Origin of the sequence: Staphylococcus microti (assembly GCF_000934465.1) — a bacterium.
Taxonomy (GTDB): domain Bacteria; phylum Bacillota; class Bacilli; order Staphylococcales; family Staphylococcaceae; genus Staphylococcus; species Staphylococcus microti.
In genome coordinates, this window is record NZ_JXWY01000009.1 from 1 (window position 1) to 57,671 (window position 57,671).

General features: G+C 38.0%; 57 protein-coding genes and 1 riboswitch (1 of these 58 running past the window's edge). Of the genes, 10 read left to right on the forward strand and 47 right to left on the reverse strand.

What is annotated here, in order from left to right:
* A partial coding sequence (locus TP70_RS01560; RefSeq protein WP_044358851.1) for an RNA-guided endonuclease TnpB family protein occupies nt 1-302 on the forward strand: 302 nt, incomplete at its 5' end.
* A gap of 270 nt (nt 303-572) precedes the next feature.
* On the opposite strand, the gene asnS is transcribed toward TP70_RS01560, so the two are convergent.
* The 22 genes from asnS to cmk form a co-directional block, all read right to left on the reverse strand.
* A complete protein-coding gene (asnS, locus tag TP70_RS01565) occupies nt 573-1,865 on the reverse strand; it encodes an asparagine--tRNA ligase (RefSeq protein WP_044358853.1) in 1,293 nt (430 codons plus the stop codon).
* A gap of 84 nt (nt 1,866-1,949) precedes the next feature.
* Nucleotides 1,950-4,664, reverse strand: a complete 2,715-nt coding sequence (locus TP70_RS01570; RefSeq protein WP_240626994.1) for an exonuclease domain-containing protein — start codon at nt 4,662-4,664, stop codon at nt 1,950-1,952.
* A gap of 26 nt (nt 4,665-4,690) precedes the next feature.
* Entirely contained in the window at nt 4,691-5,665 is a 975-nt protein-coding gene (locus TP70_RS01575; RefSeq protein ID WP_044358856.1) for a biotin--[acetyl-CoA-carboxylase] ligase, read from the reverse strand.
* Nucleotides 5,649-6,857 (reverse strand): CCA tRNA nucleotidyltransferase, encoded by a 1,209-nt coding sequence (locus TP70_RS01580; protein ID WP_044358857.1) that lies wholly within the window; start codon nt 6,855-6,857, stop codon nt 5,649-5,651. The genes TP70_RS01575 and TP70_RS01580 overlap by 17 nt, the downstream gene beginning before the upstream one ends.
* Nucleotides 6,850-7,983: an N-acetyl-alpha-D-glucosaminyl L-malate synthase BshA gene (gene bshA / locus TP70_RS01585; protein ID WP_044358858.1), complete on the reverse strand. Its 1,134-nt coding sequence runs from the start codon at nt 7,981-7,983 to the stop codon at nt 6,850-6,852. The genes TP70_RS01580 and bshA overlap by 8 nt, the downstream gene beginning before the upstream one ends.
* A gap of 14 nt (nt 7,984-7,997) precedes the next feature.
* The gene (locus tag TP70_RS01590) at nt 7,998-8,318 is read right to left on the reverse strand and encodes a nucleotide pyrophosphohydrolase (protein WP_044358859.1); all 321 of its coding nucleotides are present in this window, start codon (nt 8,316-8,318) and stop codon (nt 7,998-8,000) included.
* Nucleotides 8,319-8,732: 414 nt separating this feature from the next.
* On the reverse strand, nt 8,733-9,428 hold the full coding sequence (locus tag TP70_RS01595) for a zinc metallopeptidase (RefSeq protein WP_044358860.1): 696 nt from the start codon (nt 9,426-9,428) through the stop codon (nt 8,733-8,735).
* Nucleotides 9,429-9,479: 51 nt separating this feature from the next.
* Complete coding sequence (locus TP70_RS01600; protein WP_044358861.1) at nt 9,480-10,067, reverse strand: DUF1405 domain-containing protein; 588 nt, start codon at nt 10,065-10,067, stop codon at nt 9,480-9,482.
* Nucleotides 10,068-10,092: 25 nt separating this feature from the next.
* Nucleotides 10,093-10,644, reverse strand: a complete 552-nt coding sequence (locus TP70_RS01605; protein ID WP_044358862.1) for a YpiB family protein — start codon at nt 10,642-10,644, stop codon at nt 10,093-10,095.
* Between the two features lie 9 nt (nt 10,645-10,653).
* Nucleotides 10,654-11,895, reverse strand: a complete 1,242-nt coding sequence (locus tag TP70_RS01610; protein ID WP_044358863.1) for a tetratricopeptide repeat protein — start codon at nt 11,893-11,895, stop codon at nt 10,654-10,656.
* Between the two features lies 1 nt (nt 11,896).
* Entirely contained in the window at nt 11,897-13,189 is a 1,293-nt protein-coding gene (gene aroA, locus TP70_RS01615; RefSeq protein ID WP_044358864.1) for a 3-phosphoshikimate 1-carboxyvinyltransferase, read from the reverse strand.
* A gap of 7 nt (nt 13,190-13,196) precedes the next feature.
* The gene (gene aroB / locus TP70_RS01620) at nt 13,197-14,264 is read right to left on the reverse strand and encodes a 3-dehydroquinate synthase (protein ID WP_044358865.1); all 1,068 of its coding nucleotides are present in this window, start codon (nt 14,262-14,264) and stop codon (nt 13,197-13,199) included.
* 15 nt (nt 14,265-14,279) lie between these two features.
* Nucleotides 14,280-15,446: a chorismate synthase gene (gene aroC, locus TP70_RS01625; protein WP_044358866.1), complete on the reverse strand. Its 1,167-nt coding sequence runs from the start codon at nt 15,444-15,446 to the stop codon at nt 14,280-14,282.
* Between the two features lie 335 nt (nt 15,447-15,781).
* Nucleotides 15,782-16,231, reverse strand: a complete 450-nt coding sequence (gene ndk / locus TP70_RS01630; RefSeq protein ID WP_044358867.1) for a nucleoside-diphosphate kinase — start codon at nt 16,229-16,231, stop codon at nt 15,782-15,784.
* A gap of 70 nt (nt 16,232-16,301) precedes the next feature.
* Nucleotides 16,302-17,258 carry a polyprenyl synthetase family protein gene (locus TP70_RS01635; protein WP_044358868.1) on the reverse strand — a complete coding sequence of 319 codons (957 nt, stop codon included), beginning with the start codon at nt 17,256-17,258 and terminating at the stop codon, nt 16,302-16,304.
* 12 nt (nt 17,259-17,270) lie between these two features.
* Entirely contained in the window at nt 17,271-17,987 is a 717-nt protein-coding gene (locus TP70_RS01640; protein ID WP_044358869.1) for a demethylmenaquinone methyltransferase, read from the reverse strand.
* A 13-nt stretch (nt 17,988-18,000) separates the two neighbouring features.
* Nucleotides 18,001-18,567: a heptaprenyl diphosphate synthase component 1 gene (locus TP70_RS01645; protein ID WP_044358870.1), complete on the reverse strand. Its 567-nt coding sequence runs from the start codon at nt 18,565-18,567 to the stop codon at nt 18,001-18,003.
* 568 nt (nt 18,568-19,135) lie between these two features.
* Entirely contained in the window at nt 19,136-19,408 is a 273-nt protein-coding gene (locus TP70_RS01650; RefSeq protein WP_044358871.1) for an HU family DNA-binding protein, read from the reverse strand.
* Between the two features lie 177 nt (nt 19,409-19,585).
* Nucleotides 19,586-20,584, reverse strand: coding sequence for an NAD(P)H-dependent glycerol-3-phosphate dehydrogenase (locus TP70_RS01655; RefSeq protein ID WP_044358872.1), 999 nt, complete (start codon nt 20,582-20,584; stop codon nt 19,586-19,588).
* 22 nt (nt 20,585-20,606) lie between these two features.
* Nucleotides 20,607-21,917, reverse strand: coding sequence for a ribosome biogenesis GTPase Der (gene der, locus TP70_RS01660; RefSeq protein ID WP_044358874.1), 1,311 nt, complete (start codon nt 21,915-21,917; stop codon nt 20,607-20,609).
* 283 nt (nt 21,918-22,200) lie between these two features.
* Nucleotides 22,201-23,382 (reverse strand): 30S ribosomal protein S1, encoded by a 1,182-nt coding sequence (gene rpsA, locus TP70_RS01665; RefSeq protein ID WP_044358876.1) that lies wholly within the window; start codon nt 23,380-23,382, stop codon nt 22,201-22,203.
* A gap of 82 nt (nt 23,383-23,464) precedes the next feature.
* Nucleotides 23,465-24,133 carry a (d)CMP kinase gene (gene cmk, locus TP70_RS01670; RefSeq protein ID WP_044358877.1) on the reverse strand — a complete coding sequence of 223 codons (669 nt, stop codon included), beginning with the start codon at nt 24,131-24,133 and terminating at the stop codon, nt 23,465-23,467.
* A 77-nt stretch (nt 24,134-24,210) separates the two neighbouring features.
* Here cmk and TP70_RS01675 point away from each other — a divergent pair, with 77 nt between their 5' ends.
* Together TP70_RS01675 and TP70_RS01680 are read left to right on the forward strand one after the other, a co-directional pair.
* Entirely contained in the window at nt 24,211-25,173 is a 963-nt protein-coding gene (locus TP70_RS01675; RefSeq protein ID WP_044358879.1) for an asparaginase, read from the forward strand.
* Nucleotides 25,174-25,230: 57 nt separating this feature from the next.
* Nucleotides 25,231-25,476, forward strand: coding sequence for a type II toxin-antitoxin system Phd/YefM family antitoxin (locus TP70_RS01680; RefSeq protein WP_044358880.1), 246 nt, complete (start codon nt 25,231-25,233; stop codon nt 25,474-25,476).
* Between the two features lie 234 nt (nt 25,477-25,710).
* Here the strand turns inward: TP70_RS01680 and ypdA are convergent, their stop codons facing one another.
* The 4 genes from ypdA to TP70_RS01700 form a co-directional block, all read right to left on the reverse strand.
* Nucleotides 25,711-26,697, reverse strand: coding sequence for a bacillithiol disulfide reductase YpdA (ypdA, locus tag TP70_RS01685; protein ID WP_044358958.1), 987 nt, complete (start codon nt 26,695-26,697; stop codon nt 25,711-25,713).
* A gap of 316 nt (nt 26,698-27,013) precedes the next feature.
* On the reverse strand, nt 27,014-28,495 hold the full coding sequence (locus TP70_RS11745) for a LysM peptidoglycan-binding domain-containing protein (RefSeq protein ID WP_052502856.1): 1,482 nt from the start codon (nt 28,493-28,495) through the stop codon (nt 27,014-27,016).
* A 259-nt stretch (nt 28,496-28,754) separates the two neighbouring features.
* Nucleotides 28,755-30,131 carry a RecQ family ATP-dependent DNA helicase gene (locus tag TP70_RS01695; protein ID WP_044358881.1) on the reverse strand — a complete coding sequence of 459 codons (1,377 nt, stop codon included), beginning with the start codon at nt 30,129-30,131 and terminating at the stop codon, nt 28,755-28,757.
* The gene (locus TP70_RS01700) at nt 30,124-31,071 is read right to left on the reverse strand and encodes a helix-turn-helix domain-containing protein (protein ID WP_044358882.1); all 948 of its coding nucleotides are present in this window, start codon (nt 31,069-31,071) and stop codon (nt 30,124-30,126) included. Before TP70_RS01700 ends, TP70_RS01695 begins: the two co-directional genes overlap by 8 nt.
* A 105-nt stretch (nt 31,072-31,176) precedes the next feature.
* Here TP70_RS01700 and TP70_RS01705 point away from each other — a divergent pair, with 105 nt between their 5' ends.
* Nucleotides 31,177-31,425: a ferredoxin gene (locus tag TP70_RS01705; protein ID WP_044358884.1), complete on the forward strand. Its 249-nt coding sequence runs from the start codon at nt 31,177-31,179 to the stop codon at nt 31,423-31,425.
* Nucleotides 31,426-31,521: 96 nt separating this feature from the next.
* Here TP70_RS01705 and TP70_RS01710 read toward each other — a convergent pair whose 3' ends face one another.
* The 6 genes from TP70_RS01710 to TP70_RS01735 all read right to left on the reverse strand — a co-directional run bounded on the left by TP70_RS01710 (nt 31,522) and on the right by TP70_RS01735 (nt 37,485).
* The gene (locus TP70_RS01710) at nt 31,522-32,073 is read right to left on the reverse strand and encodes an ECF transporter S component (RefSeq protein WP_044358885.1); all 552 of its coding nucleotides are present in this window, start codon (nt 32,071-32,073) and stop codon (nt 31,522-31,524) included.
* 69 nt (nt 32,074-32,142) lie between these two features.
* A riboswitch (FMN riboswitch) is annotated at nt 32,143-32,271 on the reverse strand.
* Between the two features lie 499 nt (nt 32,272-32,770).
* Nucleotides 32,771-34,522 carry an ATP-binding protein gene (locus TP70_RS01715; RefSeq protein WP_044358886.1) on the reverse strand — a complete coding sequence of 584 codons (1,752 nt, stop codon included), beginning with the start codon at nt 34,520-34,522 and terminating at the stop codon, nt 32,771-32,773.
* Nucleotides 34,506-35,231, reverse strand: a complete 726-nt coding sequence (locus TP70_RS01720; RefSeq protein ID WP_044358887.1) for a response regulator — start codon at nt 35,229-35,231, stop codon at nt 34,506-34,508. Before TP70_RS01720 ends, TP70_RS01715 begins: the two co-directional genes overlap by 17 nt.
* A gap of 247 nt (nt 35,232-35,478) precedes the next feature.
* A complete protein-coding gene (locus tag TP70_RS01725; protein ID WP_044358888.1) occupies nt 35,479-36,222 on the reverse strand; it encodes a pseudouridine synthase in 744 nt (247 codons plus the stop codon).
* A gap of 8 nt (nt 36,223-36,230) precedes the next feature.
* On the reverse strand, nt 36,231-36,767 hold the full coding sequence (gene scpB / locus TP70_RS01730) for an SMC-Scp complex subunit ScpB (RefSeq protein WP_044358889.1): 537 nt from the start codon (nt 36,765-36,767) through the stop codon (nt 36,231-36,233).
* Nucleotides 36,757-37,485 (reverse strand): segregation and condensation protein A, encoded by a 729-nt coding sequence (locus TP70_RS01735; RefSeq protein ID WP_044358890.1) that lies wholly within the window; start codon nt 37,483-37,485, stop codon nt 36,757-36,759. Before TP70_RS01735 ends, scpB begins: the two co-directional genes overlap by 11 nt.
* Before the next feature lie 94 nt (nt 37,486-37,579).
* Between TP70_RS01735 and TP70_RS01740 the strand changes: the two genes are divergently transcribed.
* Nucleotides 37,580-38,089: a DUF309 domain-containing protein gene (locus TP70_RS01740; protein ID WP_044358891.1), complete on the forward strand. Its 510-nt coding sequence runs from the start codon at nt 37,580-37,582 to the stop codon at nt 38,087-38,089.
* Nucleotides 38,090-38,375: 286 nt separating this feature from the next.
* Here TP70_RS01740 and xerD read toward each other — a convergent pair whose 3' ends face one another.
* The 3 genes from xerD to TP70_RS01755 form a co-directional block, all read right to left on the reverse strand.
* Nucleotides 38,376-39,263: a site-specific tyrosine recombinase XerD gene (gene xerD / locus TP70_RS01745; protein ID WP_044358892.1), complete on the reverse strand. Its 888-nt coding sequence runs from the start codon at nt 39,261-39,263 to the stop codon at nt 38,376-38,378.
* Between the two features lie 26 nt (nt 39,264-39,289).
* Nucleotides 39,290-39,748 (reverse strand): ferric iron uptake transcriptional regulator, encoded by a 459-nt coding sequence (fur, locus tag TP70_RS01750; protein WP_044358893.1) that lies wholly within the window; start codon nt 39,746-39,748, stop codon nt 39,290-39,292.
* Between the two features lie 96 nt (nt 39,749-39,844).
* On the reverse strand, nt 39,845-40,387 hold the full coding sequence (locus TP70_RS01755; protein ID WP_044358895.1) for an NUDIX domain-containing protein: 543 nt from the start codon (nt 40,385-40,387) through the stop codon (nt 39,845-39,847).
* A gap of 76 nt (nt 40,388-40,463) precedes the next feature.
* Here TP70_RS01755 and TP70_RS01760 point away from each other — a divergent pair, with 76 nt between their 5' ends.
* The gene (locus tag TP70_RS01760; protein WP_044358897.1) at nt 40,464-41,372 is read left to right on the forward strand and encodes an aldo/keto reductase; all 909 of its coding nucleotides are present in this window, start codon (nt 40,464-40,466) and stop codon (nt 41,370-41,372) included.
* 53 nt (nt 41,373-41,425) lie between these two features.
* Here the strand turns inward: TP70_RS01760 and TP70_RS01765 are convergent, their stop codons facing one another.
* Nucleotides 41,426-42,190 (reverse strand): SDR family NAD(P)-dependent oxidoreductase, encoded by a 765-nt coding sequence (locus TP70_RS01765; RefSeq protein WP_044358898.1) that lies wholly within the window; start codon nt 42,188-42,190, stop codon nt 41,426-41,428.
* 78 nt (nt 42,191-42,268) lie between these two features.
* Between TP70_RS01765 and proC the strand changes: the two genes are divergently transcribed.
* Nucleotides 42,269-43,087, forward strand: coding sequence for a pyrroline-5-carboxylate reductase (gene proC / locus TP70_RS01770; RefSeq protein ID WP_044358900.1), 819 nt, complete (start codon nt 42,269-42,271; stop codon nt 43,085-43,087).
* A gap of 57 nt (nt 43,088-43,144) precedes the next feature.
* On the opposite strand, the gene rnz is transcribed toward proC, so the two are convergent.
* Nucleotides 43,145-44,062: a ribonuclease Z gene (gene rnz, locus TP70_RS01775; protein WP_044358902.1), complete on the reverse strand. Its 918-nt coding sequence runs from the start codon at nt 44,060-44,062 to the stop codon at nt 43,145-43,147.
* Between the two features lie 153 nt (nt 44,063-44,215).
* On the opposite strand from rnz, the gene zwf reads away from it, so the two are divergent.
* Both zwf and TP70_RS01785 read left to right on the forward strand, forming a co-directional pair.
* Entirely contained in the window at nt 44,216-45,700 is a 1,485-nt protein-coding gene (zwf, locus tag TP70_RS01780; RefSeq protein WP_044358904.1) for a glucose-6-phosphate dehydrogenase, read from the forward strand.
* 202 nt (nt 45,701-45,902) lie between these two features.
* Nucleotides 45,903-46,757 (forward strand): AraC family transcriptional regulator, encoded by an 855-nt coding sequence (locus tag TP70_RS01785; RefSeq protein ID WP_044358906.1) that lies wholly within the window; start codon nt 45,903-45,905, stop codon nt 46,755-46,757.
* A gap of 218 nt (nt 46,758-46,975) precedes the next feature.
* Here TP70_RS01785 and gndA read toward each other — a convergent pair whose 3' ends face one another.
* Together gndA and TP70_RS01795 are read right to left on the reverse strand one after the other, a co-directional pair.
* A complete protein-coding gene (gene gndA, locus TP70_RS01790; protein ID WP_044358907.1) occupies nt 46,976-48,379 on the reverse strand; it encodes an NADP-dependent phosphogluconate dehydrogenase in 1,404 nt (467 codons plus the stop codon).
* An 80-nt stretch (nt 48,380-48,459) separates the two neighbouring features.
* Nucleotides 48,460-49,569 (reverse strand): M20/M25/M40 family metallo-hydrolase, encoded by a 1,110-nt coding sequence (locus TP70_RS01795; protein WP_044358908.1) that lies wholly within the window; start codon nt 49,567-49,569, stop codon nt 48,460-48,462.
* Nucleotides 49,570-49,731: 162 nt separating this feature from the next.
* On the opposite strand from TP70_RS01795, the gene prli42 reads away from it, so the two are divergent.
* The gene (gene prli42 / locus TP70_RS12145) at nt 49,732-49,833 is read left to right on the forward strand and encodes a stressosome-associated protein Prli42 (protein ID WP_156962253.1); all 102 of its coding nucleotides are present in this window, start codon (nt 49,732-49,734) and stop codon (nt 49,831-49,833) included.
* Between the two features lie 59 nt (nt 49,834-49,892).
* Here the strand turns inward: prli42 and TP70_RS01800 are convergent, their stop codons facing one another.
* From TP70_RS01800 to TP70_RS01835, 8 genes are all read right to left on the reverse strand, one after another.
* Nucleotides 49,893-50,873 (reverse strand): aromatic acid exporter family protein, encoded by a 981-nt coding sequence (locus TP70_RS01800; RefSeq protein WP_044358909.1) that lies wholly within the window; start codon nt 50,871-50,873, stop codon nt 49,893-49,895.
* A gap of 12 nt (nt 50,874-50,885) precedes the next feature.
* Entirely contained in the window at nt 50,886-51,323 is a 438-nt protein-coding gene (gene brxB, locus TP70_RS01805) for a bacilliredoxin BrxB (RefSeq protein ID WP_044358910.1), read from the reverse strand.
* A 93-nt stretch (nt 51,324-51,416) separates the two neighbouring features.
* Nucleotides 51,417-52,697: a dihydrolipoamide acetyltransferase family protein gene (locus tag TP70_RS01810; RefSeq protein WP_044358911.1), complete on the reverse strand. Its 1,281-nt coding sequence runs from the start codon at nt 52,695-52,697 to the stop codon at nt 51,417-51,419.
* Nucleotides 52,698-52,710: 13 nt separating this feature from the next.
* On the reverse strand, nt 52,711-53,694 hold the full coding sequence (locus tag TP70_RS01815; protein WP_044358913.1) for an alpha-ketoacid dehydrogenase subunit beta: 984 nt from the start codon (nt 53,692-53,694) through the stop codon (nt 52,711-52,713).
* The gene (locus TP70_RS01820; RefSeq protein WP_044358914.1) at nt 53,687-54,685 is read right to left on the reverse strand and encodes a thiamine pyrophosphate-dependent dehydrogenase E1 component subunit alpha; all 999 of its coding nucleotides are present in this window, start codon (nt 54,683-54,685) and stop codon (nt 53,687-53,689) included. The genes TP70_RS01815 and TP70_RS01820 overlap by 8 nt, the downstream gene beginning before the upstream one ends.
* A gap of 18 nt (nt 54,686-54,703) precedes the next feature.
* Nucleotides 54,704-56,122 (reverse strand): dihydrolipoyl dehydrogenase, encoded by a 1,419-nt coding sequence (gene lpdA / locus TP70_RS01825; RefSeq protein WP_044358915.1) that lies wholly within the window; start codon nt 56,120-56,122, stop codon nt 54,704-54,706.
* 12 nt (nt 56,123-56,134) lie between these two features.
* A complete protein-coding gene (gene buk, locus TP70_RS01830) occupies nt 56,135-57,193 on the reverse strand; it encodes a butyrate kinase (RefSeq protein WP_044358916.1) in 1,059 nt (352 codons plus the stop codon).
* A 58-nt stretch (nt 57,194-57,251) separates the two neighbouring features.
* Nucleotides 57,252-57,671, reverse strand: partial view of a phosphate acyltransferase gene (locus TP70_RS01835; protein WP_044358917.1) — the final stretch only. Its footprint extends 480 nt past the window's final position; 420 of the gene's 900 nt are visible here — the last part of the coding sequence; its start codon lies off the right edge, out of view; the stop codon is at nt 57,252-57,254.

Genomic DNA, 57,671 nt, shown 5'->3' on the forward strand with positions numbered 1-57,671 from the left:
ACTTAAACACAAAAGGTATGTTACGTAATCATAAATTGGCAAAAAGTATTTCTGATGTCTCTTGGTCTCGTTTTGTGACGCAATTACAATATAAGGCTGATTGGTACGGACGAAAAATCATTAAGGTAGACAAATGGTTTGCATCTAGTCAAATCTGTTCAAAATGTGGTCATAAAGACGGCAAGAAGTCTCTTGAAATCCGAGAATGGACTTGTCCTATTTGTCATACACATCACGATCGAGATATCAATGCCAGTATAAATATCTTGAACGAAGGTCTAAGAATAATGGCATTGGCTTAAGTAGCATCAAGAACCGTAGGAACTACGGGGATAGCTTGGTAAATAAGAGACACCGCTGTTAGTAAAGAAATAAACTATCAAGTAGGCTCTATTCCCAAGAAGCTCCCACTTCAAACGTTAAAAACTTTAGGTTTAGCTAAGTGAAGAGTAGTTCACTCAAGACATAGTAGCATTTAAGTTTCAAAATGTTAAAATGTAAAACCCATTGAAAGCTTTCATTTCCGAAACTTTCAATGGGTTTGTGTTAAACGTCTGCTTCAATACGTCATATTAAGGGTAAAGTCTGTTTAATAAGCGTGGGAATGGTGCTGTTTCACGTACGTGTTCTACACCTGAAATCCATGCGACTGTACGTTCTAAGCCTAAGCCGAAACCACTATGTGGCACACTACCATATTTACGTAAATCTAAATAGTATTGGTAGCTTTCAGGATCTAATTGATGTTCATTGATACGTGCTTCAAGTAATTCAATATCATTAATACGCTCAGAACCACCGATGATTTCACCATAACCTTCTGGTGCAATTAAGTCTGCACATAAAACGGTATCTTCGTTTTCAGGGTTTGGTTGCATATAGAATGGTTTAATTTTTGTCGGATAGTTCACAATAAAGACTGGTAAGTCATAATGGTTTGCAATCGCTGTTTCGTGTGGTGCACCAAAGTCGTCGCCCCACTCGATGTCATCAAAACCAGCTTCATGTAAAAATGTAATCGCATCATCATATGAAATGCGTGGGAATGGCGCCACAACTTTTTCAAGTTTTGATGTATCACGGTCTAACATTTTTAATTCTAAACGACAATTTTTAAGTACAGATTGTACAACGAATGCGACATAGTTTTCTTGTACTTGTAAGCTTTCTTCATGATTTGTAAATGCCATTTCAGGTTCAATCATCCAAAATTCGATAAGATGACGACGTGTTTTAGATTTTTCAGCACGGAATGTTGGTCCGAATGAGAATACTTTACCGTGCGCCATGGCAGCTGCTTCCATGTACAGCTGACCACTTTGTGATAAGAACGCATCTTCATCGAAATATTTTGTATGGAATAATTCACTCGTGCCTTCTGGAGCACTTGCTGTTAAAATTGGTGGATCGATTTTTGTAAAACCATTATCATTAAAAAATTCATATGTTGCACGAATGATTTCGTTACGAATTTTCATTACAGCATGTTGCTTTTTAGAACGTAACCATAAATGACGGTGATCCATTAAAAATTCTGTACCGTGATTTTTCGGTGTAATTGGATAGTCATGCGCTTCTTGAATGACTTCAATTTGTTTGACTTGCATTTCATAACCTAAGTCTGAACGGTTATCTTCTGTAATCTCACCAGTGACATAAATAGAAGATTCTTGTGTAAGTGACTTCGCTGTTTTGAAGATGTCTTCAGCAACTTCTGACTTTACAACAACGCCTTGCATAAAGCCTGTACCGTCACGTAATTGTAAAAATGCAATTTTACCACTAGAGCGCTTGTTGGCAAGCCATGCGCCGATTGTTACTTCTTCGCCGATATGATTTTTTGCTTCTTTGATTGTTGTTTTCATAACTTATCTCCTAATTTATTTACTGCTATTATTTTAACAAAACTTAATTCTGACTTCTAGCGTATGCAAGAGAAATATATTGTATTAACAAAGATTTTGTTGTTCGGAACCTATTTTATTCAATTGTTTCAAACGCTTTTCGAAAGCATCAATGTCCCCTTGTTCTTGATGGTATGCTTGAATCGTCTGTTTGAAAAATGGCTGAAAACGACTGCTAATTAAGCGGTTATCAAAGGATACGATAATACCGCGGTCTTTTTCATTGCGTAATAAGCGACCGAGCCCTTGTCTAAAACGTGTGACGGCATCCGGTAAAATATAATCTTTAAAAATATTTGAGAATTCATCTTTTAACAATAATGGTTTCGTTGCATGCTGGTTCATAAATGGTAATTTCGCAATCATTACGCATTTCACACCCGATGCTTGATAGTCAAATCCTTCAAAAAATGTACTCGTACCTAACAATATCGCTTTTTCAAAATGATTAAATTGTTGGACGATTTTATGGTTTTGACTTTGTTGTTGTGCCAAAATAACATAATCTTCAAAAGTAGACATGTCGTTAAGATATTCCATGACACTATAAAGCATTTGATAGTTCGTAAACAGAATCAGACATTTGCCATCCACTGTTGTGACATAGCGTGTAATATAGTCTACGATTGTTTGGACATAATCTTCATGGTTTTGATAGTTAAACGGTTCAATATCAGTTGGAATAAAAATATAACCATTATCGTATTGAACAGGTTGTGATTGAATTTGATACATATTAAACGATGTATCTTCTTGGAACCAGTTTTTAAACGATGCAAACGATTGATTAAACGTCAATGTGCCAGAAATAAAAGTTAAAGATTTAAATTGTAAAAGTAACTTTTCCGTCATGACGGTTTTAACATCTGTTTCTTTAATGTGTAGCTTGATCGTCGATTTTTGATCTAAATTTTTGAGTGACACATAAAATACTTTCCCATTTTTTAGCCCTTCTTCAAATGGTTTTAACTGTGCCACGATATACAATAATTGTTTGCGCAATGTTTTGACCGTTTTATGTTTAATATTTTCAAAGTGTGTCAACGTTTGATGGATTTTTTTAATTAAACGATGCAGGCCTGGTAATAAGACGTCACTCGGCAAATCATATACATAATATATTTTAGATGTTTCATCGTTGTGTATATGCCCTGCTTGGATATGATTAAACAGTTGCTCAAATAATGCATCGTTCATATCATGAATTTCAATAATATCTTGTTTAATCATAAAGACATTCATTGGCGGAATATCTAAGTTATCCTTTAGTCTCTGTTGTTCAAGCTGATCAATTTGTGCTAACAACTTCTCGTTTTCAGTTTTACCGATTAAACCGAGTTGATATTTAATATCTGCATAACCAATTTCGTGTACAGCACAATCTAGCGCATAATCAGGGAGACGATGTGCTTCATCAATAATACAATGATCGAACAGTTGATAAATCATATTTTCGGACGATGATCGTAATAAATGCGCATGATTTGTAATACCAATTTGAATATTATGGGCGTTTTGGCGTATTTGATAATAATAGTCGACATCTTTGCGCAGTGGGACATAGGTTTCGATTTTTTGTTCCAAATACATTTTGACGCCGCCACGCAAATTTAACTCATGTATATCGCCAGTATTTGTTTCTAACAACCATAACAATAGCTGCATTTTCAATAAGTTCACTTCATAGTTGTTTGTTTCGTCTTTTAAAATTTGATGAACGAGTCCTAATGAAATATAGTCACGTTTACTTTTAATCACACAAGCATTGATCTGGATATTTAAAGCGCGATTGATTAATGGTATATCCTGTTCAATGAGTTGATACTGTAACAACTTTGTATTCGTTGAAATCATGACATGTTCGCCTGTTTCAATATAGTACATTAAGGCAGCGATAAGATATGCGAGCGACTTGCCACTCCCGGTTTCAGCTTCAATAAGTGCTGTGTCATTTTGCATCAGTTGATTGAAAATGACTTCAGCGAGATAGCGTTGATCTTCTCTATATTGGTAACCTGAATGATCAATGACTTGCTGATAAAGTGTGGCTAAGCTGTCATTAAACGTAATTGTCGGTTTTTCAAATAACGCAATCGGTTTGTAATAAATTTGATTAAATTGTGCCAACGTATGTTGTACTGTATGCGTCGAATCGTGTTGACGAACGAGCTCGAAAAAGTAATCATCTAATTGGAATTTTAAATTTTTACTCAAATAAAACAGTTGTTTTTTCGTATCTATCGGCAATGATTCAAACTTTTTGAAGGCATGAATCATGATATTTGCTGTTGTTTTCGCATCTTCATCGGCGCGATGAGCTTTCGCAAGTGGAATATCCAGTGCTTGCGCGAGTTCGCTAAGTTGATAACTTTTTTCAGATGGGAATGCGATTTTAAATAGTTCTAGTGTATCAATCACTTGTTTTGGTTGATAGTGAATGTGACATTGTTCAAACGCAGCTTTTAAAAAGTTGAGGTCAAAGTTTACGTTATGTGCAACAAACACACATCCTTGCAATTGTTCATATATTTCATCAGCAATTTCTTGAAAATAAGGTGCCTGTTCAAGCATGTCATTTTCAATAGATGTGAGTGCTTGAATGAACGTCGGAATTTCTTTATCTGTCTTGATCATTGAATGATATGTCTTCACAATCTGATGCTGTTCGATAAACACAATACCAATTTGAATAATGTCATCGAGTTGTGCCTGATTGCCTGTTGTCTCTAAATCTAGAACTGCATATCTTGTATGTTTCAATGCGTTTGACCTCCTTTCATGACGCATTATGGTAGTTCAATATCAGCGCTCATTAATCGGTGAAGATTACCCTCTTCGTCGACGACATGTAAAAAGCCGTCGTCATCAATTTGAATCACTTTACCATAAAATTGTATTTGCCCTTCCGTAAAGCGTAAACGGCGTTGCCAAATATTAGATACCGTAATATATTCATCTTTAATCGTACTAAAAGGTTCAACTAAAAACTGTTGGTAGCGCTGTTCAATTTGTAAAATTAAGTCGTGTAAAAATGTATATCGTTCAACAATCGTATCTCGATGAAGTCGAATGCTCGTCGGCTGAATCGGTACGGATGTGTCAAAGTCTTCTAATTGTTGATTCACATTGATACCAATGCCACAAATAACAGCTTCAATACCATCTGCATTCGCGACCATTTCAGTTAAAAAGCCACATACTTTACGTTCGCCAATATAAATATCGTTAGGCCACTTAATCGCTACTTTTTCATCGACGTATTGTTGAATCGTATTACAAATAGCGAGAGAAATAAATAAATTAAACGTCGTCAGCATCGAAAATGGAATGTTAGGACGTAGGACGAGCGACATCCAAATACCTTGCCCTTTTGCGGATTGCCATTGACGCTTGAAACGCCCTTTACCAGCTGTTTGTTCATCGCTTAAAATAAGCATCGTTTCTGAATGATCGATAAGTGCATGTTTGGCAATATCTTGTGTTGAAGTGACAGACTCAAACGTTTGAATCGTCTCAACGAGTTGTTGATCCTTCAAAAGCCCTTGTAAGATGCCTAAATGCCATGTTTTAGGATACGCATTTAAGCGATGTCCTTTATTATGAACAGAATCAATTGACACGTTATCTAACTTTAATTGATCAATCGCTTTTTTAACACTCATACGTGAAATATTAAGTTGTTCGGCAATTGCTTGCCCAGAAAGATAATTTGGTTGTGCTTCGGTAAGCAAAGTAAGTATAGTATCACGGTATTTTGACATTTGCTTTCACCCATTCAATAATTTCTTGTTCGTCATTTGGTATGTTTTGTTGAACGACTGCACATTCAGCACGGCGTAATGCGTCTTTCAACCACGGTCCTGCTTTTTTATTAAAGGCTTGCATTAATATTTTTCCATCAATTGCAAGTTGCTTACGACTCGTAATCTCAAGTGACTGCCACGTATCTTCTACTGTTTGCATATTAAAAACGAGTGGCGACACTTGAGTGATGTCGTTTGCTTGAAGAAGCGATTGCATGTCCAACAGTTCTAAACAGAGTAATTTGCCAAAATCATAGACAAATTGACGGTATGCTGATTTCGTCGATACATTTGGAAGTTGCTTAATCGCTTGGCATAACTTTTCAGCGTGTCTTATTTCATCATTGCTGCGTTTAAGTTGCTTCATAGATACACCTTGTATGTCATAGGTCATGACTATCGCTAAAAATTGTGGCAGTGTTAAAGGTGCTGTTACATGAATACGATCCATCGGTAATGCTTTAAAATAAGGTAAATAGTCCCAAATATGTAAATCGCTTAATGATGAAAATGTTTCAGCGACATACTGACCTTTTAAGAGCTTTTCCAATTCAACCATAATACGTTCAATCGCGAGATGTGAGATGTCACTCGCTAAATCTGTCATTGCTATATACGTCTCTGAATCGATTGAGAAACCAAGTTGTGATTGAAAACGTAAACCGCGTAAAATGCGCAACGCATCTTCTTCAAAACGTGCGTGTGGATTGCTGACAGTTCGAATCACTTTTGCTTGAATATCTTGTTGGCCGTTAAAATAATCGAGTATTTGAAACTGATGATCCATGGCAATCGCATTAATCGTAAAATCACGGCGTTCGACATCGAGATAAAGGTCACGTACGAAAGAAACTTCGCTTGGACGACGATGGTCTATGTATGCCCCTTCTGTACGAAAGGTTGTAATCTCATAGTTATCTCCTTGCCAAACAACATTAATCGTCCCATGTTCTTTCCCAATCGGAATCGTGTGATCAAACAGCGCCTCAACTTCATCGGGTGTCGCACTTGTCGTCATATCAATATCGTTGATTGGGCGTTGCATTAAGTAATCGCGCACAGCACCACCAACGAAATAAGCTTGATACCCGTGATCAGAGAGCTGTTGCATAACTGGTAGTGCGGCTAAAAAAGGGGCTTTGTTACTCATCATTGGTAGCCCCTATCATGTAACGATATAATGCTTCGTATTGATCAGCAATAATTGATGAATGGAAACGTTGTTGTACATCTTGCAGCATATTTTGTTGGAGCGTTTTGTATAATTCTGAATCTGACAATAAATTGAGCGCGTATGATGCAGCACTTTCACTATCACCAACTTCAACTAAATAGCCTGTTTCACCATGATGGATGACTTCTTGAATACCACCTGCACGTGTACCGATAGGCACCACACCCGTTGTCATCGCTTCAAGCAATGTTAAGCCGAAACTCTCTTTTTCACTCATTAAAAGGACTAAGTCGGATATTTGATAAAAGTTACTTACACAATCTTGTTTCCCTAAAAATAAGACATCGTCTAATAAGTTTAAATCGCGTACTTTTTCACGCATATCTAATAATTCAGGGCCATCGCCAATCAATAATAACTTCGCTTTCGTTTGCTGACGAATGCGTTGGAACGTATCAATAATGGTATCAATGCGTTTCACTTTTCTAAAGTTAGAGACGTGAATAATTACTTTTTCATCTTCAGCAATGCCGTAACTCGCTTTTAGATCAGGATTGTAACCTGTTGGAAACTCAGATTCACGTACAAAGTTATAAATCGGAACTATCACTTTATTCGGTTTGATAATCTCATGAGTTTCTTGCATGAGTGATTCACTGACACTTGTCACAACATCACTTTGTTCGATACCGAACTTAATCGCATTGCGTAACGCATGGTCGTATCCTAAAACGGTAATGTCCGTACCGTGCAACGTTGTCATAATTTTAATGTTTTTCCCTGACATTTGGCGTGCGAGTATACCACAAATCGCATGTGGAATCGCATAGTGCATATGTAACACGTCTAAGTCGTATTCATTAATGACGTTCGCAATTTTCGTACTTAATGAAATATCGTAAGGAGGATATTGAAAAACAGCATATTGATTTACATCTACTTGATGGAACGTTATGTTCGGAATCGGTTTATTGAGACGAAACGGCATGTTAGATGTAATAAAATGAACTTCATGCCCACGCTCAGCCATCAATATACCTAGTTCTGTCGCAATGACACCAGAGCCGCCAATTGATGGATAGCACGTAATACCTATTTTCATGAAAAAGACCTCCTTTATTTTCTTTCAAAACGATCTTTATCACGCGTGTTAAACTTGTGCATCGTTTGATTAAAACTTTCTGTCATATCAATATTTAACGAGTTGGCAATGCATAGCAATACGAATAAGTTATCGCCTAACTCAGCTTCAATGGTATTCGTTTCTTCTGTTTCTTTCTTCTGTTTCTCACCATAATAATGATTGATTTCTCGTGCAAGCTCCCCTACTTCTTCCGTCATACGTGCTAAGTTTGCAAGGGGTGAAAAGTAGCCAGCTTTAAACTGTGAAATATAAGCATCTACTTCTTGTTGCATGTCGTGCATAGATTTTGACATGATATGACCTCTTTCCTTTAAGCATTCCCTTTTATGATACATGTATCTGGCGTGATGAGCAATTCATGTCGCTTATTGTGCAAATAAAAAATCCACCCGTTTTCATGGTGGATAAATGATTGAGCATATAGCGTATCGATTTATAAATCATTCAATGCAGTATTAATTTTTATATCTGCGCCACAACGCCGATTATTAGACATGTAGTATTCATTTTTGTATCTGCGCCACAACGCCGATTATTAGAAATGCAGTATTAATTTTTATATCTGTGCTACAACACCGATTACTTATGTTTTATATTATAATCATTGGTTGCTGATGATGCAACGAATTTTACCGCATACGCCATCTCACCACAAAAGGTGAAGAACCAATAAAAAAAGCTGAAACATCTCGTTTCAGCTTTTTTGACTATTCGGCAGAACGTGCGATTAAGATAAAGCGTAAAAGCTCTGCAACTGCAACGGCTGTTGCTGCGACGTAAGTCATCGCTGCTGCACGTAATACACGACCTGCATGTTTGTGTTCATTTTCATTTACAATGTTTAAGCGTTTGATTTGATTCATTGCACGTTTACTTGCATCAAACTCAACAGGTAGTGTCACAATTGAGAATAATACCGCAAATGCCATTAAGAAAATACCAATCCATAACGCTGTTGTCCCAATCGCCATTTGCATCATTGTTAAGACAAACCCAATCATAATAAAGATATATGATAATGAGCTACCTAAGTTCGCAATTGGCACGAGTGCTGTACGGAAACGTAAGAAGAAGTAACCTTCAAAGTGCTGAATGGCATGGCCTACTTCGTGAGCTGCAATAGCTGTTCCCGCAACGCTTGGGCGGTTATAGTTCGCTGGTGATAACACAACGACTTTATTTTTTGGATCATAATGGTCTGTTAAAAAGCCATTTCCTTCTTTGACATCTACATCATAGATGCCGTTTGCATGTAATATTTCTAATGCGACTTCTCTACCAGTTTTGCCGCTTGTTGATCTTACTTTTGAATATTTTTCGTAGTTTGATTTTACACTGTACTGTGCATACATAGGAAGAAGCATCAGTACTGCAAAATATAGAATCATTGACATAAATGACATGCTGTTCACTCCTTTTATTATATTTTACGTGGTTCATGTATAGGGGTCAAACTATTTACTTGGACGCTGCTTAATTTGCCATAATACAAAAAGTAACGGTATCATAGATAGCCAAAATGCAATATAGCCAATGATTGCTTCATAACTTGTAAGCGAACCATAGATTGGATATTGATGAAATACATAATCTATGACGTCATTATGAATCACCCATGCGATTGTAATGCCTAAGCTCAAAAAAGTAAATTTGAAACGTGGCAAAAATAAGAACGCTTGGATGGCCATAATGCCATGCGACATAATCAGCATAACGCCTGTAAGATAAATCGTATCATCTACATAAAAGAGCATGAAATTCATAATCACTGCCCAGACACCATATTTAAATAAAGTGACAAAGGCAAGCGTGTCGATAATAGCTGAGCGTTTATTGATAAGCCACAAAAAGATACTTATGGATAAAAACAATGTTGCGGTTGGACTATCAGGAACAAACGGCCAGAAGTACCATGGTGTTTCTGATAATTGTGGTGCATACCAAATATAGCCATAAAGCGTACCGAGTAAATTCGCAATGAGCAACATGTACAAAATGGGTCGATGATACAGCAATGTGTGTAAGAGTGACTTTATGGACATTGAACTTACCTCGTTATACATAGTATTAAAAATGCTGTCTACGCAACTTCAATGTGTTACGTAGACGGGTAAAATGATAAAATGCGTCTGCATCTTGCATTGTGAGACTTAGGTCGATTTGTGAAGACAGTGCTTCTAACAAACGTTGTTCGGTTGCTTGTGATAGTGAGAGATGATACAAATCCCTTAAATAGGCTGACTGATCAGTTTGCTCTAACAATTGATACAGTAAGACTTTATCTAACATAGCATCTCTGCGTACGTCATGATGCAAATGCAGTTTGAGGTCAATGGTTTGTGATGTTCGAATGACCTCGTGAAAGATTTGATCTGAATTAATGAGATGTTGCGCACCATCGTGATATTGTATGGCGTGCGTTTGAGCATCAACAGTTGCTAATTGTAATGTAGGGTGTTGTTCAATGACGTGATCAACAAAGTGTATGTGGTTTAACAGCTGTGCATTCGCTTTAATATAATTGAGCAACCAAACACTAATGCGTGATTTAAATGTATAATGCGTCAATAAGTACGTTATAAACTGCTGTTTGACTTGCTGTAATGGTACATCCAACATACACGTCACCTATAACAAGCGTTCGCGTTCTTCGTGCCATAATGTATTATTCGGTTCTAGTTCGATTAAGCGATTGAGCAGATTTTCACGTGTTGCTGTATCACCAATTTCAACAGCGTAGTGATAATAGTCACTTAAAAAGTCAATATTATCATGAAGTGTGGCGTGTGCCAGTGCATAGAAATGCTGCGCTTCTTTATCACGTTCTTCTTCACCGAGTGCATAAGCGATTTGCCACATAAATTGTGGGTCCATATCATCTTCCTCAGTATATTGAATGAGTGAAATTAAACCGTCATTGTCTTCTTCATTGCGATAGTAGTCTGCGAGTAGCATTAACGGTTCTTGGTATGCAGGATCGACTTCGAGCGCTTGTTTTAATAAGGTTACGCCTTCTTCTGCATCACCGTGTTCGATTTGTAATGCACCTGTCGTATACATTAATTCTTTATAAAATTGGTTTAAGCGTAAGCCTTCTGTCCCGACTTCAATCGCATCTTCATACGCTTTTTCATTTTCATACAGCTGTTGTAAATAAAAATACGCTTGCATATAGTCTGGGTCTTTTTGCAATAAAGTACGGATAATTTTAATCGCTTCTTGAGTTAAATCATTTTTATCAAATGCAATCGCCTTTTTAAAGTAATCTTCAGATGTCATTTCTTGTTCGTGAATTTCTTCAAACCATTGTAATGCATCTGAATAGTTACCACTTTGTAAGCTGCTGTCAGCTAGACGTGAGAAGATATTGACGCCGTTAACAATATGTTCTCCTGCTTCAAGCACAGTATCGTATGCACGTGAGGCACGTAAATATTGTCCGTCATAGTAAAATAACTCAGCGAGTGCAAAGTGTAAGACAGGATCAGACGGTTGCATATCAATCGCTTGTTGTACTTTGTCAATCGCTACATCAGTCATATTAATTTGCTGGTATAAATCTGCTTCTAACATCAAGCGTTCTGGTGTTAATTCAACATCGTTCAAATATTCTAGTGCTTCATCTGTATGATTTTCAGAAATTAAGCCTTCAATAAAATAAATTAAAACATCAGCTTCATCCGGATATTTCATATACAGTGCACGGAATACATCTAATCCTTGTGGCATTAAACCAAAACGATACAATGTCTCACCAAGCATAAATAACGCTTCATCATTGTCTGATTGAAGTGCCTGTTCGACACGGCTATTGATGTCCTCTAGCTTTTGACTATTGATATCATCTATTAACTTGTAGATATCTTGCATGTTATCCCTCATTTTCTAATTGTTTTAACACAGGTAAAAATCCAGGGAACGACACATTCACACTATCAAAACGATTGATTGTATAAGCATCTTGTGTGAGCAATGAAGCTACAGCAAGCATCATACCGATACGATGGTCAGTATGACTATCAAGTACCTCCACTTTAGTCACATTTGATGGATGAATAATCAAGCCATCAGACGTCGGTTCAAGTGATAATCCTAACTTGTTCAATTCATTTGCTGTTGTGTCGATTCGATTGGTCTCTTTTACCTTTAATTCTTCAGCATTTTTAATGATACTTGAACCTTGCGCTTGTGTACAGAGTAATGCTATCACAGGCAGTTCATCGATGCATCTCGGGATTAACTGTCCGCTTATTTCAGTCCCCTGTAGATCAGGTGTGTATTGTACGCGAATCGAAGCGGTTGGTTCCGGGCCATCTGTTACATTAAAAACTGTGAGGTTGCCCCCCATATTTTTGACGACTTCAAGAATACCATCTCGTGTTGAATTAATGCCAACATTATGTATCGTAATGTCACTGCCCGGAATAATCAGACCAGCGACGATAAAAAATGCAGCAGATGAAATATCGCCGGGCACATGAAAGTCTGCGGGGTGAATATGCTTGATACCGTTAGGTGGTAAAGTGACTGTTAAATCTTCCACTTGTATCGGAATGCCGTAATGCGCAAACATCGTTTCAGTATGGTTACGAGAAACGTCGATTTCTTCAACGATGGATGTTTCATGCGCAAATAATCCTGCAAACAGAATCGCGCTTTTCACTTGGGCGCTTGCGACATGCATTTTAAAATGAATACCTTTGACTTTACTTGGCGTCAGAATAAGCGGTGTGTATTGATCGTCCACGCCAGAAATTTGAATATTCATCTGTTGTAAAGGCGTCATAATACGTGCCATAGGGCGTTTACCAATTGATGCATCGCCGGACAGCACACTTTGGATACCTGCCCCGCCCAATAATCCAGCAAGTAAACGTGTCGTCGTACCAGAATTCCCCGTATATAACACTTGATGCGGTGTTTTAAAATTTTTGTAACCGGGGGATTGAATCGTGATGCGATCTGACTCAATCGTAATCGAAACACCTAACAAACGGAAAATTTCAGCTGTACGCAAACAATCTTCTCCGAGTAGTGGTTGGTAAATGACGGATTCGCCTTCCGCTAGCGAACCTAAAATAATTGCACGATGTGTCATAGATTTATCACCAGGCACAGTGATCTCTCCCGTTAAAGGGCCGTGTAAATCAATCGTCGTTGCCATAGCACGCTCATTCCTTTCCTAATGACTGTAATGTATTAAATGCGACTTCAAGGACATCTACAGGCACTGTTTGAACGGTCGGTTGACCAATTGCTTGTAACAATACCATACGAATGCCTGTTTGATTGTTTTTCTTGTCTTGTTGCATAAGTTTGAGCAAAGGTTCAAATGTTAGCGTCTCAATCAATTGAAGTGGATAACCAAGTGTTGCTAAATAGTGATAGTAATGGCCTACTGAATGTTTTGTATCGAGTAATGTATTCGCTACAATCATTTGATACAGTATGCCAATCATCACTGCGTGGCCGTGCGGTATTTTTGTTGCATATTCTACCGCATGACCGAATGTATGACCTAAGTTTAGCCATTGACGTTGTCCACGCTCTTTCTCATCATTGACAACAATGTCTAACTTTGTTTGAATCCCGTCGATAAGATATTGTTCGATATGCTTGAGTTGAAGAAGTGATGGTTGGTCATAATAAGTTGTTTCTAATGTACGCACGGCTTCTGAACCTTTTAATAGTGCGTGTTTATATACTTCTCCATAGCCACTTAATATTTCGCTTTCTGGCAATGATGTTAAGAAGTCTAAATCATATAGTACAGCGGCAGGTCGATGAAATGCACCGATTAAATTTTTACCGTGTGCTGCATTAATGCCTACTTTGCCTCCAATGCTTGAATCGTGAGCCAAAATTGTTGTTGGTAATTGAATAAAATCTACGCCACGTAGTAATGTCGCAGCTAAGAAACCGACAAAGTCACCGACTGCGCCGCCACCAATGGCAACGAGGCATGTATTACGAGTCGGTTGACATGCGAGCAATTGTTCCATGTATTGTTCAAAATAATGTAATGTTTTTACTTGCTCTCCTGCAGGCAACACAAATGTTTGATGATGATTTGTTTCACTAACAGTTTGTAATTTTGACGCCCAATGTGCATGAACATGTTCATCAACAAAGATGAAAACATGTTGGTACTGTGTCGTGTATTCAGTTAGACGATCGATGGCTCGATGGGCGACAATCACGGGATAATTTTGTGTTGCATAAGTTGTCATAAGTTCCATGATGAAAGCCCCCTACTAAAAGTTAATGTTCATTTCACGGCGTGCCTCGACTTGTTGTTGAAGCATCGTCATATCATTCGATTCAAACTCTTCTAATAATGCGCGTGCGACTTCAAATGATACAGCATGTTCACACACTATACTTGCCGCCGGTACGGCACAGCTATCCGAGCGTTCAATGGTTGCTTTAAAAGGCTCTTTTGTATTGATGTCAACAGAAGCAAGCGGACGGTAAAGTGTTGGGATTGGCTTCATGACACCATTAATAATTAACGGCATACCGTTTGACATACCACCTTCAAAACCGCCGAGATGGTTTGACGCTCTATAATAACCTGTTGTTTCATCGTATAAAATCGGGTCTTGAATTTCACTGCCGAGTTTTTCGCCTGCTGTAAAACCTTCGCCAAATGAAACGCCTTTAAATGCATTAATACCAACGACACTTTGTGCGATACGGCCATCTAATTTGCGATCGTAATGCACGTAACTGCCAATACCGACAGGCATGTGATTCACAATGACTTGTACAACGCCACCGATTGAATCGCCCTCTTGCTTGGCTTCGTCGATTTTATCACGCATTTGTTGTGCGATTGATTCGTCAACAACACGCACATCATTTTTATCAACATTTTGAATAATTTCTTCTATATCATAATGTGCGCGATCCTTAACGCCACCAATTTCGACAACACGACTGTAAACATCAATATCAAGCTGTTGTAAAAGCTGTTTACACAATGCACCAACAGCGACACGTGCTGCCGTTTCACGTGCTGAAGAACGCTCAAGTACGTTACGTAAATCACGATGTTGATATTTTAAACCACCAACAAGATCTGCATGTCCCGGTCTTGGCTTTGTAATCACGCGTTTCATTTCAGATTGTGCTTCTTCACTAATTGGTTCCACGCCCATAATATTACGCCAATGTGTAAAGTCGTCATTTTTTATAACAATCGTAATTGGACTGCCGAGTGTATAACCGTGGCGCACACCAGAAACAATCTCAACGCTATCTTTTTCTATTTGCATACGGCGTCCACGTCCATAGCCACCTTGTCGTTTGTACATTTCTTCATTTAGTTTGTTGATATCTACTTGCATATTTGCAGGTAACCCTTCAACAATCACTGTTAGTTGTGGCCCATGTGATTCGCCCGCTGTTAAAAATCTCATATGTTCAACACTCCTTAACTTCAAATATATCAATCAGTCTATGATACGAATTGTTTGTTTTGTTCATTTAATAGATATGACATACATCATAGCATAAATTTCATGTTTAATTAACAGAAAACTTCAAAAAAGTTTATCGCTTTTAATGATTAAAGTATTTGGTTGGAATAGCTGACTACTCATAGGGAAAACGAACTTAAATGAGTAAATATCTGTAAATGACAATAGGTAGCGAGAATGCGAAAGCGTTTTGCAAGAATGCGCGTACCTACTTAACGAAAAAGGACGGCCACGACAAAAGTGACCATCCTGTATATAAAGTGTATGATATTGTTTTATTCGTAAACCCAAACATCTTCAGGTAAAGCATAGTTACTAAGCTCTGCTTCATCAAACCATAAAGCAATTTCGCGTTTTGCAGATTCTACTGAGTCAGAACCGTGTACGACATTGCGTCCTACAGTTAGGCCTAAATCACCACGGATTGTGCCAACTGAAGCATCAGATGGATTTGTAGCGCCAATTAAATGACGAGATACATTCACTGCATCTTCCCCTTCTACAACCATCGCAAACACAGGTGCAGACGTGATAAAAGCGATTAGATCATTATAAAACGGTCTTTCTTTATGTTCGCCATAGTGCGTCTCTGCTAAAGGTTGTGGTACGGTCATTAATTTAGCACCGACTAACTTTAGACCTTTACGCTCAAGACGTTGAACAATTTCTCCAATCAATTTACGTTGTACCGCATCTGGTTTAATCATTACAAAAGTTCTTTCCATAATTATCCCCCTTAGTTTTAAGCATACAAGCTTATACTACCATTTATGTAAAGCGCTTTCAATAGTGAGATTAACGCATGCGGTGTTGTAATTTGTCGATGAGCTTTTTAAATAAAGGTTTGAGCGCATCATTTGGCAATTGATCTAGTTCTTGCAGTGCTTTATTCAAGTATCGTGTACTAATTTCTTTAGACTGTGCAATCACATCAGATTGTCTGACTTGCTCGATACATTCTGTAAATAAAGCATCGGAAGCACCCGGATGTAATGACGCAATTTTAGCTTTAAAATTAGGATCTTGACGCATTTCTAACAAAACAGGTAATGTTAAATGCCCGTTGCGTAAGTCGCTACCTACAGGCTTACCAAGTTTTTCAGGTGTACTTGTAAAATCTAAAATATCATCAATAATTTGGAAGCTCATACCGATATAATGACCGATTTGACGCATTGTGCGTACGGTTTGGGCATCAGCGCCAGAAGTCATTGCGCCCACTTCTGTAGACAGTTGAATCAATAAAGCAGTTTTACGATTAATGCGTCTTAAATAGTTCGTCATGGATTGATCAGCTCTAAACTGATCTTGAAATTGAAACAGTTCACCTCGACAAACTTCAGTAATGGCATGCGATAAAGTAGCATGTACTTCAGGGTTTTTAATATAAGATAAATATTCCAAAGCACGCGCTAATAGAAAGTTCCCGGTTAAAATAGCTGTAGGTTTATCCCATTTTTTTTCAATCGTTAACTTTCCACGACGTTTATCACTATAATCAATCACATCATCATGTACTAAAGTTGCCATATGAATTAGTTCCAAAGCTGTCGCAACACGATACGCAGCTTCATTTGCCTGATTAGGGCCTATATAACTACTTAAAATAACAAAGAGTGGTCGTACACGTTTACCACCAGACTTTAATAAATGATGAGATGCAGCTTCAAGTGTTGCGTCTTCACTTTTAATCAGCTGTTGAAGTCTTTTTTCAATTGTCTTTATTTCTTGGTTTAGATTAATTTTCGACATGCCATTCACCTTTTAATTATTCGAGTTAGGTTTATAAGCGAGGTGCATCGCTGCAACACCACCAGTAAAGCTTCGTACTTTGACATTCTCAAAATTCACACTTTCAAATAACTTTTTAAGTGTTTCACGATCAGGAAAGTCAAAAGCAGATTGTTGTAGCCATTCGTATTCTTGTTTTGATTTTGCAAATAATTTACCGAACAACGGCATTACAAATTTGAAATACAGTTGATAACCTTGTTTGAACACAGGCATTGTTGGTTGACTTGTTTCAAGACACACTGCCATGCCCCCTGGTTTTAATACACGGTACATTTCTTCAAGTGCCACTTTGTAGTCCGGAATATTGCGAAGACCAAAGCCAATCGTAACATAATCAAACGTATTATCATCGAACGGTAATGCCATTGCATCACCTTGTACAAGACGAATGTTTTCCATCGCACTCGTTTTTTGTTCGCCTACTTTTAACATATTTTCACTAAAATCAAGCCCTGTTACTTCCCCTTCATGTCCGACCGCATGGCTCAATGCAATCGTCCAATCTGCTGTCCCACAACATACGTCTAAAGCAATTGAACCAGGCTGTACATTCATTTCTTTCATTACTTTTTTACGCCAGCTTTTATGTTGTTCAAAACTAATGATGTTGTTTAAACGATCATACTTCCCAGAGATATTTTGAAAAACTTCATGGACTTGCTCTTTATTCGCTTTATTTTTAGTCATAATTTAAACCTCATTAGATTTTATATTTTTCTTGTAATTGTTGAATTAAAACATGCTTCGTATCAGTATCAAACGCAGTCAGATAGCCTAAAGTTGAAATATCTAAGCCCGCAATTAATGCGTGTATAGGTGCTTTCGTTAGCTTGTCAGGTAAATAAATAGCCAACACTTGTTGAAGCAGTAACGTTTCAATGTTATAAATGCTATCAATCACTTGCGCTTGTGGCATGCGACTGCCTTGGTGTTGCAACATAGACTTAAGTTCGTTGATTCGAACAATCGCCTGACTCATTTTTAACTGAAATTCTAAATCATTCAAATCAGCGAGCAACGTATAATAATGAGCGCTCAGTAAATCTCCAATCAAAATACCATCACGCTCGTAGTCATCATAACTGACATGGTCAAGATGTTTTAAAGATGTATCGATAGAGAGGCAAGCTAACTTTGCTTGTACTGGAATATGTAAAGCGTCGAGTACATCGCTTAACGCATGATTCATATGTATGTTATTTGGATGTTGCAAATGTTTAAGACGTTCGTTAATTTGTTCTTCAAGTAATTGATACGTTGATTGCATAGTTGCCACCTCTCAATTTAGTCACTCTCTATATTAACACTAACCCTATAAAAATTAAATCCGAATTATTCGAAACCGTTATTTTGATAAGGAAAAGTAGTAATGATATTGTGGACGGGACTGAGACATAGCGAGGACATTCCTTAAATAAGAAAGTAAATAGTTGTAAATGGCAGTAGGTGTCTGAAGTGAAAATGCGTTTTAACAAACTTGGGGAGCACTACAGAAACCTTAGTTTCGTTGTAGTGCCCCTACAAGGCTGATTAGATATGTGCCAAACTTGAAAAGTGTAGGCACATATCAATCAGCTACTGTAAAACTTCTATTGTCAGTGTTCGCAAAGCGGGATTCTCGGCAGAACTTCGCAATTCGGCAAAATTAGAAAGCAATTTTGCTCATCGCTCGGGTTCTGCTCGAATCCTAAACGCTTTGCTCACAAGCTCGATACACCCTTGCCGGGGCGGGACTACGAAAGTTTTTAACAAAAATGAGCTTTCTGTCCCGCTCCCAAAATTTGTCCAAACAAAAAAGCCCGCTTATACAAGGGGCTTTTTTGTAGATAAAAGAATTATTTTACTGCGTCTTTTAAAGCTTTACCTGCTTTGAAAGCTGGTACTTTGCTTGCAGGGATGTCGATTTCTTTACCTGTTTGTGGGTTGCGTCCTTTACGAGCAGCACGTTCGCGTACTTCAAAGTTACCGAAACCGATTAATTGTACTTTTTCACCTTTAGCTAGTGAGTTTTGAATTGATTCGAAAACGGCATCAACTGCTAAGCTCGCATCTTTTTTAGTTAAATCAGCTTGTTCAGCAACCGCGTTGATTAAGTCTGTTTTGTTCATGTCCAAGTTCGCCTCCTTAAAGGTTTTATGTAATGATAACTCATTTATCATTATGGTATGACTTTAACACAAGAATAGGTATAACTGCAATGATTTATATGCGAAAAACGGCGGTTTCATCGCATTTTAGTACTTTTTTTCGATAGAAATATCCCAAATTTAAACAAATGGAATAAATTACTCTGCTTTTTTCGTTCTGCCCATTAGAATTTTAAGTGCTTCTTCGACAGGTTGATCTTCAAATAGTACGTGATAAAGTGCAGATGTAATTGGCATTTCAACACCAAGTTGTTTGGCAAGATGGTAGACAGATTGTGTTGTATACACACCTTCAGCGACCATATTCATATCATCAAGGATTTCTTGTAACGTCTTTCCACTACCGAGTGCATAACCTAATGAAAAGTTACGTGAGTGTGTCGATGTACATGTCACAATCAGATCACCGATACCGCCTAATCCTTGGAACGTAATCGGATCAGCACCTAATTTAACACCAAGACGTGTGATTTCAGCTAAGCCACGTGTGATAAGAGCTGCTTTCGCATTATCGCCATAGCCCATACCAGCGAGTACACCGCTGGCAATTGCGATAATATTTTTTGTAGCACCTCCGATTTCAACGCCGATAAGATCGTCATTCGTATACACACGTAAATAATCCGTCATAAATAGGTCTTGGATCGTTTGGCATAGTGCTGGATTACTTGATGCGGCAGACACAGTTGTCGGTTGCTTAATGACGACTTCTTCTGCATGGCTCGGACCTGATAAGACGCCCACACCACCGTTATGTGCAGGTGAGATAACATCTTCAATCATTTCTGATACACGCTTAAAAGTACCGTTTTCAATCCCTTTCGCCACGTGGATAAACTGCTTAGGTGTGGACAATAATGCATCTACTTGAGATAAAACCGAACGAATGGCTTTTGTTGGAATCGCAATTAAATAAATATCGGCATGATTCACAGCTTCTTGCATATCAGTCGTTGCACGCACAGTTTCATTAATCGTCGCTTCTTTTAAATAGCTACGATTCGTATGGTACGCATTGATTTCCTCTACTGATTCAGCTGATTTGCCCCACATTAACGTGTTATGCCCATTGTCAGCAAGTACATTTGCTAAAGCAGTTCCAAAACTACCTGTTCCAAATACTGTAATGTTGGTCATATCCATATTCCCCCGTTTATGTCTAATTTCGTTTACGTGCGATGATGTGTACAGGTGTGCCTTCAAAGCCAAACGCACTTCGAATTTGGTTTTCTAAATAACGTTTGTAAGAGAAGTGCATTAGTTCAACGTCATTGACGAATACAACAAACGTTGGTGGTTCGATAGCCACTTGTGTTGTATAGAAAATATTGAGTCGTCGACCTTTATCTGTTGGTGTTGGGTTCATAGAAATCGCATCGGTGATGACTTCGTTCAATGTCGAACTTTGAACACGTTTTTTATGATTTTCACTTGCTTCGTTAATAAGTGGGAATAGCGTACGCAAACGTGTGCCTTCTTTAGCTGACACAAACGCAATTTGCGCATAATCTAAAAATTGGAAGTTATTGCGAATATCATCCATAAACCGTTTCATTGTTTTACTATCTTTTTCCAACGTATCCCATTTATTGACAACAATCACAATTGCTTTACCTTCTTCATGCGCATAGCCCGCAACACGTTTATCTTGTTCGATGATGCCTTCTTCCGCATCGAGTACGACAAGCACAACGTTAGAACGTTCAATGGCTTTTAAAGCACGTAACACAGAGTATTTTTCTGTCGTTTCGTATACTTTCCCTTTTTTACGCATCCCTGCTGTATCAATCAGAACGTAATCTTGACCGTCATAGCTATATTCAGTGTCAATGGCGTCACGTGTTGTACCAGCGATGTTGGATACGATAACACGTTCTTCGCCTAAAATGGCGTTCACTAAGCTTGATTTCCCTACGTTAGGTCGACCAATTAATGAGAGTCTAATCACTGAGTCGTCATACGGATCTTCTTCTTCAGGCTTGAAGTGTTTCGCAACCGCTTCTAACAAGTCACCTAACCCTAAGCCGTGCGAGCCTGATAATGGATAAGGTTCACCAAATCCTAAAGTATAAAAGTCGTAAATATCATTACGCATTTCAGGGTTATCAACTTTGTTTACAGCGAGGACAACCGGCTTTTTAGATTTATAAAGCATCTGAGCGACCATTTCATCGCTTTGTGTAACACCTTCGCGGACATTCGTCATAAAAATAATGACATCTGCTTCTTCAATCGCAATTTCAGCTTGTGCACGAATTTGCGTTTGGAATGGGGCGTCACCGATTTCGATACCCCCTGTATCAATAATATTAAAGTCATGCGTCAGCCAATCACCGCTCGCATATATTCTATCTCTCGTAATACCGGGTGTATCTTCAACAATTGAGACACGTTCTCCAACGATACGGTTAAATATCGTCGACTTCCCGACATTTGGACGACCTACAATCGCCACTACTGGTTTTGTCATGTATGTTCTTCCTCTCTACAAATATCTTTTTCATTCTAGCATATTGCTCGTTATGTAGAAATCGTATTTTTAGAATTGTTGTATTCTCTAGTTTGTGTAGCTTTATACACTGTCCATCTATTAATAATAGTTAGTATTATTATAGCATGCTCCTAATTAATAAGAAAAATGATGATGTGCCCGTGCATAAACAAGAAGGCATGCTGTTAGGCACATAGGCACAAAACAACAGACTGAAAAGCTACACAGTGTAACTTTTCAGTCTGCGTTAAGACATTAAATATTATAGGTTCAGGTTTTTAAATTTGTCAGCAAACATGTCGCCTAATGTTGGGTTATTGCTTTCATCATCTGATGACAATGTATATTCCTCTGTTGTTTCAGGAGATGCTTCATTTGTTTCTTCAGCAGGTGCTGCAGCTTTAATAGAAAGTGAAATACGCTCTTCTGCAGTGTTGATGCTAAGAATTTTTACATCTACTGTTTGACCAGGTTCAAGCACTTCGTTCGGCGTACCGATATGCTTATTGCTAATTTCAGAGATGTGTACAAGTCCTTGAAGACCAGGACCAATCTCTACGAAAGCACCAAAGCTTGCAAGACGCATCACTTTACCTTCGACAACATCCCCTTCATTGAATTTTGATTGAATTGTTTCAAAAGGGCTAGGTAATGTATCTTTAATAGATAAAGATACACGTTCAGAACCAGGTTCAACAGAACGAACTTTTACTTTAACAGTATCTCCAACAGATACAACTTCTTCTGGAGATGACACATGTTCGTGAGATAATTCAGATACGTGAACTAAACCGTCAACGCCGCCAAGGTCAATGAAAGCACCAAAGTTCGCAAGACGTGCAACTTTACCTTCTAATACATCGCCTTCTTTAATCGACTGTAAAAGTGCTTCTTTTTTCTTTTCATTTTCTTCCGCTTCAACGGCTTTACGGCTTAGGATGACACGATTATTTGCAGGGTCTAATTCTTCAACTTTAAGTTCAAGTACCTTCCCTTCATAATCAGAGAAATCTTCAATGTAATCAGTTGAAATAAGTGACGCAGGGATAAAACCACGTTGACCTACATCTACAACTAATCCGCCTTTTACAACTTCAGTAACTGTTGCTTCAATCGTTTCATTGTTATCAAGTTTCTCTTGTAAGAATTCATACGATTTTTCTTCTTCTAAACGGCGCTTAGATAAAATATAGCTACCTGATTCGTTCTCTTCATCGATTTCGATTTTTGTAACGTAGGCACCAATTTCATCGCCAACTTTAACAACTTCATTTGCATCTTCTATATGATGTGTAGAAAGTTGACTAATCGGAATAATCCCGTTGTATTTCGCACCATTTACGTGAACAACAACATGTTTGTCATTGATTTGTTGTACTTCACCTGTAACCTTGTCGCCTTCTTTAATGTCTGTAATCATTGATTCATTGAATTCTTCTGTCATCATAAATGCCTCCTTGTATTACTACATAATAATAACATCTTACAAACTGTGCAAATTGTCAAGAAATTTCCACATATTCAACTTATTTTGATTGGGCTTTTTGTGCCAATTGAATGATGTGTTCTGTAACCGCTTCAATCGTCATACCTGTCGTATCCATTTCAATCGCATCATCTGCCTTAACGAGTGGAGAAATTTCACGATTCATATCGTAAGCATCACGTTCAGCAATATCTTTTTTAAGTTGTTCAAGTGTCGAAGGAATACCACGATCCGTATTATCTTTTAATCGACGCTCTGCACGTTCCTCAACAGAAGCAATCATGTAGATTTTAACTTCTGCATCTGGGATAACAGTCGTACCAATATCACGTCCGTCCATTACAATCCCTTTATTCTCAGCAAGTTGCTGTTGTACATCTACTAAATATTTGCGCACAGCGTCTTTTGAAGCAACGAATGAAACATGTTCCGTCACTTCATTACTGCGAAGATAATCCGTTACGTCCGTATCATTTAAAATGACACGTTGCCCTTTTTCTGAATCGTAAATCAGCTTTACATCAACGTTTGTCATCATTGTATCAAAATCTTTAAATGTTTCTTGGTTCGTTAAATAATAGTACGTAATCGCGCGATACATCGCACCAGTATCGACGTAAATCATATTTAATGTTGTCGCAACACGCTTTGCAATCGTACTCTTGCCAGCTGCTGCGGGTCCATCAATAGCAATATTAATAGCAGTCATTGTAAACCTTCCTTGTTGTTGTTTGTATGACAATATTTTATCATAATATGGTAGCTATTTACGAGGAGGAAATCATAATGAAAAGATTATTAGTCATTCACACAGGTGGCACAATCAGCATGTCTCAAGATGAATCAAATACAGTTAATACAAACGGTGACAACCCGATAGCGAATCATCAAGAACTGATTCAAACATATGCAGATATTAAAGAAGTGATGCCTTTCACTGTCCCTTCTCCACATATAACAATGCGTCATGTTAAAGAAATTAAACAGCTTATTGAATCTCATGTCGATGAATTTGACGGTTTTGTCATTACACACGGCACAGATACACTAGAAGAAACAGCTTTTTTATTAGATTTGACATTGAATGTCACAAAACCAGTTGTGATTACAGGTGCCATGCGTTCATCTAATGAAATTGGATCGGATGGTTTATATAATTTTATTGCTTCTATTCGTGTGGCAACAGCAGATGACTCAAATCATAAAGGCGTAATGGTCGTTTTTAATGATGAAATACATACCGCACGCAATGTGACAAAAACCCATACATCGAATACGAATACATTCCAAAGTCCAAACCACGGGCCGCTCGGTGTGATCACAAAAGCTGGCGTCTACTTTCATCATCGCCCATACGACAAAAAAACATTGCCAGCTATTGATACGACATTGAATGTACCGTTAATTAAAGCACATATGGATATGGGCAGCGAAGTGTTAGACTTCTATGCGGAACAGCACGTTGACGGGCTTGTCATTGAAGCGTTAGGTCAAGGCAATTTACCCCCTACAGCCATTGCTGGTTTAGATAAATGTCTTGCTGCTGAGATGCCTATTGTATTAGTGTCACGTTCTTTTAACGGTATTGTAAGCGCCGTGTATGCCTATACAGGCGGCGGTCACCAACTACAAAATAAAGGTGTTATTTTTTCAAACGGTTTAAACGGTCAAAAAGCACGCTTGAAACTGTTAGTCGCATTAAGCAATGGTTACAATCATCAAATGATTCGTGATTATTTTAATGATTAAACATCAATAGCGACGAGCTGTTTATGAATTAGTTTTATATGAAATGAGGTTTTGCTGATGATGATAGTAAGTGATTCAAATGCAGTCAAAAATTTAAGATTTCTGATCGATTATGTTAATCATGATGGAGAGACTGTTAAGATTACAACGAATGAACACAATGCGGTGTTAATGAGTGAAAAAGAATATCGTGGTATTATGGAGACATTTTATTTGCAACAGTCATCTGTGAATGCTCAGCACGTTGCACAGTCTATTGCGGAAGCTGAAAGTGGAAAAATGAATAGAGTTACAAAATTTTAAAATCTGTGCATGAAAGAGCGGGACAATAAAGCTTTTTAAAATGAGCTTCTGTTCTGCTCTTTTTTTCATAAAGAAAATCGAACGAGGGCAATAAATTCTACAGTCCGCTCGTTCGATTTATGATAGACGTTTTTATTTCAAAAAATCATAATGCGTAACTTTTGTGTTTTTAAGGTTGGATCTTAAAGTCATCATTCCTGACGTTAAATACAAAGTGCTAGGCGTCATTACTTCCTACGATTCTAACGGTGCTTGCTTCTTTGTTAAAATGTCTTGAGCGATTGCGACACCGTGGTATTTACCATTTTCAATAAAAATTGTATTTGCATCGTTTCCGGCAGCAATAACCCCTGCAATATAGCAGTTTTCGACATTTGTTTCGTACGTGTCTTTATTGTAAACCGGTGCTGTTCCATAGCTGTTTGTGTTAATGTCGATACCGACTGATGATAAAAAGTCATAATCTGGGTGGTACCCAATCATCGCGAAAACGAAATCATTGTCGATTGTTTTAGATACACCATTTGTTTCAAAAGTGACGCTATCCTCAGTAATTTGCGTCACATGGCTGTCAAAGTGCATATCGATATTACCACGTCGAACAAGTGAGTCAAAGTTTGGTAAAATCCAAGGTTTCACAGATGGTGAATAGTCTGAGCCACGGTAAATGACTGTAACGTTAGCATTCGCTTTTTCTAACTCTATCGCTGCGTCAACTGCTGAGTTTTTGCCACCGATAATCACAACGTTTTGATTGAAATATGGGTGTGCTTCTTTGAAATAATGCATCACTTTCGGCAAGTTTGCTCCGTCTACTTCAAGTGTATTTGGTTGGCCATAATAACCAGTTGCAATTGTTAAAAAGCGGCATTGATACACGTCTTTCGTTGTTGTGATGGTAAAGTGATCGTGCATCTTGCGAACAGTTAACACTTCTTCAAATGTATTCACTTTTAATTTGTGATGTTTTACAACTTCACGATAATATACAAGTGCTTGGTTGCGTCGTGGTTTTAATTCTTCAACGATAAATGGAACGTCCCCAATACTTAACTTGTCACTAGATGAGAAGAAAGTTTGATGTGTTGGATAATGGTAAAGTGCTTCTACGACATTCCCTTTTTCAATAATTAATGTGTCGATGCCCTTTTTTTGTTGCTCAATTGCGGCACTTAAACCACAAGGACCGCCACCAATAATAATACTTTCAATCGTTTTCATCTTGATTTCTGACATCAAAAGAGATTGGACATAAATAACGTATGATCTCGTCAACCGCTATAAAGCGTCTTAAATAATTGTGTCCGAACCTCATGCTATTTTATGTCAGTCTTGCCTCCTATTCACATACTAGCATGGTATATACATTCTTCATTATCTTACTAATCCTCGAATATTATAGCAATTTTTGTTATCAAACTAAATGAATAAGTTTTGACATTATACGGTTAAGAAGCGGATAAATGAGCCAAAAAAAGTGGAACGACATAATCATCGTTCCACGTTAATATGTTATTTTGTTAGGCGAAATGGAAACCTATGGAATAATCAATTGTTGACCATTGCTAATATTGTTACCACTAATACCATTCGCTTGTCTAATTTTCTCAACATTTTCAGGTGATCCGCTACCATAGTATTGAATTGCAATACGGTATAAGTTTTCGCTACCACCGACAGTATGTGATTGATTACCAGCAGATTGCGTTGGTTGTTGGTTCACATTTTGTTGATTTTGAGCTGCATATTGGTTGTTAATATCTTGTTGGTTTGCTGCATTATTTTGTGCCGCTTCTTGTTCAGCTTTTTCTTTTTCTGCACGTTCTTTCTCGGCTTTTTCTCTCTCAGCCTTTTCTTTTGCTGCTTTCTCTTTTTGTGCTTTTTCCTTGTCAGCTTTCTCTTTCGCCGCTTTTTCTTTAGCACTTTGCGCATCTTTATCTTTTGAACTTGATTGTTGCGTTAATTGAGCATCATCATTGCCTGTGCTTTGGTCTTGATTAAATAAATACATACCACCGAAAATCGCAATAGTACCTAGAAGAAGGATTGCAGCAATAATCGGTAAAATACGTTTTAAGAATCCGCCGTTACTTGAACCATTTGAAACCGTTGTGTTTGGTTGTTCACTCGCTTTTACGGCACCTGTTGCACCAGCAGTACCCGCAGCAACGCCAGCGCCAGCAGCTGCACCAGTTTTAGCAGTATCATTTTTAGTGCTATCTTGCTTAGGTTGTTTCGCTGATTGAGAAGCTTTGGCACTAGCAGATCCGGCAGCAACACCAGCCCCAGCGGCAGCTGTAGTTTTAGCAGTGGCGTTTTTAGCGTTATCTTGCTTAGATTGTTTCGCTGTTTGAGAAGCTTTGGCGCTAGCAGATCCAGTAGCGACACCAGCGCCAGCAGCTGCACCAGTTTTAGCGGTATCATTTTTAGTGCTATCTTGCTTAGGTTGTTTCGCTGTTTGAGAAGCTTTGGCGCTAGCAGCTCCAGCCGCACTCGCACTTGCAGTACCCGCTGTTTTCTTTTCGTCTTTGTCTGATTGCGCTGATTGTGTTACATCTTGTCTTGAATTTTGTGCTTGATGTGATGCAACGCCAGCCCCTGCAACTGCACCAGCTCCAGCTACGTTTGCTGACTTATTATTGGCTGGTTTTTCTTCCGTTGACGCTTTAGGTTGTTCAGCTTTTTGTGCGCTTGTATTTTGCGTTACAGAAGCGTCAGCCCCAGCAGTAGCAGCTGTCTCATTTGGACAATCAGCTTTAGTTGGTTCTGTTTCAGTTTTTGTTGGTTTTTGAGGTGCTTGCTCTTGCTTTGTTTCAGCAGGATTTGCACTGTCTTGGTTACGTACACGTTTACGATGACGACGCGCAGGATTTCGAGGTGGGAAATGTTGCGTGTGGTCTGTTGACATCGATTGTGTGTGTGTACGAGATTCTTCTTCAATTGATGTATCATATTCTTTTGTTGGATTAATTTCTTGACGATTGCGTTCAAATTCATCCTTAAAATTATCTTTTGACACAATATTCATTCCTTTCTGTAGTGCTTCTATAGGGTCGATACATAGTGAAAACACGAAATGGCAATAGGTAACTGAAGTGAAAATACATATTAACAAACTTTTTCACTTCTATGAAAGCCTACCTTTCTGTCCGACGCCCTTATCATGTTACCCCATTCAATAACGTAATAAGCGTGTTGTTTTAAAGACGCTTTTATACTTTAAGTCACTTAATTAGATTATAGCGTGTTTAAAAATGCGGTGTAAAGCAATCAGTTGCTTATTCGAATAAACTTTCCAATTTTTCGTCATAAGTGCGCTTTCTTTTCACTTTTTTCTTGTTTTTCTCATGGATTTGTTGCGTGAGACCGCATATATCACAACAATTGTTAGTCGTCATGACACGCTGATTAAAGTAGCACAACAATTGTTGACGTCTACAATATTGTGTGGAGACATAGCTTTGCATATGCCGATAAGCAATCACTTTTTGTTCGTTATTTTGTTGAAAAACTTTATAAAGTGCTGGTAAGGCATAATGTTGGGCTAGAATCGATAATATATCATTTTTCTCGCCATCAAGTAGTTGACCTTGTTCAAAAAGATAAATATCTTCATCGCGTATAATATTGGCTGTCGCGAGAGTTTCAAGTAAAAACTGATCATCTGCTTGATAAAGCGCAATCGCTTGACTGGGTTTACCATCCCGCCCAGCACGTCCAATTTCTTGTAAATAACTAGATGGACTGGTTGAAATATGAAAGTGGATGACTGTTCGTATATCCGGTTTGTTGACACCCATACCGAATGCACTGGTTGCGACTATAATACGAATATCATTTTTTAAAAACTGTTGTTGCACGGTGTAGCGTTCTTGATAGCTTAAATCGGCATGATAAATACCTGTGAGATGTCCCGCCGCATAAATATGTTCCGCAATATCTAAACACACTTTTTTAGAAGAGACATAAATAATCGTCGGTCCAGATGTGTCGATTGTTTCTAATAGCCAACTGATTTTGTCATGATAATCATCCATATATTTTACAGCTAATGAAATATTGGGACGATCCATAGACGACTGAAAAACATGAAACGAACAACCAGTGACGAATTCTAAGTCAGTTTTCAAATGTTGTGTTGCTGTCGCTGTCAGTGCCAAAATTGGTGTTTGACGATACTGTTGAATGATTTGACCGATTAACGCATAATGTGGTCGGAAATCAAATCCCCATTCGGACAAGCAATGAACTTCATCAAGCACAATAAGCCCAAAATGAATGTTAGCAAAGCGCTTGAGATGGTGTGGTTGCAAGATGAACTCTGGGCTTACAAAAATAAATCGAGCTGACGCCAGTTGTTGGTAGGCAAGTGCGCGTTCTTCCTGTGACATGCCTGAATGAATAGAGACAACACGCTGTTCCCCTTGCATTTTCATTTGCATCACTTGGTCATCCATTAATGAAATAAGTGGTGAAATGATCAAAGTCGGCTGTTGCTTTATATACGTCGGAAGTTGATAACATAAACTTTTACCACTACCCGTTGGTAAGATACCTAAAGTGTGCTGGTCATCAAGAACGCTCTGTATAATCGCTTCTTGACCTTCTCTAAATGTGTCAAAGCCAAAATATTGTTGCAAGGCTGTTTTAAGCATGTAAATCCCCTTTCGCAATACCGATAATCGCCAGTTTTATTTCAAAATAGCTTAGCTGTTCAAAATGTTCTTTGTAAAAGCGCAAACGTTCATAAGGTTGTTGCATATAAAAACGAATGAAATCATTGATGTGATCTTGTAAAAAATCGGTATATGATGTTAAGTAATTGCATATAAATAGTTCTAGTATATGATCTTGTATCGTATTCTCGGTACGTTGCGTTTGTTGTGCAATTTGTGTAACAGACTGCCCTTCTAATAATAGTGTGAGCGAACGTTTGACGGTATGACTTATCGGAAATGTCGCGATACATTGATGCAAAATCGGAAATTGCGTAGTATCAGATAGCAATTCATAAATCATCAGTAAATCGTTGTAATGTGATACTGTTAATGCATCATCATCGAATTCAGTGACTTGCCCCACTTGACATTGTGTATACATCGTTTCATCGTAACCGGTTAAGTAATAATGCGCCGTACTATTCGCATGTTGGTCATTCAGCATTTTAAAAAGTAAATAAATCTCCGCTTTGGCTGATTCCAAAGTGTCGTGTTGTTTTATTTGGTGATACATATATTTTACTTTTTGATGTATATCGATTTGTGATGTAAGCGGTATAAACTGAAAGTGTTGATGCTGTGCATGTGATAATGTTTGAATCAACAGTTGCAATGCGACAAACGATTGTTGTAATATGGGATATGTTACATGCGTAGATGTTGGAATGTCTACATGACGGATGTCTGGTTTACTGACGAGTGCTTCAAATTGTTCAAAGGATATATGCGGTGCACACCCATATAAACTTAATAGCTCTAATGAAGTAGCATCAAAAAAGGTTTGATGCGTTTTTTTGCCTATGATAATATTATAAATGCTTTTTTTATTTTTATGGGGAAACGCGCGTCGGTATGTAAAAGATATCAATGCTTTCATGTGTATTACCTCATTTATAAACCGTATATATTGAAAAAACTAGATTACCAAACTACAATGAAATTATAATGTTAGTCTGGCACTTTGAAAAGGGAGGCGAAGAATTTGGCTAAGTATACGATTGTCGATATGGATACTTGTATCGCATGTGGTGCTTGTGGTGCAGCTGCCCCAGATATCTATGATTACGATGACGAAGGTATTGCGTACGTGATTTTAGATGATAACCAAGGCACAACGCCTGTACCGGAAGAACTTTACGAAGATTTAGAGGACGCTTTTGAAGGCTGCCCTACTGACTCTATCAAAGTTGAAGAAGAAACTTTCGATGGCGATGCATTAAAATTCGAATAATGCTATTCAAGCGTATTGGTTCTATCATACGCTGAATTCAAATAGATAAGCAAACAAAAAGCGGTGATAGACAACACCGCTTTTTGTTTGCTTATTTTATATTTTTAGAACGTTTTTCAGACGTTGGAATAACAAGATAAATAAGATTGAAACGACAATCCCTTTAATAATGTTAAATGGAATAATCCCTGCTGTAATAATAATTTTCAAGTTTGTTGCAATGTCTGACAAGTTCATAATCATTCCGTACAGTGGTAGCAATACGAAATAGTTCATAATGCTTAGTACAAGTGTCATGACAAGCGTCCCTGCAGCTAATCCTATAATCATTGCACGTGTTGTACGTTTTTTACGATAGATCCCATAAGCTGTAAGCAATAAGCTACTACCGGCAAGGAAATTGGCAATTGGACCGATTGGATCAGCGAGATAGAAAAAGAAGTTGAGTAAGTTTTTGATTAACTCGACTAATAATCCTGCGACGGGTCCTAACGCAAATGTCGCTAGTAAAGCTGGAACGTCACTAAAATCTAACGTTAAATACGGTGGTAAAAATGGTATTGGGAATTTCAAAAACATCAAAATGAATGAAATCCCACTTAAAATCCCTACGATAATAAGTTGTCGCGTTTGTTTTTTCTGTTGCATCGTGCTATTGTCTCCTCCTGTGATGCTCATCTCTTTAGAATAGGAGGTTTAAAAACAACACAAAGAAACCTCCATCTTCTCCCATCCAGACTTTAACTGTCGGCTCTAGACTCTCACTAGATCAGCCATAAAAAATTTTATGGGTCGCAGGCTTTATTTACTGCCGATAGGGAATTTCACCCAACCCCGAAGATGAATTCATCAATATTTTATTTATTTTAATTTTACCGAATTTGTGCGCTGAATACAATATAGATGATTGGTAAGCAGATGTTTTAAGGAGACGATATAAGTTGCATTCACAATCTAAATGGCAGTAAAAGCTGGTAGTATTTTTTCTGAATAAGAGAGAAAAATAGCTAGAACGCACGATTGAGTAGCAGCACGTATTTAGAATCATGAAGGAATCGTTTCTATTGCGAGACTCCTTGCAGAATAAGACGAAGTGAGAAATCCATAAACACTTCTTAATGCTTTAAATAAAAGCGTTTATTAGTTCGAGCGAGGCCTGCAGGAAAGCGAGCAATAAAGAAACGATGGTACTGAAAAAGCGCACAACCCAAATTGATTGTACGCTTAGACATGCCTAGCTATTTCTATGTATATGAAATTATAATAAAAATAAAACTAGGTACTTTTAATTATCTATCCACCACAGAAGATGGACAGCCATGATTGTACGCTTAGAAATACTCAGTTATTTATGTGCAGGTGGTTGTTTTGGTAATTTAATGGTAAATGTCGTACCAACATTTACTTCACTTTTTACAGCAATCATACCACCATGTGCATCGACAATCATACGTGTAATAAAGAGACCGAGACCTGTCCCTTGTTTACCGCGTTTCCTTGCCGCATCTACTTTATAAAAGCGCTCGAACACTTTTTCTAAATGTTCTGGTGCAATACCAACACCTGTATCTTGCACGGTCAACACTTGATGTAATGTCGTTTCATGTGCGCGGATTAAAATTTTATCGCCAGGTCGTGTATAACGAGACGCATTGTCTACAAGATTCGTCAGTACTTGTTCCATGCGATCAAAGTCATAATACCAGTTTTCCAACATCGTGCCATTCAGTTGGAAATCTAACGTAAGTTCTAACTCGCTCGCTTGTTGACGGTACTTTGTTGCCATTTTATTAACTAACTCATACATTGGACGGACTTCAGGTGTGATATTAATACCATCCGCATCAATTTTTGCAACGTCAAGTAATTCATTAACAAGACGACTTAAGCGTTTCGTTTCGTCAAGCACAATGAGTAGAAACTCGTGAATATCTTCAGGCTCTGTCACAACGCCGTCTACAATAGACTCTGTATAGCCTTGTAACAATGAAATAGGTGTGCGCAACTCATGTGAAACGCTTGCGATAAAGTCTTTCTTCATTTGTTCCATATGATGCTCTCGTGTCATATCACGTATGATAACAACAAGGCCGCTTTCTCTATTCGTTTGAATACGATCGATATAGCTCATAACAACGGCATAATGGCGCTGATTAATTTCGTATTCACGATACTCTGTTTTTTCACTGCGAAATGTTTCATCAATCTGTGTATCGAACAGTGCCTTATCTTCTACTGTCATATCGAGCATCATTTGATGTGCGAGTGCATTCGATAAAATAATTTGACGCTGATGATTGATACCCAATACACCTTGAGCCATAGAATTAATTAACGTATCGCGGATATTTTTAGAAGTCGTAATCGCATCAATGTGATTTTGAATGTGATGACTCATCTGATTGAACGCTACAGCTAATTCACCGATTTCATCTTTCGTCTGAACAGGTACTTGCTTATCGTAGTGGCCTTTTGCAACTTCTTGCGCTTGTGTTTTAAGTCGTCGTAAAGGGTTCGTAATACGTGTTGACAAGAAAAAGGCAAAAATTGTTGTCATAATTAAGAAAATAACAGCTGTGATTAAAATAATAATAGCAATCACATTATTTGTTTCATCAATACTTCTCAAGTCTTCATAAATATAAATCACAGACTTTTTACCATCTACATCTTTTGTTGGATAGCCCAACAACACATATGAGCGTTGTTTCCCGTTCACATTAACGGCTACATGTTTAAGCACCTTTTTTTGTGATGTTTGTACGTGGTTCAGGCGATCATCTTTCTTAATGATGGTTAACATTTGTTGTTTGAGTTGTTGCTTAGATGTTTGACCTGCATTATCAGGCAAAATAATAATACCTTTATCGCCTTCTAATAACTTCTCGCTATGTTGAATGGCGAGTTGTCGATTTTCACTTTTTTCAATAATAGCACTAATACTTGCTGCGTTTTCATATAGGGATTGTTCCGTTTTTTGCGTGAAATAATACTGTATAAATGTGATGAGTGCTGCACTCAATAAAATTAAAACTGTCGTTACTATTAATATAATAGTTAACCACAGTTTTATAACGACACTATTTAGACGCTTCATCTGCTTGTGAGACCTCGAACTTGTAACCTACACCCCACACAGTTTGAATCATCAATGCAGCATCTGATGAAACACGATTTAACTTTTCACGTAAACGTTTCACATGTGTATCTACTGTTCGCAAGTCCCCATAAAATTCATAGTGCCAAACTTCTTTTAATAATTGTTCTCGATCAAATACTTTATTTGGTGTTTTAGCTAAGAAAATGAGTAATTCGTATTCTTTCGGTGTTAGGCTAACCGGTGAGCCATCAGCTAAAACTTTGTGTGCATCGTTGTCGATTGTTAGATGCTGGAATTCAATCATATCGCGTGCATGCGGTTCATTTTGTTCCGCAGTAGCAGACTGTGTACGTCTTAATAATGCTTTTAAACGCAATACGACTTCACGCGGTGAAAACGGCTTAACAATATAGTCATCTGCCCCAGATTCAAAGCCTTCAACGCGATTATTTTCTTCACCTTTAGCAGTCAGCATAATGATTGGTGTATCCTTTGTTTCACGCAAGCGCGTTGCAACTTCAAGGCCGTCCATCTCTGGCAACATTAAGTCTAACAAGATACACGCATAATCATATTTTGTTGCTAATTCGAACGCTTCACGCCCGTCACTCGCTTCAACTACATCATAACCTTCTCTCTCAAGAAATAGCTTTAGTAGTTTTCTGATACGGTGTTCATCATCAACGACCAATATTTCTTTAGTCACATGACATACCTCCCACTTATGTTGACATTTTATACCCAATACATATTATAGCATATGGCTATTTATACTAGATAATAAAAAAATAAGAGACGAAACGCAAATAATTTTCATATTTTGTTCATCTCTTTGTAATCATAACATGTGAATATATGCACATGTTAGTAGGGAAAACACTAAAAATGCACTTTAATATAAAACTATTACGTTAAATGTTACATTTGATAACTGTTTCGTGCAAACGAATGTTTTATGCGTTTGACCCACTTTGGGCTAATTGGCGTAACGTTTTCACTTCATGTGGTGATAAGACACGTCCTTCACCCGCACCTAGCCCTTTTAATGTTAATGGTCCGAACGATACACGTGATAATTTTGTTACTTTGAAACCAAAATGCTCAAACATGCGACGTACTTGACGATTACGTCCTTCAGTAATTGTAATTTCAACAAGTGACGTATTTTTTTCTTTGTTCTGTTTTTTCACTTTTACTTGTGCCGGTTGTGTTTTACCGTCTTCTAAAATAATCCCTTGTTCTAATTGTTTCACTTGTTCTCGCAAAATATAGCCTTCAATTTTTGCGATGTACGTTTTTGGAATTTTGTATTTTGGATGGGTCATTAAGTTTGTAAATTCACCGTCGTTCGTTAAAAGCAAGACACCTGATGTATCATAGTCAAGGCGGCCGACTGGATAAATACGTGTTTCTAGATCATCAAAATAATCTGTGACTACCTTTCTACCACGGTCGTCGGAAACGCTCGTAATGACCTGTGCTGGTTTATAAAATAAAATATAAAGCTTATCTTCAAGTTCTAAAGGAATCCCTTCGACAGATACCTCATCTGACGGGCGTACTTTTGTGCCGAGTTCTGTGACAGTTTTCCCATTCACTTGCACTTTTCCCTCTTGGATTAATGTTTCTGCTTTTCGACGTGATGTATAGCCACTGTTTGCAATGCGCTTTTGTAGACGTTCTAATTCTTTACTCATAAGTTGTTTTATCCTTTCTGGTTAACAAGATTGCTAAAAAATGATTCGATTTCTTCAGATTCTTCATCAGTTGTTGGAAGATCGGAAAGACTTTCTAGACCGAAAACATTTAAAAATAAATCAGTCGTATAAAGCTGTTGTCCTCTCGCTTCCGGTTGTTGTTTTGGTTCGACAAGCCCTTTGGCAATCAATGTTTTGACTGGACCGTCAGAAGCAATCCCACGAATCAATTCAATATCACTGCGTGTCACGGGTTGATTGTATGCGATAATAGCCAATACTTCCATGGACGCTTGTGACAATTTCGTTGAGACTTTGTTTAAAATTAAAGATTCGATATAAGGTTCCATTTCTTTTTGCGTTGTTAAGACATACGTATTGCCATATTTTTGAACTGTAAGACCAGGCAACTTTAACGAGGACATTGCTTCGTTTAAAGTCGGTTCGTCAATGTTTAAAGAAGTTAATAATTGATCCGTTTCAATGCCATCTTCTCCAACTGTATAAAGCAATGCCATAATTGCCGCATTAAGTTTATCTGCCATAGTTGACTCCTTTAGTAATTTCAATGTTATGAAACGCTTCGACTTGTTGCACTTGAATCGTACCGGTTTTCGCCATTTCTAATAGTGCTAAAAAATACGTGACAACATGTTCAATGGATTCGTTAAAGGTAAATAAATCAAAAAATGTAATGCTTTGTCGATGATCCAGTTGATGATATATACGGTCAGTCGACTGCTGTATCGTAAAGGTTTCTTTTTTAATTTCAACACTTTTAGGTTTTTTCAGTGCAATACGATTTTTCATTTTTTGATAAGCGACAATCAATTCTGTAAGATCAATATGCGTCCCTTCCGGTATACGTTCTGTGCGTTCATATTTGGATAAATCTGAAGGCGTTTTTGTATAGTAGTGACTCCGTGCTTCTCGATTGTCATTTAACATTTCTGCATATGCTTTGTAATTTTGATACTCTATTAACTTACCGACCAATTCTTCACGCGGGTCTTCTTCAATGACATCATCTGAGTTGTGATCAGGCAACAATAATTTACTTTTGATCATTAATAGTTCAGAGGCCATTACGAGATATTCACTCGCGATATTAATTTCTAATTGTTTCATCGCATGAACATACTGCATATATTGCTCGGTTAAAGCTTTCATAGGTATATCATAAATATCAATTTCAAATTGTTGTATTAAATGCAACAATAAATCTAAAGGGCCGTTAAAGGCGTCTAATTTTACTTCATACATACATAAAGCCTCTCTAATTTGCGTGTTAGGTGCATCTTACCAAAAAATATTATAGCATGTTTAGTGATGAGAATAAATTTAAGGAGAGATGATGATGCAACAAGCATTAATTGAATATTACTATCAATTCCATGCAAAGCAACATTATTTTTTGTGCCACGATATTTTAGAAGATGCATGGAAATCACAAAGTAGGTACACAAAAGATGACATCATTGTCAGTTTGATTTTACTCGCAACGGGTGCGTATCATCATCGTCGTCATAATTTTCAAGGGGCATATCGTTCGTATCAAAAAGCAAATAAAGTGATTGAACAGTATAGTGATGAAGCGATTGAAAGCCAGCTCGGTTTGCAGGCGCCATTATTCCGTCAACAGCTCAGTACTTTGATTCCTGCAGCGCATAATGCGGAAGGCTTTACCCCGATTGCATTACCAATGACATCTATCATGCGAGATATGTTGATCGCGACGTACCCAACGTATAAATGGACAGCGGACGTTGTTGAAACGCCTATCATCATGCATCATCATCAATATCGTGATCGTTCTGAAGTCGTTGCAGCACGTGAAGCGGCATGGCGTGCACGTCATCGACATTAAATTGTGGAGTGGGATGGCATATGCTGTCTCACCTTTTTATTAGTTTGATCGTAACCTGCAGGAAAGCGAGTAATAAAGAAATGATGGTACTGAAAAAGCGGACACGCCATCAAGATTGTACGTTTGTGCATCCTAGCTTTTACATCTATGAAATTATGGCAAAAAACTAGTTACTTTTAATTATCTATTTACCACAGAACATCGACATTAAAAATGACTAGTACATATCTCGCGCATGACGCAAGGTTTCACGTACTAGTCAGAATGAATATGCTTATAATTTAGTTTATGCTCTCGGATGATAAGATTGATAAATCTTTCTAATTTGCGTACTTGAGACATGTGTATAAAGCTGTGTCGTTGAAATATCGGAATGACCTAACATTTCTTGAACCGCACGCAAATCCGCCCCATTTTCTAAAAGATGCGTCGCAAATGAATGTCTTAGCGTATGTGGTGTAAGACGTTTAGTAAGCCCCGCTTTCACCCCTGCTTGCTTTATCATTTTCCAGACGCCTTGTCGTGACAGTGGTTTGCCATGTAAATTAAGAAATAGCGCATCTGTTACTGTATTTTTTAATAATTGCGGGCGTATTTCTTGTAAATAATGCGTCAAATACTCAATAACTGTTTCGCCAAGTGGGATAATGCGTTCTTTATTCCCTTTTCCAAATACTTTTACAAAGCCCATGATTAAATTGACATCTTGTATTTCAACAAAAATCAATTCTGAGACACGCATCCCCGTCGCATACAAAAGTTCTAACATCGTACGATTGCGGTAATCGTTGACTTTTGTTAAATCGAAAGCATCCAGCAATTGATCGACTTCATCAATTGACAACACATCTGGTAACTTACGCTCATATTTTGGCGTTGTAATAAGCACAGTCGGATCTTGAGAAGCATAGCGTTCTCTCAATGCAAATTGATGAAAACTACGTATCGTTGAGGTAAAACGAGCAATGGATTTCGCTGAATGCCCTTCGTCATGGCGTGCACCAAAACATTGTTGAATGACATCACGCGTTACAAAATCTAAACTGCCAATTTTTTGAGATTGTAAATAGTCAATGTATTGATTTAAGTCACGACGATATGCAGCAATGGTATTCGCTGATAAGCCTTTTTCTAGTTGAATAAATCTTAAAAATTCATCACGTACTTCTTCCATTCAACAACCTCGATTCTAGCAATTCCCTATGCTTCTGATCCTTTGCCCTCTTTTTGACACGTTTCACAAATACCATGAAATGTTAAACGGTGGTCTAAAATCTTAAATTGAAATTCATTTTCCACACGCTCTTCTACTTGTGGTAATAAGTCTTCATCAATTTCATCGACACGCCCACACTCCATACATACGAGATGATGATGGAAATGTTTCGAACCTTCTTTACGCAAGTCGAAACGTGACACACCATCTCCAAAACTTACTTTATCGACAACTTTAATATCTGCCAACAATTCTAATGTACGATATACAGTTGCTAGCCCTATTTCTGGCGCTTTTTCTTTAACTTTTAAGTAAACATCTTCTGCACTTAGGTGGTCTGCCTCATTTTCGATAAGAACACGTACCGTTGCTTCGCGCTGAGGTGTTAGCTTATATGATGATTGCTGTAGTTGTTGTTTCACGCGATTAAGTCGTTCTTCCACGGCAGCTTCACTCCTCTACTGATAATTAAAATTAGTATTATTTATATGTCATTAAAATACCAGTAATTGAGAAAAAAAGCAATGATTTCCGCTCATCTATTTAGAATGATTATAAACTAATAATAGGTGTTGAAATGCAATTAACGTTTTAGCATCGTTGATTTTGCGTGTTTTAACAGCTTCTTCAACGTCTGATAATGAATAAAGAATCGGTTCAACGAATTCATCCGCATCAAGATTCATATCCCCTTTTTCAATATCATCTGTAAAATATACAGAAATCAATTCATTTGAAAAGCCGGGTGTGCCATAAATGTCACCGATATGTTGTAATGTTTTCGCACGATAGCCTGTTTCTTCTTCCAATTCACGTTTTGCAGCCGCTTCACGGTCTTCCCCTATTTCTAATTTGCCGGCTGGAATTTCTAGTAATTCATGTTCCAAAGGCTTACGAAATTGTTTAACGAGAATGACTTGTCCTTCAGGGTTTACCGCACAAATTGCGACAGCGCCATTATGTTTTACAACTTCTCGGTATGCAGTATTGCCATTTGGTAAGGATACGAGATGTTTCTCAACACGAATAATACGTCCGTCATAAATAGATTCTTTCTCAATTGTTTTTTCTTCAAAATTCATTGAAGCCACTCCTTTTATTTTGTCTAAACTGTCTGATATGATGATACATATAAAGTGTAGCGGAAGGAGTTATATCATGCAAAAAAACATATTAAAAAGTGGTATCGAACTTTCAGAGTTAGGATTAGGCTGTATGAGTCTCGGTACAGATGCGCAACATGCCAAACAAATTATTGAAACGGCACTTGAATCAGGAATTACGTATTTTGATACGGCGGATATTTATGATAAAGGTGAAAATGAGAAAATTGTCGGACGTGTTTTAAGTGAATATCAGCAACGTGACGATATCGTTATTGGTACGAAAGTGGGAAATCAATTACAACATAATGGTGACATGGTATGGAACCCGTCAAAAAAATATATTAAAAAGAGTATTAAACAGTCATTACAACGACTTGGTCTTGAGCATTTAGACTTGTACATGTTGCATGGAGGCACAATTGATGACCCACTCGATGAAACAATTAGTGCTTTTGATGAGTTGAAACAAGAAGGACTTGTAAAAGCGTACGGCTTATCGTCAATTCGACCAAATGTCATTCGTTACTATTTAGCACATAGCCAAATTGAAGTACTGATGTCACAGTTCAATTTAATTGATAATAGACCGGAAATGTTACTCGATGAAGTATATCAACACGGTGTGAAGTTATTAGCGCGTGGTCCAGTTTTTAAAGGATTACTGACACAAAATTATCAAAATGCCCTCGCACAAAAATTTGAAAATGGTATTTTTGACTACGATGCTTCTTCATTAGCCGATACAGTTAATGCTTTACATAATTTAGAACCTGAATTAACAGCACTCAGCTTTAGCTACTTAAAATCATTTGATGCTTTAGGTTCGATTATCGTTGGTGCAAGTTCGTCGGAACAATTACGTGAAAATGTAGCGCAGTATGAAAAATATATTGACCCAGCAACAATAAAGCAAGCACGCACGCTTGTGAAAGACCTAAATTACACACAACATTTGAAGTAATTTATATTTTAAAGCCAGAAATCTGTTGGAATGACACGATTTCTGGCTTTTTTTCATTTCATCTTACTCATAAATAAAGGTTTGGCAAATTTTTCCAATGTTCTAGGAGCAAGTGCATATATTCTTAAAATAATAGACATCCATTTAGGTGCACGCAATTCTTGTTGCCCTTTATTCATAGCGACTATAATATCTTTTGCCACTTGATCTGGCTTTAACATCATTAAGGCCAATTTACGCTTAAATGTGCCTGAAGGATCGGAATTGTCATGAAATGGCGTTTTGACAGGCCCTAGTATCACATTCAAAATACGAAATGTAGGTTCTTCAATTCGCAATGCGTTTAAAAGCTGAATTAAGCCAGCTTTACTTGCTGCATAGTGCGCTGCGTATGGTTGTGTTGCAAGACCTGACATACTACTCAGCGCAACAATTTCAGGATTTTTAATAAGATAAGGTTTTATGACATTTAACAAAATGGCGAAATGAATGGTGTTGAGTTGGTACGTCGTTAGAATTTCATCCGTCGTATGGGATTCAAGTGATTTGAAATAGCCGATGCCCGCACTATGAATGAAACCACTAAATTGTACATGATCGTCAAATTGTGTGGGTAATACTTGAATCGCGTCTTTATTATTTAAATCACAAACGATGAATTTAATGTTTGGAAAACTTTTAGACGGAAATAAATTTTGCGCTTTTTGTTTGTTTCGAATAAGTAAAGTGAGACATGCACCTTCATGATGTAATTGTTTCACGAGTTCATAACCAATGCCACTTGTTGCACCAGTGACGAGGTAATGTTTTTGGTACATAAAAAAACTCCTTTTTTATCATTCTTTTAATATATGTTAGTATAAAATATAGAATACGAATGAGGAAGTGAAAACTGTATGAAGATTGTATTTTATGGGGCAGGCAACATGGCACACGCAATATTTACAGGCATAATTAACTCTAAAGTATTACCACCGGAAAATATTTATTTAACGAATCGTTCTAATGAAGCGGCATTGCAACAATATCAGTCAGAATTAGGCATTCAATATAGTTATGATGATGCTGAGTTACTTAAAGATGCGGATTATGTCTTTTTAGGCTCAAAACCGCATGACTTCAATGACCTTGCAGATCGCATGCGTCCATATATCGACAGTAAAAATAAATTTATTTCGATTATGGCAGGGTTACCAATTACGTATATTCGAGAAGCGTTAGACGTGTCTAATCCAATTGCACGTATTATGCCGAATACGAATGCACATGTCGGTCATTCAGTGACTGGTTTAAGTTTTTCAAGAAATTTTGGTCCAAAGTCAAAAGATGAAGTGTTAGAAGTGATTAACGCTTTTGGCTCTGCGATTGAAGTGAAAGAAGATCATTTACATCAAGTGACGGCGATTACTGGAAGCGGTCCAGCCTTTTTGTATCACGTGTTTGAAAAATATGTGGATGCCGGTACGAAATTAGGACTCGATAAGTCTCAAGTGGAAGAATCAATTCGTGAATTAATCATTGGTACGAGTAAAATGATCGAACGTTCAGACTTGAGTATGGAACAGTTACGCAAAAACATTACGTCTAAAGGCGGTACGACTCAAGCGGGTTTAAATGCCCTAGCAAATTATGATATTGAAGGTATTTTTGAAGATTGTTTAAATGCGGCGGTAGAACGTAGCGTTGAGCTTTCAGAACAAGAAGATAATGATTAAAAAATATAGGCGACAAAATCTACATTTCAGGTTCTGTCGCCTATTTATATAGCGTTTTTAAAAGTGATACGCATCAAAATCTTGTACGAACTGGAATGATTGCGTATGGGATGCTTTGAGCTGCTGTTCAACCGCCTTAACATCTTCTTTTGTATAACGATTGCTCAAGTGTGTTAGTAAACTATGTTGAACGTTAGCATGTGTGATTAACTGTAAGACGTCATCTATATGACTGTGATGATAATCATTGGCAAGTTGTTTGTCGCCGTCTATATACGTTGCTTCATGCACCATAACATCAGCGTTTTGTGCGAGTGTTAATTCGCTATCACACGGTTTTGTATCGCCAAAGATTGCGACGATTGGGCCTTGTTTTTCAGGTGCTTTAAAGTGATGTGCATCATAAGCAACACCTTCAAATTCAAATGTATCATGATTTTTTACTTGTTGATATAATGGCCCAGGTTCCATGCCGATCGCTTTTAATTTGGCAACGTCTAACGTTCCCGGCGTACTCGGTGCTTGAACGCGATAACCATAACATGGTACACCGTGATTTAACGGTCGTGCTTGCACTTCAAATTGATCAATTGTTAAGTCGAGTTGATCGTCAATTTCAATAATATGTATTGGATAATTTAGATGCACATGTGTGAAAGATAAACTCGCTTCAACATAAGCTTTAATCCCTTTTGGACCTACAATCGTAAGTGGCTTGCCTTCCCCACCTTGAAATGAGCGACTCGTCAATACACCGGGTAAGCCATAGACGTGATCACCGTGCATATGTGTTATAAAAATATGACTCACTTTTCCGAGCTTAATCGAATGATGTAAAATTTGATGCTGTGTTGCTTCGCCTACATCAAAAAGCCAGATGTCCGTTGCATAAGGTTCTAACTTCAGTGCGATGGATTGTGTATGTCGGTCTTTTGTCGGTAACCCTGCGCTCGTTCCGAAAAAAATGATTTCCATTTTTACGCCTCCTTAGCGTTATCTTATCATAGATTATAGTTGAACCGCGTACAAAAATATAGCATGATATAATAAAGCAGAATATATGACCATATGGCACTCATGATTTATAATGAGAACGTATAACATTACGAAGAATTGAGGTTTTGAATCTTGAATAAGACACATAATCATATTCCAGCGCTTATTACAATATTTGGCGCGACCGGTGATTTAAGCCACCGTAAATTATTCCCATCGTTATTCCATTTATTTCAACAAGATAATCTAGACGATAGAATTGCGATTGTCGGTATTGGTCGCCGTCAGTTAACAGTTGATGATTTTAGAGCACAAGTCAAAGCATCAATTCAAGCGCACGTTCATGATACGAAACATTTAGACCAGTTCATGCAACACGTTTTTTATCAGCAATTAGATGTTAACAACGAAGAGAGTTATCAAGAATTACTCACATTAAGTAATGATTTAGATAGACAGTTCCGTCTTGATGGCAATCGCTTGTTCTACTTAGCGATGGCACCGCAATTTTTCGGCGTTGTAACCGACTATTTAAAAGCGTCAGGCTTAACGAAGACAACTGGCTTTAAACGTTTAGTCATCGAAAAGCCTTTCGGTACAGATTTAAAATCGGCGGAAGCGCTCAATCAACAAATTAGACGTTCATTTAAAGAAGAAGAAATCTTTCGTATTGACCACTATTTAGGTAAAGACATGGTGCAAAATATTGAAGTGTTACGTTTTAGCAATGCGATGTTTGAACCGTTATGGAACAACAAATATATTTCTAATATTCAAGTAACCTCGTCTGAAGTTTTAGGCGTAGAAGATCGTGGTGGTTATTATGAGTCTAGTGGTGCGTTAAAAGACATGGTGCAGAACCATATGTTACAAATGGTCGCACTGCTCGCAATGGAGCCCCCTATCAGCTTACACAGCGATGACATTCGCTCAGAAAAAGTAAAAGTACTTAAATCTCTCAATATTTTAGAACCGGAAGAAGTGCGTCATAACTTTGTACGTGGTCAATATGACGCCGGGGAAATTGACGGTAAAGATGTTATCGGTTATCGCGATGAAGATAAAGTTGCCGAAGATTCTACAACACCTACATTCGTTGCAGGTAAAGTGATGATTAACAACTTTAGATGGGCAGGTGTCCCGTTCTACATTCGTACAGGTAAACGCATGAAGCGTAAATGTATTCAAGTCGTTGTAGAATTTAAGGAAGTGCCAATGAACTTGTATTACGATAAAGACCAGCATTTAGACTCAAACTTGCTTGTCATTAATATTCAACCGAACGAAGGTGTGTCAATTCATCTTAACGGTAAAAAATATGTTCAAGGTATTGAGACAGAGCCAGTCCAACTGTCTTATTCAATGAGTGCACAAGACAAAATGAATACTGTCGATGCGTATGAGAACTTATTGTACGATTGTTTAAAAGGCGATGCGACAAACTTTACACATTGGGAAGAATTAAAATCTACATGGAAATTTGTCGATGCCATTCAAGAAGCGTGGAACAAATTTGAACCAGAGTTTCCAAACTATCCATCAGGTACCAATGGTCCGTTAGAAAGTCACCTATTGTTAAGCCGAGATGGTTTCAAATGGTGGGAAGATATCCAATAATCCACGTATTGTCGTAACGTGATATTTATACAGCTTCATAAAATTGACTGAGTTACATAATAATCCGTGTAACTTAGTCTTTTTTGATTTATAATAACTTATAAGACTGATTATTGGATGCATCTGTTGTTATCACAGCATGTGGTAAAGTGTGCGTTAGATGAAATCCAATACGAAATGCATTATTTAAGGAGTGACCATTTTGGACGTTATCAAACATGTACAACAAGCCATTGTATATATTGAAGATCACTTATTAGACACGTTTGATTTTCAAACATTAAGTGATTACGTTGGGATTTCTCCTTATCATTTGGAACAATCTTTTACAATGATTGTTGGTTACACCCCTTTTGAATACTGTCGTGCGAGACGCCTTTCATTGGCGGCACAAGATTTAATTCACGGTGCAAATCGTCTGATTGATTTAGCCAAACGCTATCGCTATCCAGATGCGAATTCGTTTGCACATGATTTTAGTGATTACCACGGGGTGTCACCGTTACAAGCGAAAACGAAGCAAGACCAACTGAAAATACAAGACCGGTTATATTTAAAAGTGACAACCACTTCTAACTCACCGTATCCATATCGTTTAGAAAATATTGGCGATTTTTCACTCGTCGGTTGTTCACGTTTTATACCGACTAACCAACTCGATGATCATTTTATTATTCCTGATTTTCTAGAAGACCTACAAGCAGATGGGCGTTTAAAAGATATCATTCGATACAATGATCGTAGTCCACACGAACTTTTTGTCGTAAGTTGTCCATTAGATCATGGATTAGAAGTATTTGTTGGCGTGCCGAGTGAACGGTACCCACCCCATTTAGAAGATCGTTATTTATCTGAACAACAATTTGCGGTGTTTAACTTGCAAGGAGAAATTGACTTTGCGACAACGGAAGCTTGGCATTATATCGAAACAAGTTTACAGTTAACATTACCGTATGAACGCAATCGACTATATCTTGAAATTTATCCATTAAATATTTCATTTGACGATGCATTTACGAAAATTCAATTATGTATCCCTGTCAATATTGATGAATAAAAATATATGTAATAGTTGGGATGTCTAAGCGTACAATCATGATGGTTGTGCGTTTTTTCAGTAAATGGCTCGCTTTCCTGCAGAGGCCTTGTGCACAACTTTAGCGGGACTACGAAAGCTTTTAGCAAAGATGAAGCATCTAACAACTTAAAAAGCTGCATGTTACAAGGTGTAATCCCGAATAACATGCAGCTTTTCTGTTAAGCTGTTAACCTATTTTAGTTTGTCCATTGTGTATGGAATGTGCCTTCTTTGTCTTTACGTTCATACGTATGTGCACCAAAGTAGTCACGTTGTGCTTGAATTAAGTTGGCAGGTAAGTCTGCACTTCTATAACTATCATAGTAGTTAATACTTGCAGCAAAGCCTGGAATTGCGACACCGTTTTGTACGCCCATTGCGACAACATCACGAAGCGCTTGTTGATAGTCTGTTACAATCGCTTTGAAGTAGTCATCAAGGAGTAAGTTTTGTAAGTTGGCATCGTTGTCATACGCATCTTTAATTTTTTGTAAGAATTGCGCACGAATAATACAACCTTCACGCCAGATCATTGCTAACTCACCTAATTGTAAGTTCCAGTTGTTCACTTCACTTGCTGCTTTCATTTGATCGAAACCTTGTGCGTATGAGCAAATTTTACTCATGTATAACGCACGACGAATTTTTTCTAAAAACGCTGCTTTGTCGCCAGTAAATGTTGCTTCTGGTCCATTTAGTAATGAAGATGCGTGAACACGTTGTTCTTTCAATGATGAGATGAAACGTGCAAAGACAGATTCAGTGATGATTGTAAGTGGCGCGCCAAGTTCTAATGCGTTAATTGACGTCCATTTACCTGTTCCTTTTTGCCCTGCTTTATCCATAATTTTTTCAACGAGTGGTTCGCCATTTTCATCAAGTTTTGTGAAGATATCACCCGTAATTTCAATAAGGTAACTTTCAAGTTCACCAGTATTCCACTCTTTGAATGTTGCTGAAATCTCTTCATGATCCATACCGAGTAAGTTTTTCATCATGTTGTAACTTTCAGCAATTAATTGCATATCGGCATATTCAATCCCGTTGTGCACCATTTTAACGTAGTGTCCTGCACCGTCTGGTCCGATGTAAGTTACACAAGGTGTACCGTCGGCCGCTTTAGCAGAAATCGAAGCTAAAATATCTGCGACTTTGTCATATGCTGCTTTTTGACCACCAGGCATCATAGAAGGTCCTGTTAATGCACCGACTTCCCCGCCTGAAACACCTGTACCGATAAAGTTAATACCACTTTCTGCAAGTGCTTTGTTACGACGAATCGTATCTTGATAGTTTGTATTGCCGCCATCAATTAAAATATCGTCATGATCTAATAATGGTAATAATGTATCAATCGTTTTATCTGTTGCTTCACCGGCTTTTACCATAAGTAAGATTTTACGTGGTTTTTCTAGTGATTGAACAAATTCTTCAATGGTATAAGTTGGAACAATATTTTTACCTGCTGATTCTTTGACCATAAGATCTGTTTTGTCAGCTGAACGGTTGTAAACTGAAACACTGTATCCGCGTGACTCAATATTCCATGCCAAATTTTTCCCCATAACCGCTAAGCCGATTACACCAATTTGTTGTGTCATATTCTACTTACCTCTCTTATTATAAATTACGGGTTAATTGTATCACATTATGTGATTTCAAACACTTATACTGCGTAAGATTATGCAATCTCGATCAGTTTTAACACATACGCCACAAGATCAACCATTGATTGAATAGCAATACGTTCACTTGTTGTATGAATCGCTTCGTAGCCGACACCTAAAATAACAGTTGGAATGCCAAACTGACTAATAATATTACCGTCAGAACCCCCGCCACCAATTGTAGCTTCACCGCTCAGATTGACAGCTTTCGCAGCTGCTTGTGCTTTTTGGTAAACAACCTCATCTTCACGCACTAAAAAGCCTGGGTAAGACAGTTCTGTCGTTACGTCAGCATGACAGCCAAATGATGCAGCAGTTTCTTTAAAAGTTTGTGCCATATGTTCTGTTTGTGCGTTAATTTTTGCTTCAGAATGCGAACGTGCTTCCGCCCAAATATGAACGAGATCAGTCACGATATTTGTCGGGCCGCCGCCTTCAAATTTACCGATATTCGCTGTTGTTTCATCGTCAATTTGTCCTAATTTCATACGACTGATTGCTTTAGCAGCAATATTAATCGCACTTACACCTTGATTTGGTGTGCTTGCATGTGCTTTTTTACCATGAATGGTTGCGTTAATTAACATTTGATATGGTGCACCAATTGTGAAGTTACCCACTGGGACAGCTGAGTCAATCGCATAGCCGTATGCCGCATCAATCATATGTTTATCTAATGCTTTTGCACCGACTAAGCCAGACTCTTCACCGACTGTAATAACAAATTGAATTTGACCGTGTGGCAGTTGTTGTTCTTGAATAATGTGTAGGACTTCCAAAATCGTCGCAAGGCCAGCTTTATCATCTGCACCTAAAATCGTTGTGCCGTCAGAAGTAATAACGCCATCTTGAATGATTGGCTTTACGTTTTGCCCAGGTACGACGGTGTCCATATGGCTCGTAAAATAGATTTTTTCTTTCGAAGCATCTGTTGCAGGTAACGTACAAATTAAGTTATTCGCACCAAAACCTGTTTTGCTTTTAGCCTCATCTTCTTGCACTTGCAAACCGAGTGCCTCAAACTTGTCTTTAAGAATCGGTTGAATTGTCTCTTCATGACCTGTCTCCGAATCAATCTGTACAAGTTCTAAAAATGTTTCGACTAAACGTTCTTGGTTTATCATGTCAAATCCCCCTTTTTTCATATACTCTTAGTGTACCGAAATGCGTTGTATTTGCAAAATGAATGCTTTATTTCGCCACTTGTGAATCTTATTTCAATAATGTTATAATTTGATTTAATCATGAATTAAAAAACCATATTTATCAATTGGAGGCATTTTGACGTGCAAGACAAAAAGATAAGAAAAGTATTATTGATTGTCATGTTATTAGCAATTGTAGCATCTCTATTACTCACAGGTATTGCACCATTAATGAGTATGTAATAGTCAACAGACAAAAAGGATGTCCACGCAATATATAGTTGTGTGAACATCCTTTTTGATTAGGTCATTTCATGATAGAGCTTTAATGAGCCAAAATTTGATTTAATATTTAAATATTCTTCTGTATCATATAAAATTTGAATAATGCTTGAACGGGTATACAGTTCATCATGTGTTTGTGGTAATGGTAAGTCATCAATTTGAAGGCGTATTTCATACAGCAAATGAAGACGCATGGCTGTGTAGTTGTTTTCATTGACGTTGTCTGCCATTTCTTTGAATAATGTGGCAACCTTGTCGAGTAACACGTCGTCCACCGTAATAAGTTCTAAATTATGATGAATACGCTGTAAAATTTCAACTTGATCTTGACGCATATCAAAATAATGATAGTAGCTGTTTTCGTTGCGGACGAAATGGTTTTTGACATCTCTAAACGCAACGGATTTCGCTTGTTGAATCGTGAGCAACAGTTTGTCAAATGAGAGTTTTGTTTGTTGTATTTCTTGTGTACACATCGTACTGTACGTTTCAAAAATATGACGAATTTGTGCTTCAATATCATTTTGATAGCTTTCGAGTTCTTTTTCAAAACTTGGCATAATCGTATTCATAATAAAGGCAATTGAAAGCCCGACGATGAGTAACATGATTTCATTTAAAATTAAGTCTACGTTAATCAAATCGGCATTAAAAAAGTGTAGTAGGATGACGATACTCGTAACAACCCCTTCTTGTGTGTTAAACACGACAGTTAAAGGGATAAATAATAGTACGATGAGCCCTAGCACCCATGCATGTTGACCGAGCAGAGGAAAAACGGTGGCACCAAATCCAATTGCGATTAAACACGACACAAAACGGGATAATATAGCGTGAACGGAATTCATTTTAGTGTCTTTAATACATAAGACAACTAAAATAGCACTAGATGCATAATTATCCAGTCCTAGAAACTTCGCGATAATTACACCTAGTGCCATGCCGACCGCAGTTTTAATCGTTCGCCACCCAATTCGGTATGGATTCAAACGGAACATACGGTCAACTCCCTACTCTGCGACACAATATTTATCGAATAAACGTTGTAATTGTGTAATAACATCCATCGTGTCATGACCTTCGATTTGATGACGTTCAATCATTTCAGTGATTTTACCATCTTTCATCAAAGCGAATGAAGGGCTTGATGGCGCATAACCTTCGAAATAATCACGTGCACGTTGTGTCGCTTCTTTATCTTGTCCAGCAAAAACTGTGACTAAACGATCTGGCAACACATCATAGTGTAACGCATGTGCTGCAGCAGGTCTTGCCATACCACCTGCACAACCACATACAGAGTTGACCATGACAAGTGTTGTACCATCTTGTTTGAACACACTGTCCACTTCTTCTTCTGTCGTTAATTCTTCGTAACCCGCACGTACCATTTCTTCACGCGCTTGTTTTACGACATTATTCATATATAAATCAAAACTCATGTCCATCTTATCTACCTCCGTCATTTGGATAGTTCTATTTTACTAAAGGTATGGATGCAATTCAATTTCGAAAGCTTTGAATTGGTAGAATGCAAATGATTAATAAATAGATGTATTGTCTAAAGTATATTGTTCAATACGCTTTTTAACTTCATTTAAAAATTGCCCTGCTTGTAAACCATCAAGAATACGATGATCAATCGATAAGCACAGATTAACCATATGGCGTATTGCGAGCATATCATTAATAACTACTGGACGTTTCACAATCGATTCAACTTGTAAAATCGCCGCTTGAGGATGATTGATGATCCCCATTGAGCTGACAGAGCCGAACGTACCTGTATTATTTACCGTAAACGTACCACCCGACATATCTGCTGTTGAAAGTTGATTGTTGCGTGCTTTTTGCGCAAGTGCATGAATGTCTTTTACAATCCCTTTAATTGATTTATCATCAGCATTACGAATAACTGGCACAAAAAGTTTGTCCTCATGTGCAACTGCAATTGACAAGTTAATCTCATCATGCACGATGATTTCATCGCCTTGCCATGAACTGTTTAACATTGGATATTTTTTCAATGCTTCTGCCACAGCTTTGACGAAAAACGCGAAGTAAGTCAAGTTGTATCCTTCTTGAGATTTGAAAGAAGCTTTATGATGATTACGTGTTGCCACAAGCTCTGTTGCATCTACTTCTACTTTCATCCATGCGTGCGGAATTTCTTGAACGCTTTGCACCATTTTATTCGCAATTTGTCTACGTACCCCATTCACTGGAATAGATTGACCGTGATGGCTTGATTGTGCTGATGTATCAGAAACTTGAGTGGATTGAACAGGTTGTGACGCCGAGCTTTCAACTGGCGCTTCTGCTTGTTGTTGCCCATTTTTTAAGTACAATTCCACATCTTTTTTTGTTACACGTCCTTCAAAGCCAGTACCCGTTACCTGCGCTAAATCAATACCGTTCTCAGACGCAATACGGAAAACAACAGGTGAATAGCGCCCGTTATTTTTTGGTTGGTTCGTCATTGCTTGTGTATTTGACTGTGGCTGACTATTTGGCGTTGTTTCAGGCACTGCAACGGTGTCAGGAGGCACTGTATCTCCAGTCACATCAGATGTATCAGCTTGCGATGCTTCGCCCGTGTCTAACGAACAAATCACTGTACCAACAGCGACGGTATCGCCGGGTTCGACATGTAATGCTGTTATGACACCAGCATATGATGATGGCACTTCTGCCGTTACTTTGTCGGTAATCACTTCACATAGTGCATCATACTCTTCAACGTGGTCACCTACTTTTACAAGCCATTGCTCAAGTGTCCCTTCATGGACGCTTTCACCCAGTTTAGGCATTTTAATATCCATCGTTTTATCCCCCTTAAAATTCAGCAAGTTCACGCATTTTTGTTTTTATTTTTTCAGGATTAATCATAAATTCATCTTCTAATGGTGGTGAGAAAGGCATGGCAGGCACATCAGGTCCTGTAAAACGCATGACCGGTGCATCTAAATCGAACAGACAGTTTTCTGCAATAATCGCTGCCACTTCCGACATGACGCTACCTTCCTTATTATCTTCTGTGACGAGCAAACATTTACCTGTTTGTTTGGCACGGTCGATAATTGTTTCTTTATCTAAAGGATAAACAGTACGTAAATCAACAACCTCCACACTAATGCCTTCTTCTTGTAATAAGTCTGCTGCTTGAATACAGTAGTTCACAGCGAGTCCATAGCTAAATACTGTAATATCTGTCCCTGCACGTTTAACATCTGCTTTGCCTAAAGGAACTGTGTAATAACCTTCTGGCACATCCTCTTTTAATAAACGATAGGCTTTTTTATGCTCAAAATATAAAACAGGGTCATTTGAAGCAATGGCACTTAATAGCAAGCCTTTCGCATCGTATGGATTCGATGGAATAACGACTGTTAAGCCCGGTGTTGAAGCAAAGACACTTTCAATACTTTGAGAGTGATACAACGCACCGTGAATGCCACCGCCAAATGGTGCACGAATTGTTAATGGCACTTGCCAATCATTGTTGGAACGATAGCGCATTTTGGCTGCTTCACTCATAATTTGATTTGTTGCAGGTAAAATATATTCTGCAAATTGAATTTCTGCAATCGGACGTTTACCCATCATCGCTGCACCAATCGCTGAACCAACGATATTTGATTCGGCAAGCGGTGTATCTAACACGCGATACTTACCGTATTTTTCTTGCAAGCCAGCTGTGACGCCAAAGACGCCCCCTTTTTGCCCGACATCTTCTCCGAGAATAAACGTTTGTGGATCTTGTTCTAACGCGATATTTAATGCATCTTTAATCGCTTCTAAATATGAGATTTTAGGCATTAAAAGGACCTCCTTCTTCATAAACGTGCGTATATGTTTCGCGCACATCAGGATACGGTGCGGCTTCTGCTTGTTTCGTTGCATCATTAACAATTGCTTTGTGTGCTTGTTCCACTTCATCAAGCCATGCGTCATCAATGATATTGTGTTCGAGTAAATAATCTTTAAATAGCTTATTGCAATCATTCGCTTTGTCTGCCGATTTAACATCCGCACTACGATAGCGATCATCGTCGTCTGATGAATGCGCTGTTAAACGTGTACACATCGCTTCAATCAATGTGCCACCTTCTCCATTTAATGCACGGGTACGCGCTTCTTTCACCGCTTGGTATACCGCGATAGGATCATTGCCATCGACTGTGACGCCATGCATGCCGTATCCTTTTGCACGATCAGATAGGCGTTCTGCACCGTATTGTAAGTCTTTCGATACAGAAATAGCGTATTGATTGTTTTCGATAATACAAATAAATGGTAGTTTATGAACACCTACGAAGTTGAGTCCTTCATGGAAGTCACCTTGGTTTGAACTACCTTCTCCAAGTGTTGACAATGCCACTTGCTGTGTGCCATCCATTTTAAAAGTAAGTGCAGCACCAATCGCATGTAACAACTGTGTCGCTACCGATGACCCTTGTGACATAATGCCAATTTCTTTTTTACTAAAATGTGAAGGCATTTGCTTACCACCCGAACTAATATCCTCACGTTTGCCAAAAACGGAATACATCGTTTCTAAAGGTGTCATCCCTAAATAAGTGACAAGTGCTAAGTCACGATAATACGGTGCTGTGACGTCGCCTTTTTCTAAAGCATACGCCGCACCGACTTGTGTCGCTTCTTGACCTTGACAGCTAATAACAAATGGGATTTTCCCCGCTCTATTTAATAGCCACATACGTTCATCGATTTTTCTACCTAAGTCCATGCCTTTATATATTGCTTTTAAATCTTCTGTATCTAGTTGTGCACTTTCATAATTAATCATCGTATATCCCTCCTAATGTTATAGATGAATTGCTTGATTTTCATATTTCAAACCAAGTTCCATTAAAAGTTCAGACATAGATGGATGCGCATGCGTTGCCATTCCTAATTCTAGTGCAGAACCATTTAAAAATTGAAGCACGCTTAATTCATTAATTTGTTCCGTGACATTTTGTCCAATTAAGTTTGCACCGATAATTGTGCCGTTTGCTTGATCTATAACGAGTTCCGCAAAACCTTCTGGTGTATGTGGTGACATAATCATCGCTTTACCATTCATTTGGAAAGCTGCTTTTACAGTTTTAACATCGTATCCTTGTGCTTTAGCCGTTTCAGCTGAAAGACCGATTGCTGCAACTTCCGGAGTCGTATAAATACATTTTGGCATCATGTTATAGTCTATTGCGATTGGGTTGTGTTGGAACATATGTTCAACGGCAATGACACCTTCTTTCGCACCAACATGTGCCAATTGTAAATGACCAATTACATCACCTGATGCGTAAATATGTGGTGCCTTTGTTTGCATAAATTCATTGACTTCAATCGTTTGTTGCGCTGTTACAACGACTTCTGTATTGGACAAACCTAGATCCGAAATATTTGGCCGACGTCCAATAGCAACAAGTGCCATATCAGTTGTAATCGTTGTGTCTAAGTCGAAAGTAACATTTGTGTCTGACACTGAAATGTTATCATCATTCAGTGCAATACCTGTATGGAATGTTACACCACGTGCAGACAATGACTTCAGTAATTGTTGGCTTACTGCGTCACTGTTATTTATGCGAATGTTTTCAGCTGCTTCAATCACATGCACATCCACACCTACTTGGCTGAAGAAGGATGCAAACTCTAACCCTATCACACCCGCACCGATAATCGTAATGCTGTCTGGCAATGTTGACATCGCTAAAAGGTCATCGCTTGTAACTACGCGTTGATGGTCAATTTGTAAAAACGGTAGTGTAGCAGGTGATGAGCCCGTCGCAATTAAAACGTAATCATTTGTAAGCAGCTCTGATTCACCATTATCATATGTAACTGAAACCGTGCCACTTTGTGGAGAAAAAATAGAAGGTCCTAACAAGCGACCTGTTCCGTTAAATACATCTATCTTCTTTTGTTTAATAAGCATTTGTAACCCATTATGCATCGTATCTACAATGCGTTGTTTACGTTCTTGTACTTTTGAAAAATTGAAAGAAGGTGTTGAAGTAGAAATGCCGTAAGCGTCGGCATGTTGAATTAGTTGATAGGTATCAGCTGATTTTAAGAAGGATTTCGTTGGAATGCAACCTTTATGTAGACAAGTACCACCGAGTTCGGCTTTTTCTACAATTGCAACTTTTTTTCCGAGTTGTGCGGCGCGAATCGCAGCTGAGTAGCCACTAATGCCACCGCCTAGAACGACTAAATCGTATTTCTCTTGTGTCATAATCAGTCTCCCCTAACAATATGTATGAACTGGAATTTTACGATGATACGCATGATAGGCTTGCTCGGCAAGTGTTACCATTTCGTATTCGCCGGCATATACGCGTATTGGTGCAATCCATTCAACATATTCTTTGATGTGCGTAACAAATAAATCACTATAACTTAACCCACCCGTGAAAAGAATTTGATCAACCTGTCCTTGTAAAACGGCCGCACGTGCAGCAATTGTTTTCGCAATTTGAATGACCAATGCATCAATTAATTGTGTAATGGTAGGGTTTGTTTCATATTGTGACATGATTTCTTTAAAATCTGTTGTGCCAGTATAAGCTTTAATACCAGTATGACGTGATAAATGATCTTTCATTTCTGCAATAGAATAATTGTGCTGTTGTGCAAATTGTAATAACAAATCATTCGGCACGCTACCCGCACGTGTGAGCGCCATAGGACCTTCACCATACAATGCTTCATTGACATCTACCACTCGGCCTTGACGGTGTGCTGCAATACTAATGCCGCCACCCATGTGGACAACAATCACATTGACGTTTTCATAAGTTTGATGCATATCTTGTGCATAGCGCCTCGCTACCGCCTTATGATTGAGTGCATGAAAAATACTTTTCCGTGCAACATTTGGAATACCTGTATAACGCACTTCGTCTAGTAGTTCATCGACCACAACAGGATCCGTTGTATACACCGGTATATCATATGCTTTACTCAATTGGTAACCAATCATACCACTTAAATTCGAGGCATGTAGACCATAGTGACCGCTTGCTAAGTCCGCATACATGTCATCATTAACGAAGTATGTGCCACCAATGATTGGCTTCAATAAGCCACCACGACAAGCAATTGCATCTATTGTAGTGAGTTGAATTTGTTGCGCTTCGAGTGTTTGTTCGATGAGACTTTGACGCAGTGGTGCTTGTTCAGATAACGACTGTGCTGTCAGTGACATGTCGTGCATTAAATTGACTTCAAAAGTACAAACATTGTCATGATAAACAGCAATTTTACTAGATGTACTTCCTAAATTAAGCACTAAAATCTTTGTCATCGTCTCACCTACTTTTAATAGTTTACATCTCGATTGGTTAAGTATACGTCTTTGAAAATTAATTTACAAGAATTTTCATTGCCAGTAAAACAGAGTTGATTTTGTTTGACATGGCGTCTGCTCTTGATGTTAAGACGATTGGAAAATTTGCACCTAACACGACGCTTGCAACACGCGCACGTCCAAAATAAGTGAGTGACTTATAGAGTGCGTTGCCGACATCTAAATGCGGCACGATAATGACGTCTGCATCACCAGCAACTTCAGACTGAATGCCTTTTTGAATCGCACTCTTTTTATCAATGATATTGTCTAATGCCAACGGCCCGTCTACTTTAACATTCACTTTATGACTATGAGCTTTAAAATCTTCTTTAAGTTCAGCCGCTTGTACAGAAGATGCGAGTTTGGGATTCGGCGTTTCAGTTGAAGATAGCAATGCCACTTTCAACTGTGCGTAACCAAGTTCTGCAGCAAA

Coding starts and splice junctions, on each gene's coding strand:
- asnS (WP_044358853.1), bottom strand. CDS start 1,865: ATGAAAACAACAATCAAAGAAGCAAAAAATCATATCGGCGAAGAAGTA.
- TP70_RS01575 (WP_044358856.1), bottom strand. CDS start 5,665: ATGTCAAAATACCGTGATACTATACTTACTTTGCTTACCGAAGCACAA.
- TP70_RS01580 (WP_044358857.1), bottom strand. CDS start 6,857: ATGAGTAACAAAGCCCCTTTTTTAGCCGCACTACCAGTTATGCAACAG.
- bshA (WP_044358858.1), bottom strand. CDS start 7,983: ATGAAAATAGGTATTACGTGCTATCCATCAATTGGCGGCTCTGGTGTC.
- TP70_RS01590 (WP_044358859.1), bottom strand. CDS start 8,318: ATGTCAAAATCTATGCACGACATGCAACAAGAAGTAGATGCTTATATT.
- TP70_RS01595 (WP_044358860.1), bottom strand. CDS start 9,428: ATGTCATTTATGTCAATGATTCTATATTTTGCAGTACTGATGCTTCTT.
- TP70_RS01600 (WP_044358861.1), bottom strand. CDS start 10,067: ATGTCCATAAAGTCACTCTTACACACATTGCTGTATCATCGACCCATT.
- TP70_RS01605 (WP_044358862.1), bottom strand. CDS start 10,644: ATGTTGGATGTACCATTACAGCAAGTCAAACAGCAGTTTATAACGTAC.
- TP70_RS01610 (WP_044358863.1), bottom strand. CDS start 11,895: ATGCAAGATATCTACAAGTTAATAGATGATATCAATAGTCAAAAGCTA.
- aroA (WP_044358864.1), bottom strand. CDS start 13,189: ATGGCAACGACGATTGATTTACACGGCCCTTTAACGGGAGAGATCACT.
- aroB (WP_044358865.1), bottom strand. CDS start 14,264: ATGGAACTTATGACAACTTATGCAACACAAAATTATCCCGTGATTGTC.
- aroC (WP_044358866.1), bottom strand. CDS start 15,446: ATGAGATTTTTAACAGCGGGCGAATCACATGGGCCACAACTAACAGTG.
- ndk (WP_044358867.1), bottom strand. CDS start 16,231: ATGGAAAGAACTTTTGTAATGATTAAACCAGATGCGGTACAACGTAAA.
- TP70_RS01635 (WP_044358868.1), bottom strand. CDS start 17,258: ATGTCGAAAATTAATCTAAACCAAGAAATAAAGACAATTGAAAAAAGA.
- TP70_RS01640 (WP_044358869.1), bottom strand. CDS start 17,987: ATGACTAAAAATAAAGCGAATAAAGAGCAAGTCCATGAAGTTTTTCAA.
- TP70_RS01645 (WP_044358870.1), bottom strand. CDS start 18,567: ATGCAATCAACGTATCAATTACTTGAAGAACAAATTAACGAACGTCTT.
- TP70_RS01650 (WP_044358871.1), bottom strand. CDS start 19,408: ATGAACAAAACAGACTTAATCAACGCGGTTGCTGAACAAGCTGATTTA.
- TP70_RS01655 (WP_044358872.1), bottom strand. CDS start 20,584: ATGACCAACATTACAGTATTTGGAACAGGTAGTTTTGGAACTGCTTTA.
- der (WP_044358874.1), bottom strand. CDS start 21,917: ATGACAAAACCAGTAGTGGCGATTGTAGGTCGTCCAAATGTCGGGAAG.
- rpsA (WP_044358876.1), bottom strand. CDS start 23,382: ATGACAGAAGAATTCAATGAATCAATGATTACAGACATTAAAGAAGGC.
- cmk (WP_044358877.1), bottom strand. CDS start 24,133: ATGACTGCTATTAATATTGCTATTGATGGACCCGCAGCAGCTGGCAAG.
- TP70_RS01675 (WP_044358879.1), top strand. CDS start 24,211: ATGAAAAGATTATTAGTCATTCACACAGGTGGCACAATCAGCATGTCT.
- TP70_RS01680 (WP_044358880.1), top strand. CDS start 25,231: ATGATGATAGTAAGTGATTCAAATGCAGTCAAAAATTTAAGATTTCTG.
- ypdA (WP_044358958.1), bottom strand. CDS start 26,697: ATGAAAACGATTGAAAGTATTATTATTGGTGGCGGTCCTTGTGGTTTA.
- TP70_RS01695 (WP_044358881.1), bottom strand. CDS start 30,131: ATGCTTAAAACAGCCTTGCAACAATATTTTGGCTTTGACACATTTAGA.
- TP70_RS01700 (WP_044358882.1), bottom strand. CDS start 31,071: ATGAAAGCATTGATATCTTTTACATACCGACGCGCGTTTCCCCATAAA.
- TP70_RS01710 (WP_044358885.1), bottom strand. CDS start 32,073: ATGCAACAGAAAAAACAAACGCGACAACTTATTATCGTAGGGATTTTA.
- TP70_RS01715 (WP_044358886.1), bottom strand. CDS start 34,522: ATGAAGCGTCTAAATAGTGTCGTTATAAAACTGTGGTTAACTATTATA.
- TP70_RS01725 (WP_044358888.1), bottom strand. CDS start 36,222: ATGAGTAAAGAATTAGAACGTCTACAAAAGCGCATTGCAAACAGTGGC.
- scpB (WP_044358889.1), bottom strand. CDS start 36,767: ATGGCAGATAAACTTAATGCGGCAATTATGGCATTGCTTTATACAGTT.
- TP70_RS01735 (WP_044358890.1), bottom strand. CDS start 37,485: ATGTATGAAGTAAAATTAGACGCCTTTAACGGCCCTTTAGATTTATTG.
- TP70_RS01740 (WP_044358891.1), top strand. CDS start 37,580: ATGCAACAAGCATTAATTGAATATTACTATCAATTCCATGCAAAGCAA.
- xerD (WP_044358892.1), bottom strand. CDS start 39,263: ATGGAAGAAGTACGTGATGAATTTTTAAGATTTATTCAACTAGAAAAA.
- TP70_RS01755 (WP_044358895.1), bottom strand. CDS start 40,387: ATGAATTTTGAAGAAAAAACAATTGAGAAAGAATCTATTTATGACGGA.
- TP70_RS01760 (WP_044358897.1), top strand. CDS start 40,464: ATGCAAAAAAACATATTAAAAAGTGGTATCGAACTTTCAGAGTTAGGA.
- TP70_RS01765 (WP_044358898.1), bottom strand. CDS start 42,190: ATGTACCAAAAACATTACCTCGTCACTGGTGCAACAAGTGGCATTGGT.
- proC (WP_044358900.1), top strand. CDS start 42,269: ATGAAGATTGTATTTTATGGGGCAGGCAACATGGCACACGCAATATTT.
- rnz (WP_044358902.1), bottom strand. CDS start 44,062: ATGGAAATCATTTTTTTCGGAACGAGCGCAGGGTTACCGACAAAAGAC.
- gndA (WP_044358907.1), bottom strand. CDS start 48,379: ATGACACAACAAATTGGTGTAATCGGCTTAGCGGTTATGGGGAAAAAT.
- TP70_RS01795 (WP_044358908.1), bottom strand. CDS start 49,569: ATGATAAACCAAGAACGTTTAGTCGAAACATTTTTAGAACTTGTACAG.
- TP70_RS01800 (WP_044358909.1), bottom strand. CDS start 50,873: ATGTTCCGTTTGAATCCATACCGAATTGGGTGGCGAACGATTAAAACT.
- brxB (WP_044358910.1), bottom strand. CDS start 51,323: ATGGACATGAGTTTTGATTTATATATGAATAATGTCGTAAAACAAGCG.
- TP70_RS01810 (WP_044358911.1), bottom strand. CDS start 52,697: ATGGATATTAAAATGCCTAAACTGGGTGAAAGCGTCCATGAAGGGACA.
- TP70_RS01815 (WP_044358913.1), bottom strand. CDS start 53,694: ATGCCTAAAATCTCATATTTAGAAGCGATTAAAGATGCATTAAATATC.
- TP70_RS01820 (WP_044358914.1), bottom strand. CDS start 54,685: ATGATTAATTATGAAAGTGCACAACTAGATACAGAAGATTTAAAAGCA.
- lpdA (WP_044358915.1), bottom strand. CDS start 56,122: ATGACACAAGAGAAATACGATTTAGTCGTTCTAGGCGGTGGCATTAGT.
- buk (WP_044358916.1), bottom strand. CDS start 57,193: ATGACAAAGATTTTAGTGCTTAATTTAGGAAGTACATCTAGTAAAATT.